Source organism: Mycobacterium gordonae, assembly GCF_002101675.1.
In the GTDB taxonomy this organism is placed as follows: domain Bacteria; phylum Actinomycetota; class Actinomycetes; order Mycobacteriales; family Mycobacteriaceae; genus Mycobacterium; species Mycobacterium gordonae.
This window is the reverse complement of record NZ_LQOY01000207.1, coordinates 1-57,671: the sequence shown is the minus strand read 5'-3', so window position 1 is coordinate 57,671 and position 57,671 is coordinate 1. Positions and strand designations below refer to the sequence as shown.

At 66.7% G+C, this 57,671-nt stretch carries 47 protein-coding genes and 2 pseudogenes (1 of these 49 running past the window's edge); 24 read left to right on the top strand and 25 right to left on the bottom strand.

The window, feature by feature from the left end:
- From AWC08_RS26130 to AWC08_RS26120, 3 genes are all read left to right on the top strand, one after another.
- Positions 1–481 carry the 3' portion of a salicylate synthase gene (locus AWC08_RS26130; RefSeq protein WP_069432836.1) on the top strand. 875 nt of this gene lie to the left of the window's left edge, so the window shows 481 of its 1,356 coding nt (coding positions 876–1,356); its start codon lies beyond the left edge, outside the window; its stop codon occupies positions 479–481.
- A gap of 189 nt (positions 482–670) precedes the next feature.
- Positions 671–1,441 carry a sigma 54 modulation/S30EA ribosomal C-terminal domain-containing protein gene (locus AWC08_RS26125; RefSeq protein ID WP_272868264.1) on the top strand — a complete coding sequence of 257 codons (771 nt, stop codon included), beginning with the start codon at positions 671–673 and terminating at the stop codon, positions 1,439–1,441.
- Positions 1,442–1,449: 8 nt separating this feature from the next.
- Positions 1,450–2,472, top strand: coding sequence for an acyl-ACP desaturase (locus AWC08_RS26120; protein WP_263861365.1), 1,023 nt, complete (start codon positions 1,450–1,452; stop codon positions 2,470–2,472).
- Here the strand turns inward: AWC08_RS26120 and AWC08_RS26115 are convergent.
- From AWC08_RS26115 to AWC08_RS26070, 11 genes are all read right to left on the bottom strand, one after another.
- Positions 2,459–3,370: a MerR family transcriptional regulator gene (locus tag AWC08_RS26115; protein WP_065132173.1), complete on the bottom strand. Its 912-nt coding sequence runs from the start codon at positions 3,368–3,370 to the stop codon at positions 2,459–2,461. The two genes, AWC08_RS26120 and AWC08_RS26115, sit on opposite strands and share 14 nt — an antisense overlap.
- The gene (locus AWC08_RS26110; RefSeq protein ID WP_142283820.1) at positions 3,367–4,848 is read right to left on the bottom strand and encodes a flavin-containing monooxygenase; all 1,482 of its coding nucleotides are present in this window, start codon (positions 4,846–4,848) and stop codon (positions 3,367–3,369) included. Before AWC08_RS26110 ends, AWC08_RS26115 begins: the two co-directional genes overlap by 4 nt.
- Before the next feature lie 2 nt (positions 4,849–4,850).
- On the bottom strand, positions 4,851–5,771 hold the full coding sequence (locus tag AWC08_RS26105) for a reductase (RefSeq protein ID WP_069432835.1): 921 nt from the start codon (positions 5,769–5,771) through the stop codon (positions 4,851–4,853).
- Between the two features lie 28 nt (positions 5,772–5,799).
- The gene (locus tag AWC08_RS26100) at positions 5,800–6,666 is read right to left on the bottom strand and encodes an SDR family NAD(P)-dependent oxidoreductase (RefSeq protein WP_069432834.1); all 867 of its coding nucleotides are present in this window, start codon (positions 6,664–6,666) and stop codon (positions 5,800–5,802) included.
- A 360-nt stretch (positions 6,667–7,026) separates the two neighbouring features.
- Positions 7,027–7,200: a hypothetical protein gene (locus AWC08_RS37680; protein ID WP_197521977.1), complete on the bottom strand. Its 174-nt coding sequence runs from the start codon at positions 7,198–7,200 to the stop codon at positions 7,027–7,029.
- Positions 7,201–7,383: 183 nt separating this feature from the next.
- Entirely contained in the window at positions 7,384–7,665 is a 282-nt protein-coding gene (gene usfY, locus AWC08_RS39225) for a protein UsfY (protein WP_265783814.1), read from the bottom strand.
- 99 nt (positions 7,666–7,764) lie between these two features.
- Positions 7,765–8,142: a hypothetical protein gene (locus AWC08_RS26090; protein ID WP_065132177.1), complete on the bottom strand. Its 378-nt coding sequence runs from the start codon at positions 8,140–8,142 to the stop codon at positions 7,765–7,767.
- Positions 8,143–8,296: 154 nt separating this feature from the next.
- Entirely contained in the window at positions 8,297–11,149 is a 2,853-nt protein-coding gene (locus AWC08_RS26085; protein WP_069432833.1) for an MMPL/RND family transporter, read from the bottom strand.
- Entirely contained in the window at positions 11,146–11,589 is a 444-nt protein-coding gene (locus AWC08_RS26080; protein ID WP_069432832.1) for an MmpS family transport accessory protein, read from the bottom strand. The genes AWC08_RS26085 and AWC08_RS26080 overlap by 4 nt, the downstream gene beginning before the upstream one ends.
- Complete coding sequence (locus tag AWC08_RS26075) at positions 11,589–12,020, bottom strand: hypothetical protein (RefSeq protein WP_069432831.1); 432 nt, start codon at positions 12,018–12,020, stop codon at positions 11,589–11,591. Before AWC08_RS26075 ends, AWC08_RS26080 begins: the two co-directional genes overlap by 1 nt.
- Before the next feature lie 125 nt (positions 12,021–12,145).
- On the bottom strand, positions 12,146–13,795 hold the full coding sequence (locus AWC08_RS26070; protein ID WP_069432830.1) for a (2,3-dihydroxybenzoyl)adenylate synthase: 1,650 nt from the start codon (positions 13,793–13,795) through the stop codon (positions 12,146–12,148).
- A gap of 186 nt (positions 13,796–13,981) precedes the next feature.
- Here AWC08_RS26070 and mbtG point away from each other — a divergent pair, with 186 nt between their 5' ends.
- Positions 13,982–15,268: an NADPH-dependent L-lysine N(6)-monooxygenase MbtG gene (gene mbtG, locus AWC08_RS26065; RefSeq protein ID WP_065132185.1), complete on the top strand. Its 1,287-nt coding sequence runs from the start codon at positions 13,982–13,984 to the stop codon at positions 15,266–15,268.
- Positions 15,249–15,458 carry an MbtH family protein gene (locus AWC08_RS26060; protein WP_065132180.1) on the top strand — a complete coding sequence of 70 codons (210 nt, stop codon included), beginning with the start codon at positions 15,249–15,251 and terminating at the stop codon, positions 15,456–15,458. Before mbtG ends, AWC08_RS26060 begins: the two co-directional genes overlap by 20 nt.
- Here AWC08_RS26060 and nbtC read toward each other — a convergent pair.
- From nbtC to AWC08_RS26040, 4 genes are all read right to left on the bottom strand, one after another.
- Complete coding sequence (gene nbtC / locus AWC08_RS26055; RefSeq protein WP_156803049.1) at positions 15,455–18,499, bottom strand: nocobactin polyketide synthase NbtC; 3,045 nt, start codon at positions 18,497–18,499, stop codon at positions 15,455–15,457. The genes AWC08_RS26060 and nbtC overlap by 4 nt on opposite strands.
- Complete coding sequence (locus AWC08_RS26050) at positions 18,496–19,788, bottom strand: beta-ketoacyl [acyl carrier protein] synthase domain-containing protein (protein WP_069432829.1); 1,293 nt, start codon at positions 19,786–19,788, stop codon at positions 18,496–18,498. The genes nbtC and AWC08_RS26050 overlap by 4 nt, the downstream gene beginning before the upstream one ends.
- Positions 19,785–20,543, bottom strand: coding sequence for a thioesterase II family protein (locus AWC08_RS26045; protein ID WP_065132306.1), 759 nt, complete (start codon positions 20,541–20,543; stop codon positions 19,785–19,787). The genes AWC08_RS26050 and AWC08_RS26045 overlap by 4 nt, the downstream gene beginning before the upstream one ends.
- Before the next feature lie 144 nt (positions 20,544–20,687).
- Positions 20,688–21,272, bottom strand: coding sequence for a GNAT family N-acetyltransferase (locus tag AWC08_RS26040; RefSeq protein WP_069432828.1), 585 nt, complete (start codon positions 21,270–21,272; stop codon positions 20,688–20,690).
- A gap of 179 nt (positions 21,273–21,451) precedes the next feature.
- Here AWC08_RS26040 and AWC08_RS26035 point away from each other — a divergent pair, with 179 nt between their 5' ends.
- The 3 genes from AWC08_RS26035 to AWC08_RS26025 are packed head-to-tail and all read left to right on the top strand — an operon-like array spanning position 21,452 to position 34,539.
- Positions 21,452–26,503, top strand: coding sequence for a non-ribosomal peptide synthetase (locus AWC08_RS26035; protein WP_069432827.1), 5,052 nt, complete (start codon positions 21,452–21,454; stop codon positions 26,501–26,503).
- Positions 26,504–26,512: 9 nt separating this feature from the next.
- Complete coding sequence (locus AWC08_RS26030; RefSeq protein WP_069432826.1) at positions 26,513–31,042, top strand: non-ribosomal peptide synthetase; 4,530 nt, start codon at positions 26,513–26,515, stop codon at positions 31,040–31,042.
- Between the two features lie 20 nt (positions 31,043–31,062).
- Positions 31,063–34,539 carry a non-ribosomal peptide synthetase gene (locus tag AWC08_RS26025; RefSeq protein ID WP_069432825.1) on the top strand — a complete coding sequence of 1,159 codons (3,477 nt, stop codon included), beginning with the start codon at positions 31,063–31,065 and terminating at the stop codon, positions 34,537–34,539.
- Here the strand turns inward: AWC08_RS26025 and AWC08_RS26020 are convergent.
- Positions 34,536–35,915: a SagB family peptide dehydrogenase gene (locus AWC08_RS26020; protein WP_065137498.1), complete on the bottom strand. Its 1,380-nt coding sequence runs from the start codon at positions 35,913–35,915 to the stop codon at positions 34,536–34,538. The genes AWC08_RS26025 and AWC08_RS26020 overlap by 4 nt on opposite strands.
- Before the next feature lie 237 nt (positions 35,916–36,152).
- Between AWC08_RS26020 and AWC08_RS26015 the strand changes: the two genes are divergently transcribed.
- The gene (locus tag AWC08_RS26015; protein ID WP_065137499.1) at positions 36,153–36,653 is read left to right on the top strand and encodes an MTB12 family secreted protein; all 501 of its coding nucleotides are present in this window, start codon (positions 36,153–36,155) and stop codon (positions 36,651–36,653) included.
- Between the two features lie 83 nt (positions 36,654–36,736).
- Here AWC08_RS26015 and AWC08_RS26010 read toward each other — a convergent pair whose 3' ends face one another.
- Complete coding sequence (locus tag AWC08_RS26010; RefSeq protein WP_065137500.1) at positions 36,737–37,045, bottom strand: type II toxin-antitoxin system VapB family antitoxin; 309 nt, start codon at positions 37,043–37,045, stop codon at positions 36,737–36,739.
- Between the two features lie 149 nt (positions 37,046–37,194).
- On the opposite strand from AWC08_RS26010, the gene hrcA reads away from it, so the two are divergent.
- The 4 genes from hrcA to AWC08_RS25990 all read left to right on the top strand — a co-directional run bounded on the left by hrcA (position 37,195) and on the right by AWC08_RS25990 (position 40,779).
- On the top strand, positions 37,195–38,226 hold the full coding sequence (gene hrcA, locus AWC08_RS26005) for a heat-inducible transcriptional repressor HrcA (RefSeq protein ID WP_065137501.1): 1,032 nt from the start codon (positions 37,195–37,197) through the stop codon (positions 38,224–38,226).
- Positions 38,227–38,297: 71 nt separating this feature from the next.
- Positions 38,298–39,449, top strand: coding sequence for a molecular chaperone DnaJ (gene dnaJ / locus AWC08_RS26000; RefSeq protein WP_065137502.1), 1,152 nt, complete (start codon positions 38,298–38,300; stop codon positions 39,447–39,449).
- Between the two features lie 15 nt (positions 39,450–39,464).
- Positions 39,465–40,247: a 16S rRNA (uracil(1498)-N(3))-methyltransferase gene (locus AWC08_RS25995; RefSeq protein ID WP_065137503.1), complete on the top strand. Its 783-nt coding sequence runs from the start codon at positions 39,465–39,467 to the stop codon at positions 40,245–40,247.
- Entirely contained in the window at positions 40,240–40,779 is a 540-nt protein-coding gene (locus AWC08_RS25990; RefSeq protein WP_065137504.1) for a nuclear transport factor 2 family protein, read from the top strand. The genes AWC08_RS25995 and AWC08_RS25990 overlap by 8 nt, the downstream gene beginning before the upstream one ends.
- On the opposite strand, the gene AWC08_RS25985 is transcribed toward AWC08_RS25990, so the two are convergent.
- A complete protein-coding gene (locus AWC08_RS25985; protein ID WP_065137505.1) occupies positions 40,753–41,391 on the bottom strand; it encodes a maleylpyruvate isomerase family mycothiol-dependent enzyme in 639 nt (212 codons plus the stop codon). The two genes, AWC08_RS25990 and AWC08_RS25985, sit on opposite strands and share 27 nt — an antisense overlap.
- Positions 41,381–42,265, bottom strand: a complete 885-nt coding sequence (locus AWC08_RS25980; RefSeq protein WP_069432824.1) for an alpha/beta hydrolase — start codon at positions 42,263–42,265, stop codon at positions 41,381–41,383. The genes AWC08_RS25985 and AWC08_RS25980 overlap by 11 nt, the downstream gene beginning before the upstream one ends.
- A 74-nt stretch (positions 42,266–42,339) precedes the next feature.
- On the opposite strand from AWC08_RS25980, the gene AWC08_RS25975 reads away from it, so the two are divergent.
- The 5 genes from AWC08_RS25975 to era all read left to right on the top strand — a co-directional run bounded on the left by AWC08_RS25975 (position 42,340) and on the right by era (position 46,918).
- Positions 42,340–42,996: a TetR/AcrR family transcriptional regulator C-terminal domain-containing protein gene (locus AWC08_RS25975; protein WP_065137550.1), complete on the top strand. Its 657-nt coding sequence runs from the start codon at positions 42,340–42,342 to the stop codon at positions 42,994–42,996.
- Positions 42,997–43,048: 52 nt separating this feature from the next.
- Complete coding sequence (locus AWC08_RS25970; RefSeq protein ID WP_065137507.1) at positions 43,049–44,107, top strand: PhoH family protein; 1,059 nt, start codon at positions 43,049–43,051, stop codon at positions 44,105–44,107.
- A gap of 18 nt (positions 44,108–44,125) precedes the next feature.
- Positions 44,126–44,662: an rRNA maturation RNase YbeY gene (gene ybeY / locus AWC08_RS25965; protein WP_065137508.1), complete on the top strand. Its 537-nt coding sequence runs from the start codon at positions 44,126–44,128 to the stop codon at positions 44,660–44,662.
- Positions 44,659–45,945 (top strand): hemolysin family protein, encoded by a 1,287-nt coding sequence (locus tag AWC08_RS25960; protein ID WP_065137509.1) that lies wholly within the window; start codon positions 44,659–44,661, stop codon positions 45,943–45,945. The genes ybeY and AWC08_RS25960 overlap by 4 nt, the downstream gene beginning before the upstream one ends.
- Positions 45,946–46,018: 73 nt before the next feature.
- Positions 46,019–46,918 (top strand): GTPase Era, encoded by a 900-nt coding sequence (gene era, locus AWC08_RS25955; protein WP_065137510.1) that lies wholly within the window; start codon positions 46,019–46,021, stop codon positions 46,916–46,918.
- Here era and AWC08_RS25950 read toward each other — a convergent pair.
- Positions 46,915–47,124 (bottom strand): annotated as a pseudogene (locus AWC08_RS25950) (hypothetical protein); the annotation flags it as partial. The gene era and the pseudogene AWC08_RS25950 overlap by 4 nt on opposite strands.
- A 40-nt stretch (positions 47,125–47,164) precedes the next feature.
- Between AWC08_RS25950 and AWC08_RS25945 the strand changes: the two are divergent.
- Positions 47,165–47,392 (top strand): annotated as a pseudogene (locus AWC08_RS25945) (helix-turn-helix domain-containing protein); the annotation flags it as partial.
- On the opposite strand, the gene AWC08_RS25940 reads toward AWC08_RS25945, so the two are convergent.
- The 3 genes from AWC08_RS25940 to AWC08_RS25930 form a co-directional block, all read right to left on the bottom strand.
- Positions 47,389–49,371, bottom strand: a complete 1,983-nt coding sequence (locus AWC08_RS25940; protein ID WP_069435483.1) for a PE domain-containing protein — start codon at positions 49,369–49,371, stop codon at positions 47,389–47,391. The pseudogene AWC08_RS25945 and the gene AWC08_RS25940 overlap by 4 nt on opposite strands.
- A gap of 148 nt (positions 49,372–49,519) precedes the next feature.
- Complete coding sequence (locus AWC08_RS25935; protein WP_065137513.1) at positions 49,520–51,169, bottom strand: RecQ family ATP-dependent DNA helicase; 1,650 nt, start codon at positions 51,167–51,169, stop codon at positions 49,520–49,522.
- 42 nt (positions 51,170–51,211) lie between these two features.
- On the bottom strand, positions 51,212–52,723 hold the full coding sequence (locus tag AWC08_RS25930; protein WP_069435484.1) for an amidase: 1,512 nt from the start codon (positions 52,721–52,723) through the stop codon (positions 51,212–51,214).
- A 167-nt stretch (positions 52,724–52,890) separates the two neighbouring features.
- Between AWC08_RS25930 and recO the strand changes: the two genes are divergently transcribed.
- The 3 genes from recO to AWC08_RS25915 are packed head-to-tail and all read left to right on the top strand — an operon-like array spanning position 52,891 to position 54,978.
- Positions 52,891–53,697, top strand: a complete 807-nt coding sequence (gene recO, locus AWC08_RS25925; RefSeq protein ID WP_069435552.1) for a DNA repair protein RecO — start codon at positions 52,891–52,893, stop codon at positions 53,695–53,697.
- Entirely contained in the window at positions 53,690–54,580 is an 891-nt protein-coding gene (locus AWC08_RS25920; protein WP_069435551.1) for a decaprenyl diphosphate synthase, read from the top strand. The genes recO and AWC08_RS25920 overlap by 8 nt, the downstream gene beginning before the upstream one ends.
- Positions 54,580–54,978 carry a hypothetical protein gene (locus AWC08_RS25915; RefSeq protein WP_065137516.1) on the top strand — a complete coding sequence of 133 codons (399 nt, stop codon included), beginning with the start codon at positions 54,580–54,582 and terminating at the stop codon, positions 54,976–54,978. Before AWC08_RS25920 ends, AWC08_RS25915 begins: the two co-directional genes overlap by 1 nt.
- Before the next feature lie 41 nt (positions 54,979–55,019).
- Here the strand turns inward: AWC08_RS25915 and AWC08_RS25910 are convergent, their stop codons facing one another.
- Positions 55,020–55,418 carry a Fur family transcriptional regulator gene (locus AWC08_RS25910; protein WP_065137517.1) on the bottom strand — a complete coding sequence of 133 codons (399 nt, stop codon included), beginning with the start codon at positions 55,416–55,418 and terminating at the stop codon, positions 55,020–55,022.
- The gene (locus AWC08_RS25905) at positions 55,415–55,804 is read right to left on the bottom strand and encodes an ArsR/SmtB family transcription factor (protein ID WP_065137518.1); all 390 of its coding nucleotides are present in this window, start codon (positions 55,802–55,804) and stop codon (positions 55,415–55,417) included. The genes AWC08_RS25910 and AWC08_RS25905 overlap by 4 nt, the downstream gene beginning before the upstream one ends.
- A gap of 175 nt (positions 55,805–55,979) precedes the next feature.
- On the opposite strand from AWC08_RS25905, the gene AWC08_RS25900 reads away from it, so the two are divergent.
- Positions 55,980–57,410 (top strand): glycine--tRNA ligase, encoded by a 1,431-nt coding sequence (locus tag AWC08_RS25900; protein ID WP_172835292.1) that lies wholly within the window; start codon positions 55,980–55,982, stop codon positions 57,408–57,410.
- Positions 57,411–57,519: 109 nt separating this feature from the next.
- Positions 57,520–57,671, top strand: a 152-nt coding sequence (locus AWC08_RS25895) for a PPE domain-containing protein (RefSeq protein WP_142283818.1), incomplete at its 3' end; no start/stop codon positions are given.

Sequence of the window (57,671 nt, the reverse complement as noted above, 5' to 3'; positions counted from 1 at the left end):
CAAAGAGATTGTCGAACATGCCATCTCGGTCCGCACTTCGCTGCAGGAGGTGACCGAGATCTCGGCGCCCGGAACGGCTGCCGTGATCGATTTCATGGCGGTGCGCGAGCGGGGGAGCGTGCAGCACCTCGGCTCCACGATCACCGGGCGGCTGGACCCGTCGAGCGACCGGATGGACGCGCTGGAGACGCTCTTCCCGGCCGTGACCGCCTCGGGAATCCCCAAAGCGGACGGCGTCGAGGCCATCCTGCGTCTCGACGAAAGTCCACGCGGCTTGTATTCCGGTGCGGTAGTGACATTTTCGGCCGACGGCGCGCTCGATGCCGCACTGGCCCTGCGGGCGGCCTACGAACAAGACGGACGTACCTGGCTGCGGGCAGGCGCGGGAATCATCGAAGCGTCGAATCCCGAACGGGAATTCGAGGAGACCTGCGAGAAACTGTCGACGCTGGCGCCGTACCTGGTGGAAACCCAACTCTGAAGCGTCGATAATCCCATTCCGGGCGGCTGGGTGTGACGTCCGCCACGGAAAAGGTGCCCGACTTCTTTCGTTCGGGACTTTAGGCACTCCCGGTGGGACTTTCGGCTCTATCTGATGCGGCCGTCGGCCAGCGAAGCTTCACTTTGCGGCATTCGATGTCGCGAAATGGACAGAAAGGGTCGCTACCGCGTGAACGCACTCAAGGCGAGGTCGGTGCGGCGCTTCCCTGATGTCGACGTGCTGTCGGCGGGTCCGGTAACGGTCGCCCAGGCGGAGCACGTGGCGCAAGCGGTCGGTGAGGTGCTGGCCTCTCATGAGATCACCGGGGGCGCTCGGGTACGCCTCAAAACCGGAACTTGTGGCCGGGGTCCGATGGTCATGCAGGTGAACCTGTCAGTCGGCGAGCTGCCGGCGCGGGTGGCCGCCGTCACCGCCGGTATCGACGATGTGTCGCCTGCGCTGGACAGACTTGACCGCCACATCGCCCGGATGCTTGCGCCGTGGCGCCCTCGCCCCTGGCCGGACCCGACGCGCCGGATACTGACGGTGGATTGCGACGCGGTCGTCGTGCGCCGTAAATCCGTTGTGTTGCAACGCACCACGCCGCTGCAAGCGGTGGCGGTGATGGACGGCATGGACTACGACGCGCATCTGTTCACCGATGCGGAGACCGGCGAGGACGCACTGGTGTACCGGGCCGGTCCGTCCGGTTTGCGCCTGGCCCGGCAGCGGCACGTGTTTCCGCCCGGATGGGCCTGGTCGCCGGCGATGCCCGGACCCCAGGTACCGCTCATCGTGAACTCTCGCGCCACACCGACTCTCGACGAATCCGACGCAGTACGCCGTGCCTGTGAACACAGCCTGCGACTGCTGTTCTACACCGACCGGGAAACCGGCCGCGGTCAATTGTTGTATCCCCGCCATGACGGCAACCTCGGCCTGTTGGTGCCGACCAAGTAACCCTGGAGATGCTTGTGCCCAAGGAAATGACGAATCTGCAACTGTTGCAAGAACTCGAGCCCGTCGCCGAGCGCCTGCTCAACCGGCACCTGTCGATGTTCAAGGAATGGCATCCGCACGACTACATTCCCTGGTCGGACGGCAAGAACTACTACGCCCTCGACGGTCAGGACTGGGAGCCGGGGCAGAGTCAACTCTCCGATGTGGCCCAGGTGGCGATGGTGCAGAACCTGCTGACCGAGGACAACCTGCCGTCCTACCACCGCGAGATCTCCATGAACTTCAGCCTCGACGGTGCCTGGGGACAGTGGGTGAACCGCTGGACGGCCGAGGAGAATCGGCACAGTGTGGCGCTGCGCGACTACCTGGTGGTGACCCGCGCCGTCGACCCGGTCGAGTTGGAGAAGCTGCGGATGGAGCAGATCACCCGCGGCTTCAGCCCGGGCCAGAACCAGCAGGGCAACATGTTCGCGGAAAGCCTGTTCGACTCGGTGATGTACGTGTCGTTCCAGGAACTGGCTACCCGCGTCTCGCACCGCAACACCGGCAAGGCCTGTGACGACAACATCGCCAACCAGCTGCTCGCGCGGGTGTCAGCCGACGAGAACCTGCACATGATCTTCTACCGCGATGTCAGCGAAGCCGGCCTCGACATCGCACCGAATCAAGCGATGAAGTCCGTCCACCGGATCTTGCGCAACTTCAAGATGCCGGGATATACGGTGCCCGAATTCCGGCGCAAGGCCGTGGTAATCGCCGTCGGCGGCGTCTACGACCCGCGCATCCATCTCGAGGAGGTGGTGATGCCGGTGCTGAAGAAGTGGCGGATCTTCGAACGCGAGGAGTTCACCGGCGAGGCGGCGCGGATGCGTGACGATCTCGCGGTGTTGATCAAAGAACTCGAGCAAGCCTCGGAGAAGTTCGAGGAATCCAAGCAGCGATACCTCGAGCGAGAGGCGCGCAAGGCCGAGCGGATCACCGCCGCCCGGGTGCTGAAAACTCAAGGCACGCTGACCCTCAGCGGGCACTGACGTCGGGTTCCGCCGCACGCTCGAGGTACTCCGAGAGCAGGCGGCTGACCAGGGTCTCGATGTTCGACTCGATCGACGACGCGAGGGTGGCGGTGACGGTTGCCACCGCCTGCGTGCGGAACCGCACCAGCATGGTGATCAGTTCGGCCACCTCCGCGTCCGCCGGTAGCGCCTCGCCGGGCTTGATCCGGGTAGCGACGTGTTCGAAGCCGGCCCGGACCAGCAGGTCGCTGATCTCGTCGACCTTGGGCAGGATCTGCTCGTGCAGGTCGATGAGCTTGCCGATGCTCACCCCGTAACCGCGGATCTCGTTGAACGCCTCGATGAGTTTGGGGCGGGTGACGGTGGCCTGCTCACCCTCGACGCGGATCACATGCAGCGCCACCAGCCGGTCGAAAGCCGTTGCGTCGTCCACGAGTTGGCGAGCTTGCGGCAGCGGCATGGTCTGCGGCTTCTCGGTGGCCCAGGTGCCCACGATCGCGGTCTCGAGACCCAGGACGTCGCCGAGGTTCTTGCCCTCCTCCCACGCCCTGAGCATCTCCCGAACGTGGGCGATGTTGTAGCCGCGGTCGAGCATCGAGGTGATCAGGCGCAGCCGGGTGAGGTGGGTATCGTTGAACAGCGCGATCCGGCCGACCCGCAGCGGCGGCGGCAGCAGCCCGCGGTCGCGGTAGACCCTGATGTTTCGCGTGGTGGTGCCGGCCAGCCGGGCCAACTCCTCGATCCGGTACTCGCCGGACGTCCCGGCGTCGGCCGGGTGGCGCACCGCGGCGTCGAAAAGTTGTGTGACAGCGGTTTCGATGAAATCGCGTGACTGTCGCCGCACCCGTTGCGGTGCACGGCGCACGTTGTACAGCACGCTGGCGATCGTGCCGGGCTGGGGCCTGGGGGATGTCATGCGCCGACGGGGCGGGTGACCGCGTCGTAGTGTCGATATCGGAAATCGCCCATCTGGCGAAGATACTGGGTCGCCGTTCCGGGGTACATCGACCCGTTGTACCCGTCCTTGGTGAGATACCAACTGCGGCAGCCGGACATCCAGGTCGTCTTGGTCAGACGGCGCTGGATGTGCTGGTTGTGCCGACGCTGGACGTCTTCGCGCACGTCGAGGTAGCGCAGGTCGTTGTCCAGGATGGTGGTGATGCCGCGCACCGCGTAGTCGAGCTGACCTTCGATATAGACCAGCAGGGAGTTGTGGCCGGGGCCCGAGTTAGGCCCGGTCATGAAGAACAGGTTCGGGTATCCGTGCGCGTTGATGCTCTTGTAAGCCTGTGCGCCGCCGGCCCATTCGTCGCTGAGTGATCGCCCGCCGAGTCCGGTGACCTCGAACGGCGGCCCGGTGAGGTGGACGTCGTAACCCGTGGCGAAGACGATGCAGTCCAGATGGTGTTCGATGCCGTCGCTGGTACGAATCCCGACGGGGCTCAGCGTGGCGATCGGCCAGTCGATCAGCTTGCAGTTGTCGCGCTGCAGCGCGGGGTAGTAGTCGCTGGAAATCAGCATGCGCTTGCACCCTGGCGCGAAGTCGGGTGTCAGCTGACGGCGCAACCACGGGTCTTTGACCTGTGCCCTGATATGGGCCTGGCCCAGGCGGGCCACCAGGGAGGTGAGCGGGGTGTTCCACACCATCGCCGTCGCGGTGGCTTCATGGCCCCAGAACAGCAGCTGCCGGGCAAGTTCCTGGGTGGCCGGCACTTTCGCGAACAACGCCTGCACCGCCGGCGGCGTGGCGACATCCAACCGCGGTAACACCCAGCCGGGCGTGCGCTGAAAGACTTTGACGAAGCCGGCCTGTTTCACCAGTTCGGGGACGATCTGAATTGCGCTGGCGCCGGTGCCAATGACGGCAACCCGCTTGCCGGTGAAGTCGTAATCGGAGTCCCACCGGGCGCTGTGGATCTTGTGGCCCTGGTAGGTGTCCAGACCGCGGATGTCCGGGAAGCCGGCGTCCGACAGCGGGCCGGAGGCCAGCACCACGGTGCGGGCCCGGAAACGTTTGCGGTTCTTGGTTGTTGCGGTCCACACGCCGGCGTTCTCGTCGAACGTCAGGCCCGTCACCTCGTGGCCGAACCGGATATGGCGGCGGATGCCGAACCTGTTCGCCATCTCCTCGATGTGTTGGTAGATCTCGGGGGCGGGGGAGTAGGTTCGCGACCACTTGGGGTTCTTGACGAACGAGTACGAGTACAGCAGCGACGGGACGTCACAGCTGGCACCCGGGTAGCGGGTATCCCGCCAGGTCCCGCCCACCCGGTCGGAACGCTCAAGGATGACAACGTCTTCTGGTCTGTTCAGGCCCGCCTCGGCCAGCCGGATCGCCGCGCCCAGTCCCGTGAAGCCCGCGCCGACCACAAGCGTGGAGTGGATGGCCGACATGGTCAGGCCGCCGGCTTGTGGGTGAGTTCCCGCGACCAGCTAGGCATCGACCTCAGCAGCGGCTTGGGATAGTAGTCCGACAGCCACACCATGGAATTGGCCAGCAGCTGGTAGGGATGCCGCGGGTTCACCACCCATGAGGCATGCCGCTTGAGCAGCTTGTAGGTAGGCACTCGGCGGGTGCGCTCGCCGCGTTCGCCGAGTTGCTTGAAACGGTTGACCGCGTTGAACAACCGCTCCGGTTCCATGCCCATGCCCGCCATCTCGTTGCGGACCCGGCTGAGCAGAGGTACGTACATGACCATTCCGATGATCAGACCCGGTGAGGCGAAGCGCCCGAGGAGTTCAATGGCCAGCCGTCGGGCGGTGGCATGACCGATCATCTCAAGCACCTCGAAATCGACTGCGATATGCCGTGATTCGTCGTTGTTGATCTTCTCGAACACCTGATGGCAGACCGGGTCCTCCACCGAGTCGAGGAGGAACTTCAGCAGCGCCCCGTCCAGTGCGACCTCCAGCATCGGGATCACAGTGCCCAGCACCGACAGCGGCATGTCGTCGGCGAAGGTGTCCAGCCACTCGATGGCCAACCGGATGTTGACGTTCGGCTCCGGGACCTCGCCGTCTTCGAGCATGCCCCAGCGCTTCATCAACGCCAGTTCGGCATTGGCATGGCGTTGTTCTTCGGCATGGAAGTACCGGTAGATCTCGGCGATGGTCGGGGTGGGAGCCTTCTTGGCCAGCGCCGCAAAACCGCGGGCGCCGATGTTCTCGATCCAGCACAGGTCGGCCATGAACGCCTTGAGTTTGGGCCGGAACTCGGGCCGGATGGTCTCGGCCCCCGGTGCCTCCCAATCGATGTCCGCGAGCGCCCACTGACGATCCTTGATCTTGGCGAGCATGGCTTCCATTTCGATGGCCACAACGTCTCCCTTTCAGATGGACGGGTGTTCAGTGCCTTGTGCGCGATACCATGCCGATCGCGCGCGTATATGCGCCCGGTGCAAGCCGTTTGACATTCCAGCCGATCTTGGCCTCCAGCTGCGGCATACAGTACAAGTCACCACGATCGTTGGCGTCCAAGCACATTCGCGCCACCTTCGCCGCGGAGAACCCGGTCCAGCGCATCAGTTTGGTGGCCAGCTGGCTGGACTCCTCGCTGATCCGTCCGGCCTGCAGGCCCGATTCGACGATGTTGGTCTTGACAAACGTCGGGCACAACACGGTGACTTTGATTCCGGTGCCGGACAATTCGGCCGCCAGCGTCTCGGACAGCGATAACACCCCGGCCTTGCTGACGTTGTAGGCGGCCATTCCGGGCGCTGCCCCGAATGCTGCCGCCGAGGCGACGTTGATGATTCCTTTCGGCGAGCCGGACGGCCCGGACTCCCGCAGGATGGGTGTGAAGACATGACAGCCGTGGATCGGTCCCCACAGGTTCACTCCGAGTGTCCGCACCCACTCATCGAGCGGGACATCGCCGATTGGCTCGCCACCGGTGCCGACGCCGGCGTTGTTGATCACCAGCGTCGGCGGCACACCGAACCACTCCTGGGCCTGGTCGGCCAAGGCGTGCACGTCGTCGACCTGCGAGACGTCGCAGCGAACCGCGACCGCCCCGCAGCCCCGCTCCTGTATCGCATCGGCCGTGCGCTGAGCGGCCACCTCGTCGATGTCGCTGCAGACCACTTTGCCGCCCCGGCGAGCGAGTTCGATAGCGAATGCCGCACCGATTCCGCTACCGGCACCGGTGACCACCGCCAGGGCCCCGTGACTCGGGGTCTGTCGGCCCAGCAGCCTGTCCAATGGTCCCAACATCAAATAGCCCCTGTCGCAGTGATGTTCACGGAAAGTGATGCAGTGCCGCCGGCGAGAGGCCGCGCGAGGTGCTCCGGCGGTATCGGCGCAGTGATCGGTCGCACCATCACAGTGCTCACCGCGATCGCAGTGCGGGACCTCAATGACCCGTGTGCGGGACCGGGGTCGGTCATGCGACTGAGTCAATCGCAAATGGTGACATTCGTCAATGGCAAGGTCCCTTTTCGGGTCCAGCGTGAGACATGGAAGCTGAAACGGCGCGGTGTCGGGGGTGCCCTGCAACCCAAGAGTCTCCCAAGATGTTTGGGGCGCGCTTCTGTCCTGCGAGCCACATGACACGTGGGGTGAACGGGTGGTCGATTACGGGAAGGGCAACGTCGCGACGAACATCTGGGACGGCCCCAACCCGCCGGCCAGAGAACCCAACCAAGGGTTCGTTCGTCCGCCTCCGCTGCCGCCGGGATTGTGCTGGCCCACCGGCTCATTCATCCCCGTGCCGAGCCCTCGCCCGTAGTAAACGGACCGGGGTGTCATGTCGTTCTTCTGGCACGGCTTCGAGCGGGTCTCCGGGATGTCGCGGGCCTGCGGCCAGGCGGCACGGCCGGGTCCGGTAGTCCCGGGCCGGTCACATCCGCCGCGCTATCAAGCGGCACGGGTCCCAGGGCGATTTCGCCACTCCGACACCCCATGGCCGGCCGGGAACTACGACCGCAGAAGTCAGTGGTGACTCGCCCACCGTTTTTCGATATGCGCCACGAAACGAAGCTCCACTACGAACCACAGTGCTCCGGCAAGCGTGGCGAGAGCGGAGATGACGACGGTAGTCACAACCCAGTCGTGATGCCCATAGGCTGCCAGGGCCACGGTACAAATGAGCCCGGCGACTGCTACGGCCCATAGAATCAACCCGGGCCACATTAAATTGTCTTTCAGCGTTAGACCCGCACGCGGTTGTGTTGTCCGATACCGGTCTGACGGGTCTCGATGCGTGTCTCCCATCATTACCTCAATCCGCGGTCGTCGCCAGATAATCCTGATTTTACTTCAGTGGGGGAATGCGAGCGAGACGCAATTTCCCCGGTGGGTGGTCTCGCCTGCTCAGATCGAGCTGACTTGGTCGCGGACAAAGACCGGCCAGATGATTGCGCCGATGGTGGTCACAAGCCACACCACCATCGTGGCGGCGACCCAGGATTCCGCACCACGCAGATCCAGGCCACCGGTGAACATCGCGGCCAGCCACATAGCGATCACGGTCAACGCCAAGCCGCTGCCTCCAAGCACCAGCGACGCATATCTTTCCGGCAGCTTCAGGATCCACACCGACAGCGTCGCCTGTCCCACGGAAAACAGAGCTACCGCGAGAATGAACGCACCCGCCGACAATGAGGCCCCCGGAACCACCCCTACGGCGAGTAACAGCCCGATCGCCCACGCCGTCATCAATACCAAATCGCGCAACAATCCTTGCCTCATTGATTAAGTCTATGCCCCTAATGAGGCCTGGCCTATAGTCCGAGAAACGATTCTCCTCGAGCCGAAATCGTTGCCGAACGTGACAATAATCAGCTGACTGCTCGCGCCTTGTGTGACTGACACACGCGAACCTGTGACAACCGCACCCGATTGCTCACTGCGCGCTTGCGGCGGCCTGCCTGACGCCTTGGCGCCAGGGCGGCAGCGGACGCGCGCGCACCAACGTCGGCCACCAGAACCACGGCCCGAGGATGCGCAGAACGCACGGTACGACGAAGGAACGCACGATCAGCGTGTCGAGCAGCAGGCCGATACACACCGTCGAACCCACCTGGCCGATCGTCCGCAGATCGCTGGTGAGCATCGCCAGCATGGTGAAGGCGAACACCAGGCCCGCGGACGTGACCACACCACCGGTGCTTCCCAGCGCCCGGATCAGCCCGGTGTTCAGCCCGGCGTGGATCTCCTCTCTGACCCGCGCAATCAACAGCAGGTTGTAGTCCGATCCCACCGCCACCAGAATGATGAACGTCAGCGGCAACACCAGCCAGTGCAGATGCAGGCCGATCAGATGCTGCCAGACGAGCACCGACAGCCCGAAGGCCCCGGCATAGGAGAACGCAACGGTGCCGGGAATCACCAAGGCGGCCACCAGACTTCGGGTGATGAACATCATGATCAGGAAGATCAGGACGAAGGCCGCGATCGCGGCGATCAGCAGGTCGGATGCGGCGTAGGACTTGATGTCCTTATCGTTGGATCCCGAACCGCCGATATACACCCGGGCGCCGGCCAGCGAAGTCTCCTTCAAAGCCGTGGTGATCGCGGTCGGGAAGGCTTCGACATGTTCGACGCCTTCGGGACCCATCGCGTTGCCCTCGTGGGTGACGATGAACCGGGCCGCCTTGCCGTCCGGCGACATCATCAGCGTCATACCGGTTTTGACGTCTTCGTTGTCGAATCCCTCTCGGGGGATGTAGAAGAAGTCGTCGCTGCGCGACCGGTCGAAGTCCAGCCCCACGTTGATCAGGTCGTCGAAGGTCTGGTTGGTCTGGGTCGACTGTAGATCGGCAGATCCGTAGGAGCTCACCAGCAGTGCCCGCAGCGCGGCGGTGTCGTCTCGCATGATCTTCATCTCGGTGATCATCTGCGGCAGCAGTTTGTCGATGACCTCCAGCGACGTCACGGCGTTCTTGATGTCTTCGGCCATCTTGTCGATTCCGTCGAGCGCGTCGAAAATCGACCGGAACGCCCAGCACGCCGGGATGTCGAAACAGTGCCTCTCCCAATAGAAATAGCTCCGGATCGGCCGGAAGAAGTCGTCGAGGTTGGAGATTTTCTCGTTGATCTCGTTGGTGACCCGCTGCATGTCCTGCATGGTGAGCACCGTCTGATGCATCTCGTCGGCCATCTTCTGGAACAAGGCGATCAACTGATCAAGCACTTCGACGGTGTGTGCCTGGATCTGCGCCTGCTCGTCGGTGTTGGCGTTCTGCTGCTCGTTGAACGGCAGTTGCTGGCCGCTGCCACTGCCTTGCGTGGTGAACAGGTATGGCACAGAGGCGTGTTCGAGTGGACGCCCCATCGGCCGGGTGATGCTCTGCACCATCGCGACACCGGGAAGCCGGATCAGCGCCTTGGCCACCCGGTCCAACGAGATGAAGTCGGCCGAGTTGCGCATGTCATGGTCGCTCTCCACCATCAGCATCTCGGAGAACAGCTTGCTCTTGGAGAAGTGGCGGTCCGCGGCGGCGAAGCCCTGATTGGCCGCGGCATCGGGCGGCTGATATTGGCGGTCGTCGTAGTTGACCCGGTAGGTCGGGACGAAGATCGCCCCGATCATGACGACTGCCGAACTGGCCGCGAGGATGGGCACCGGCCACCGCACCACGCTCGCGCCGATCCGGCGGTACAGCCGCGCCTTGACCGCGCGGCGCGGATCGAAGAGCCCGAACAGGCTGCCCACCGTCAACAGGGCCGGCCCGAGCGTCAGCGCTGCCGCGATGGTCAACAGCATGCCGATGGCAACGGCCGGGCCCATCGTGTGGAAGTAGTTGAGGCGCGCGAAACTCAGGCAGTAACCGGCGCCCGCGATCGTCAGGCCCGAGCCCACGATGATCGGTGTCACCCCTTTGTAGGCGGTGTAGAACGCCTCTTCCCGGCTCTCGCCGGCCTGGCGAGCCTCGTGGTAGCGGCCCATCAGGAAGATGCCGTAATCCGTTCCCGCGCCCAGGGTCAGCGAGACCACCATGTTGACGGCGAACGACGAGAGTTCGATGTAGCCGAAATGACCCAGCGTCGCGACAACCCCTTTGGCTACCAGCATTTCGATGAGCACACCGGCCAGCGGGACCAGCAGGGTGCTGACCGAGCGGTAGACCAGCAGCAGCATCACGATGATCAGGATGATCGTGACGATGGTGATGTTGTTCAGGCTCGAATTGGCGATGGCCACGGTGTCGGAGGCCAGCGGAGCGGCGCCGCTGACGTAAACCTTGAGCCCGGGCGGCGGGGTGTCCTTGGCCACGATGTCCCGCACCGCCGCCACGGACTGATTGGCTTGCATCTGGCCGATGTCGCCGGCCAGTCGCAGCAGCACGTAGGTGGCCTTGCCATCGACACTTTGCGCCCCGGCCGAGGTGATCGGCTTGCCCCACAGGTCCATCACGTACTGCACGTGCCGGGAGTCCTGCTTGAGCCGGCGCATCAAATCGTCGTAGTAGCGGTGGTCCTGATCGCCCAGCGGGCGGTCGGGTGCCTCGAACACCACCATGGTCAGGCTGGTGGAGGTGGACTCGCGGAATTTCTCGCCGATGTGCAGCATCGCCCGTTGCGACGGCGCGTAGTGCGGGACCATCGGCCCGGCGAGCTCTTCGGCGACCCGTTCCACCTGAGGGACGAAGGTGTTGGTGGTGACGGCGACGAGCGCCCAGAAGACGATGATCGGTATGGCGAGCAGCCGGACGGTTTTCGCGACGAACGGGCGCCCGGCCCGGTGCGCGCTCATGCGGACTTCACCCGGCAGGTGACGTCGGCATCCTGATGAGTGTCTGAATGTTCGTCTCGCACAACACCGTTGACCAATATTCGGCAGCTGATCTGGCCGCCGTGCACCTGCGCGGAGATGCTGCCGGACACCACGGTGAGGGTGGTGGTCTCGGTGTGGGACCAGGGCAGGGTCGTCAGGTCCACCTTGTGGGGACGGCCGTCGACATCGACGTAGGTAAGCATGCCCCCTTGTCCGACCGAGCCGGACAGCTCGTAGGTGAGCTGTTTGAGCGTGGACTGTTCGGGGGCCTGGGGACCGTTGACGGTGATGACCGGCGGGGGTGCGGACATCTGGTGGACCTTCCACATGGACAGCGCACCCACGCCTAGCGCGATGACGGCAACCAACGGCATCCACCCGCGCTGCAGGGCGGTCCGGCCCGCCGAACGCGGCCCCATCAGCCCGACACCGCCGTCCGCAGGCGTCTTTTCAGTCGGTTACTGCTGAGCATGCGCAGGGCGAGATTGGTGGAGGTCAGCATCGGGATCAGTCCTAGAAATGTCCGCTCGGAAGGCCGCGCTCCGTGCAGGTGTTCCAGGCTGCCGAACACATAAAAGCATCCGAGCATGAAGATCATGCCCGGGATGGCCAGTGCCATCGGCGAACTGCGGTCGGCGACGATCTGCCTCGCGTACGTCACCTCCTCAGCCGACATGGGTTCGCCCTTACGCAGTTTGCGCAGGACCACCTTCGAGCTCCCCGGCTCTTCGCTCAGCGGAGTCGACTGCCGGTTGCTCAGCCGTCTGACATACAGCGACGCGACGGTGGCCAGCACCAGTATGAGCGCGAGGGAAAGCACTGTGAGATAGCCGAATAGACCGGAAATCACGTCTTGATCCCTTCCCCCTCCGCGGTGAACTTAGAGAACACTACCGTCTGCTATTGGCAATTGCTAGAAGCTACCTCAATCGCCCGCCTCACTCAAAAGCGGGGCGGGTCGGAGGCTTCGAGGAGCTAGGACGGCGCGAGTCGGGCGACGATGGCCTTCTTGTCGATCTTGCCGATCGCGGTGGTGGGCAGTGCCGAGAACGCGACAAGTTGGTCAAGGCGAGCGTGGCTGGCCAAACCGCGCTGGTCCAGGTAGCCGTTGAGCTCTGCGAGGGTCGCGGGTTTTCCACTGAAAACAACTGCGGCGCAGAGTCGTTCGCCGAGTTGAGGATCGGGCAGTGGCACCGCGGCCACCGACCAGACAGCCGGGTGGGTCAGCAACTGCTCCTCGATGTCCTGCGCGCCGATGGTTTCGCCGCATCGGCAGATGACGTCTTTGATCCGGCCGGTGACCACCAGGTAGCCGTCCTCGCGCAGGCGCACCAGATCCCCGCTGCGATAGAAACCCTGTGGGTCGAAGGCGCGCGCGTTGTCGCGTTCGGCGCGAAAGTAGCCGTTGATGGTGTAAGGCCCGCGCACCAGAAGTTCACCCTCGCCGCCCGGACCCACCGGCACTCCGTCGGCGTCGACGACACGCACGTCGTCGGCGGGGCTCAGTGGCCGGCCCTGAGTCTGTTCGAGTATCTCCGGCGGGTCGTCCAGCCGGGTGAAGTTCAGCAATCCTTCGGCCATGCCGAACACCTGCTGCAGTCCCGGGCACAGCGCCTCGCGCACCTGGCGGGCATCCTCGGGCTCCAGCTTCGATCCGCCAACTTGCAGCAGCCGCAACGATTCCGGTGTGACCGGCTCCCAGTCGCAGGCTTGTGCCCACAACTTGGCCAGGGCCGGGACCAGGGCGGTGACGGTGACCCCGTGCCGCTCGATCGTGGCGAAAGCCGCCTCCGGGCTCGGGTCGTCCCCGAAAACCACCGTCGCTCCGACTGTCATCGCGCCGAGGACTCCCGGGCACGCCAGCGGGAAGTTGTGCGCCGCCGGCAACGCGGCCAGGTAGGTGTCGGCGCTTGTCATTTGGCACAGCCGCGCGCTGGCGGTGGCGTTGTAGACGTAGTCGTCGTGGGTGCGGGGAATCAGCTTCGGCAGTCCGGTGGTGCCACCGGACACCAGCATCAGCGCCGGGGCGGCGGTGTCGATCACCGGTTCGGTGTTAAGGGTCCGGCCGGCGAGGGTGGACCACGGCAGGAAGGGGCCGGGATCGCCGTCGACGACGATGTGGCGCAGTCGCGGATGCGCCGCGGCCAGTTGCTCGGCCATCGGCCGGTAGTCGAACCCCCCGACGGTGTCGGCGATCACCGCGCCGACCGCATCGCTGATCTGCGCGAAATGAGTGAGTTCGGCCAACCGGTGGCCCGGCAGGCACATCACCGGAATGGCGCCGGCGCGCAGCAGCCCGAACAGCGCGACGGCGAACCGGCACGAGTTGGGTAACTGCAACAGGACGCGCTCGCCCGGGCAGATGGGCAGTGCGGCGAACCCGGCGGCCGCCTCGTCCGCGAGTGCGTCCAGTTCGGCGTAGGTATGGCTGGCGGCGGCATCGATGACCGCCAGGCGAGCGGACCACCGGCGCGCGGCATTTCGCAGCACAGCGCCCAGGGGCCGACCGGACCAGTAACCGGCCGCTCGGTAGTCCGCCGCCCGGTCCGGGGGAAATGCTACGAAACCGTCCAGGGGCGCCGGGCCGGACAGTCGGGCTTTTGACGAGCCAGAGGTGGAAGGCACTCGACAGCTCCCTCGGGGCGGGGGTGTATGCCCCACGAATATAGGGTAGCGTACAAAAAGTTAGGACAGCCTGAGCTAAGCCGGGAGGTGGGGTCGTGGGCGGCGCATCAATCGCCGGCGCACTGGCAAACGGGGGATGCCGCCACCGTGCCGCAGATTCTCGCCGGGTGCACAGTCGGGTATGCGATGGCTGAAACCTTCGCGATTGTCGGGGCCGGTGCCAAGGCCGTCGCAGTGGCCGCCAAGGCGGCGGTGTTGCGGGAGATGGGCGTGCAGACCGCCGACATCGTCGCCATCGAACGGTCGGGTGTCGCGGCCAACTGGATCGCCGGCGGGGGATGGACGGACGGTCGCCAGCGCCTGGGCACCAGTCCCGAAAAAGACGTCGGGTTCCCCTACCGCTCGTCATTGGTGCCGGGGCGCGACGCCGAGGTCGACGAACGGATGATGCGCTGGAGTTGGCAGTCGTATCTGGTCGCGATCGATCAGTTCGTCGGTTGGGTGGACCGCGGCAGGCCCGCTCCCACACACGACACCTGGGCGCGGTATCTGCGCTGGGTCGCCGAGATGGTGGATCTGAAAGTTGTGCGCGGTGAATTGATTCAGATGTCAGTGCAGGGGCAGCAGTGGAAGCTGCGCACGCGGGAAGCGGCACTGTCAGCGGACGCGGTGATGATCACCGGTCCCGGCCAGCCGCAAAGGTCGATGCTCTCCGGTGACCCGCGGATGCTGTCCATCGCCCAGTTCTGGGAGCGCACGTCGTCTCACGACCGGATCGTCGCCGAGAATGTAGCCGTCATCGGGGGCGGCGAGACGGCCGCGTCGATGCTCAATGAGCTTTTCCACCATCGCGTTTCGACGATTACGGCAATCTCACCGCAGGCCACGCTGTTCACTCGGGGCGAAGGATTCTTCGAGAATTCGCTGTTCTCCGACCCCACCCAGTGGCGCACGTTGACGCTGTCCGAACGCCGTGACTGCATTGCCCGCACCGACCGGGGGGTGTTCTCCGCGCGGGTGCAGGAACTGTTGCTCGCCGACGAGCGGATCAGGCATCTGCGCGGCCGGGTCGCGAACGTCATCGACCGCCATGAGCGCATCTGGATCACGCTGCAGACCGACCATTGCGGTGAACTGCAAGAAACCGTGCATGATTTCGACCTCGTCATCGACGGCTCCGGTGCCGACGCGCTCTGGTTCCTGCCGCTGCTGAGCCAGGATGCGGTGGACTTGCTGGAACTGGAGTTGGGTGGACCGCTGACCTGCGAGCGGATCGAGGAGTCCATCGGTCCCGACCTCGCCGTCGCCGGAGTCACCCCGAGACTGGTGCTGCCCAACCTGTCCGGACTCAACGAGGGGCCGGGCTTTCCCAACCTGAGCTGCCTGGGGTTGCTGTCCGATCGTGTGCTCGGCGCGGGTGTCGCGGTGGCCGACTCGCCGATCGGAAGAAGCGGTGCATACCAACCCGTTTGACGACGTTGCCCGGCTGTTCTCGGTAGTGGTCAACGACGAGGGCCAGCACAGCCTGTGGCCGGTCGCCGTCGAGGTGCCCGCGGGCTGGCGGAAGATCTGGGGTGAGGCGACCCGCGCGGAGTGCCTTGACTATGTAGAGCGCGCGTGGACCGACATGCGGCCGGCAAGTCTGCGCGAGCCGATCGGCTAAGCGTCCAGCTTGGCCAGCACTTCCGCGATCGACGCCCCGCCCAGCAGGTCGGCCACCTCCAGGTCGTGATTCAGCTCGATCTTGACCCGACGCCGAAACTCCAACGCCTGCAACGAGTCCAGTCCGATGGCCACCATCGGGACACCGGTGTCGATCATGTCGGCGCTGTCGGCCCCGATGGCTTGGGCCAGCAGGCTCACCAGGCGCTGGGAGAGTCCCGAAGTGACCTCGGTCGGCGGGGCGAGTGTTTGGACCGGGCGCGGTGCGGCCGAGCTCAGCTGTGACAGCAGCGAATCGCGACCGCAGGCCTCCAGCACCGACCGCGCGCGGTCCACGTCGAACGCGGCCACGATCGCGTTGCCGCGCAGCCCCGTCACGTCGACTCCCAGCGCGTCGGACGGACGCATCGGGACCACCCCGAGGCCGCCCAGCATCGCCGATCCCGACTCGCCGAGATGGACCCCCCAGTGACCCCATTGCACGGAAACGCAGTCCAGGCCTTCGGATCTGAGCCGATGCGCCATTGCGTCGAGCATGCGGTTGCCGGCGGCGTACAGAGCCAGGCCGCGCCCGCCCACCGATGCCGAGATGGAAGAGCACAGCACCACCTGAGGGTCTTCGCCGCGGGGGAAGGCGGCCAGGACCCGCGCGATGCCGGCCACCTTGGCCGCCAAGGCTCGGTCGACCGCCGCGGCGGTGATGTCTTGCAGTTCGATGCCCGAATACTCCACCGCCGCATGGATGATCAGGTCTGCGGCCGAGGCCCCGGCGGCCAGCCTGGAAACCGCTGCGGCATCGGTGAGATCACACGCCTCGACGCGGATCGTGGCCGCGGTGACCGAACGAATGCTCTGCAGTCGCGCGGCCACGGCGGGTGTCGCGCCCGACCGGTTCACCAGCGTGATCTCGCGAGCGCCGCGGCGGGCGAAGTGCTCACAGAATTCGAGTCCGAGCTTGCCCGTGCCCCCGACGATCAGGACATGGTCGGCTCGGCTTCGGGGGCCGCTCATGGGTGCGTCGTCGACGACTCGTTTGGCATACAGCGCGCCGTCGCGCAACGCGAGTTCGGATTCCTGTGCTGTGTGGAGCGCGGCGATGATTGCGGCCGCCGCGCCGGCACGCGACGCGCCCGGCAGGTCGAGGTGGCGGAATCTGGTCCCCGGGTAACTCGCACCCACGCAACGGAACCCGGCGGCGGCACCCGCGTGGGCCAGATCGGGCGGCGGATCGTCGGTGACCACGGCCTCGCCGCCAACCGTCACCAGCCAGTAATCGGTGACGCCGGTCACCACTCCCGGCCACCACCCGCGCTCGGCGAAGAACGTCGCCACGCTGTCCACCGATCCGCACGCGTCCCGGCGCGGGGCCTGCGGCAGCAGGATGACACAGGTACCGAGATCACCTGGTGTGGTCCGGAATTCGTCGGCGCCAAGCACCCGGGCGGTGGCGCCGACGTCGCCGGCCGCGACGGCCAGTGCCGCGGCGAGCTCGGCGGCGTCGCCGGTGTGATCGATGATGCCGATGCGCCGCGGCGCTACCAGCGAGCGGCGTGCCAACCGCACCCATTTCTCGGTGAGCAGCCTCGGCGCCGCCGCGGCGCGGTCAGTCTCCGGTTCGGCGGCAACATGTTCGACGGTGGGGGTGGTGCGTGCTGCCGGGGAGTGGCCCTGTTCGTAGGGCATCCAAAGGGCGATCTCGTTCATCGCGGTGTTGGGGAAATCGGGCAACGGCAACACCGGAGGGCCCTGCGTTTCGGTGGCCAGGCAGTCCCACGGGTAGTTCAGGTCGTGCAGCGCCGACCGCATCACGTTGACCGTGAGGTCGGTCAGTTCGATGTCGGTGCGGGTCGAGGTGCCGACAACCATGCCGACGCGTTCGGAATCAACGGCTGCGAGGTTTTCCTGGATCGCCAGCTGCAGAGTCGGATGCTCGGCCAGTTCGATGTAGGTGTCGATGTCGAACTGCTGCGCGGCGGCGATCGCCTTGTCGAAGCGCACGGTGTTGCGCAGATTCCAGAACCAGTACTGGTCGGCCGGCTCGGTGAGGGGACCGCCGAGAGTGGCCCCGAGGCAGGCGATCTCGCTCTCCAGAAACTCCAGGCTGGACAGCTCGCGTCGGGTGCCGGCGCGCAGCTCGTCTCCCAGACCGTTGATCGCCCCGGTGTGCGCGGGATAACGAACCCGGATCGTGCGGGCGAAGATGTCACGTTCGCCGCAGGTGTCCACGACGGCCTGCACGGCGCTCCGGTCACCCGAGATTCCATGCATGTGAGGTGAATTGACCACCGAGAGCTCCGCCCAGCCAGAGCAGCGGGCCAGCAGGTCCTCGCAGGTCTCGCGGTCGGCGGCCAGAACGGCCATCGCGTAGTCACCGGCGGAGAACCCGTCGGCGGCACGAGCCCGCAACAGGATCACCCGGACGGCGTCGGCGAGGGTGATCCGGCCCGACACGTATGCGGCGGCGACTTCACCCTGGCTGTGGCCGATGGTGACGGTGGGCGTGACGCCGAACGAACGCCACATCGCGGCCAGGCCGGCCATCTGGGTGAACAGGGCGGGCTGGACGGTGCCGGCATCTTCCAGGGCCGGAAAGTCCTCATCCAGAAGGTAATCGAGCGGGGACTGCCCACTGTGGTCGGCGAACGCCTGAGCGCAACGCTCGACCTCGGCGCGGAACGCCGGAACGGATTCGTAGCACCGCCTGGCCATCCCGGGCCGCTGACTGCCCTGGCCCGGAAAGACATACGCATATCTACGGGCCGTCGCGGCCGTGTCGGTGCGGGTCACCAAGCGGTGCCCGCTGCCGTCGACCACCGACTGCAGGGCCGCGGTCAACTCCTGGCGGTCACGCACCATCGCCAGGGCGCGGTGTTTGCGAGCGACTCGCGTGCGGAACAGCATGCCGGCGATGAGCTGGGGGGTCGCCTCGGGGTGGTCGCTCAGGTAGGTGAGCAGGGCGGCGGCCTCGACCGGGATCAGTTCGGGGGTGTCCGACGAAAGCAGCACCGGGATCGCGCCATTCGGGAGCCGGTAACTGCTCACTGGTCAGCCTCCGCGGGCATCGCCACGATCGCGTGGGCGTTGGCGCCGCCGGCGCCGAACGAGGACACGGCACCGTACCGGACACCATCTGTCGGCTTCCACGCGGTCAGCTTCGTGGCCAGTCGGATACCGGTGAGGTCCCAGTCCAGTTTCTTGGTGGGGTTGTCCGCGAACAGGGTCGGCGGGATTTGGCCGTGCGCTCCGGCGAGCAGGACTTTGATCAGTCCGAGGATCCCGGCTGCCGCCTGCGCATGCCCGGCGTTGGACTTGATCGAGCCCAGCAGCGCCTCGGATCCCGCCGCGCCGTAGGTCTGGACGAGTGCCAGCAGTTCCACCGGGTCACCGGCCAGCGTCGCGGTGCCGTGTCCTTCGATCATGCCCACCGCCGCCGGATCGATGCCGGCGGCATCCAAGGTCTTGCGCACCACCTGTTCTTGGGCGTGCACCCGCGGAACCAGGATCGGCTTGCCCTTGCCGTTGTGGTTGGTGCGCGCGGCCAGGATCCGGCCGTAGATCCGGTGGCCGAGTTGACGTGCGCGCGATTCCCGTTCCAGCAGCAGCATTCCCGCGCCTTCGCCCCACACAGTGCCGGTGGCGTCCTCGGAATAGGCCCGGCAGTGTCCGTCCTCGGACAGCGCGTGCAGCTTGGCGAACTCGAAAAAGGCGGCCGGCGAACCCAATACGCACACCGCGCCGGCCAGCGCCCATTCGCACTCGTCGGTGGCGATCGCGTTGACGGCCAGTTGCAGGGCCGTTAGCGAAGATCCGCAGGCGGAGTCGACGCACATCGACGGACCGGTCAGGCCGAGGCCGTGCGATATGCGTCCGGCTCCACCGAGCTGGCCCATGCCCACGGCCCGATGCCCGCTGTATTCGTCGGCGACGGCGGTGCGGGTGCCGTACTCGGTCATCGACATGCCGACGTAGCACCCGCCGAAGTCGCCCTCGACCGAGGCGGGATTGACGCCGGCGTTCTCCAGCGCCCGCCATGCAACCCGCATCGCGACCCGCTGCTGAGGGTGCATCACCAGCGCCTCGCGATGCGTGATGCCGAAAAACGGTGGATCGAATTTAGCTGCGCCGGAGAGGAATCCGCCGGAGTCGGGGACCCGCCCCCAGCCCTCGGCGCCGGACACCGACAGCAGGTCGTCGATGGGCCAGCCGCGGTCGCGCGGAAAGGGGGACAGCAGCTCCCGCTGGTCGCACAGCGCCTGCCACAGGGCGGCGGGGGTGTCGATGCCGCCGGGCGTCTCGACGGCGAGCCCGGCAACGACGACCGGATCGGTCACTGCGTGCGCACCCGTGCCGCGGACTCGGCCAGCAGTTCGGCGACGGCCTCGACGTGCTCGTTGACGAAGAAGTGCCCGCCGTCGAACATCGTGACTTCGGCACTGCCGGTGTGCTTTCCCCATCCGTAGAGGTCACCCAGGGTGACGATCGGGTCCTGGTCACCTCCGAGCGCGTGGATGGGGGCGGAGATCTTGACGTCGCCGGCGCAGGAATACGCGTCGCAGGCCCGGTAGTCGGCCTTGATGACGGGAAGCGCCAGCCGCATCAGGTCCCGGTTGCCGGACACGGCGGAGTTGGTGCCCTCCAGCGCCGTCAGGTGGTGCAGGATCGACTCGTCGTCGGTGGGGTGCGGTGGCTTGGTGACGGCGTTGCCCGGTGCGACCGCCGCGGACACGTTGAGCTCGCGCACGTCGACCCCGCTGGATTCGGCGATTCGCACGAACTCGAACGCCACCCAACCGCCCATGCTGTGACCGAACGCGACCACGGGACCGGCCGACCGGTGTTCCGAGGCCGCGAATTCCTCAAAGGCGCCCGCGGCGATCTCGGGAAGCGAGGTCAGAGGCGGTTCGGCGGCTCGGTCCTGACGCCCGGGGTATTGGAACACCAGGACGCGGAAATGCTTGCTCAGCACCTTGGAGAACGAGCGGTAGGCCGAGGCGCCGGCGCCGGCGTGCGGGAAGACCAGCAGCGTCGGGCTCTCGGGTGAATCGGGCTGGTGGAACTGCCTGATCCAGCCCAGTGTGCGCGGCATGCGGCCCTGCCTCTCCTCTACCGGCGCCTGCCCAGGTCGGCCGTGAAGCCATCAAGTAAGCGAAGGCTAACATAAGCTTCCTGGCGAGGGCTCGGTCAGGTATCGGCTGTGACCTCCCAGTTCGGTCCCTTCGCAGGGACGCGCTCAGAGCGAGTCCCGGGTTCTGATGATCAGAGCCGCCCGCTTGTGGGGCAGGTCGATGTCCGCGACGTGGCGGAAGCCCGCGAGCGTGGCCACCCGGATCAGGCGCACGTTGCTGGCGTCAGGTTCGCCGATCACCCGAGTGGCCAGCGGATCGGCATCCAACTGCCAGGCCGAGACCACGCGCAACAGATCGGCGCCCAGCCTGCGTCCGCGGCAGTCGGTGGGACCCAGCAACAAGTGGACGCCGGCATCGTGCTCGCGGGCGTCGTAGTACTGAGCGAGCGGGTCAAGGTCGGCTCGGTAAAGCTCCCAGTAGCTCATCGGGACGCCGTTCAGCTCACCCACATACGGGGTCGAGTGGCTGCTGAGTTGCTGTTCGCGCAGGTAAGCGGCGATCTGTTCGCGTGGCCAGGCCTTGTTCCAGTACCGAGCCACTTCGGGGTCGTTCATCCAGGAGTGCAGCACATCGAGGTCGCCGTCCGGGTCCAGCAAACGTAGCGTGAAGGTGCCCGGGAGCCCGTCGCGCTCCGGTGTGGCGCACCGGCGCAGCAGGTCAGGTGGGTCGACGCTAGTCGCTTCCGTCACGGATGCCCTCCTGCACGAATTCAGCGCCACATTCGCAGGACTGGCCGTGTACAGTCCTCAACTTAGCGAAGGCTAACATAATCTGCGGGCCGTGAGCCGGATTCGACGACCGGCCAGCCTGAGCGCCGGTGTGGGAGGAGAACGTCCGTGTGCGTCGCAATCGGGGAACGGGTTCCGCAATGAAACCGGTGGTATCCCACGACGCTGCGACCGTGCAGGAACGCCGGCGCGAGTTGCTGCGCCGCCGGATCGCCGAAAGCGGTTTGACGACAACCGAATCGACCACACGAACCGCTATCTCGGCGGGCGAACGCTACCCGCTGTCCGCCGGACAGCGCCGGATGTGGTTTGTGCAGGCCATGAACCCCTCCGATGCCACGCTGAACATCTGTGTGGGGTATCGGCTGTCGGGCGCGGTGGACGAAACGCGGCTGCGGACCGCCTTAGCGACGGTCGTTGCGCGGCATGCGATCCTGCGGACGACCTATGGTGTGGACGCCGAGGGCGAGCCGTATCAGGTCTTCGCCGACGACGTCGACATCGCCTGGCACGCGCAGGATATATCCGGCGGCTCGACCGGCGCGGCGGCTCAGCAAGTCGAGGCGCTGGCACACCGCGAGTTCGGCAGGCCCTTCGATCTGGCCGAAGAATTGCCGCTGCGGGCGACGCTGCTCCGGACCGCGCCGGACGAATTCGTGTTGCTGCTGGTGGTGCACCACATCTGCTGGGACGATGACTGCTGGACGGTCTTCTTCGGCGAGCTGAGCGCGGCGTACAGCGCTGGCATCGCCAATGTGCAAGCGCCGCAATACGTTGCGGTTGAAGTGCTGGAGGGTGAGACGCTCGGCAGTGACGCCGACCTCGACTACTGGCGCGACACCCTGTCCCCGCTGCCCGATCCGCTGGAGCTGCCCGGCGTCGGAGCGCCGAAGCCGTCCACCCGGGCGCACCACCGCACCGCGACACTGCCCCCAGACCTGTTCGCCCGGGTCGAGTCGTTCGCGCGGGAACGCTCCGCCACACCGTTCATGGTGTTGCTGGCGGCATACGGAGCACTGGTGCGGCGCTACACGGGCGCCGCCGACTTCCTGATCTCGGTTCCGGTCACCGAGCGTCGGGCCGCCGCCGAGGGGGCGATCGGCTACTTCGGCAACACGCTGCTGCTGCGGATGCGCCTGCGACCGGAGCAGACGTTCGCCGCCCTGGTCGACACCGTGCAAGAGACCTGCCTCGGTGCTTTCGCGCACCAGTCCGTTGGGCTCGATCACGTTGTACGCGAACTGAACCCGGAACGCAGCGCCGGACACGACGGGATGGATCGACTGGTCCGGCTGGGGTTCAGCATGCGCAAGAGCGTGACTGGACTTCATTTGGAAGGGATGCGGGCTCGGCAGCTCGAGCTGGGTGCGGTGTGCGCCCCGATTCCACTTGCCCTGGCGGTCGTGCTGGATCCCGAGGGGATCACCGCCGAGTTCGAATACCAGTCCGATGTACTGGGTGACGAGCTTATCGGGCAGTTGCTGCGGCATTATCGGGAGCTGCTCAACAGCGCGCTGTGCGAGCCCGGACACCGGATCGACAGGCTGGCTCTCCTCGGTCCCGGCGAGCGGGAAGCCCTGCTCACGCAATCCGTGGGTGTCCTCGTCGAAAGGCCGGCGAGCACCGTCGTCGCCGCGCTGGAAACGGCCGCCGCCGCGACCCCGGATGCGGTCGCCGTGATGTTCGAGGACACCGAGCTCAGTTACGCGCAATTACACGGGCGAGCAAACAGGCTGGCGCGCTGGTTGATCGGCAACGGGATCGGGCCCGACGACATCGTAGGCCTGCGCATGACGACGTCCCTCGACTTCGTCGTCGCCATGTTCGCCGTACTGAAAGCCGGTGCGGCCTACCTGCCGATCGACCCCGCTTTTCCCGACGAACGCATCGACTACCTGATCGCCGACGCCGCGCCGGTGTTGGTGTTGGGCCGCCAGGATTTCGGCGCGGCCGAAGAGGCCGCAGCGGCATTGCCAAGCGCCGCGCCCACCGACGCCGACCGGCGTTGCCCGCTACGTCCGGAGCACTTGGCGTACGTCATCTACACCTCCGGATCCACCGGACAGCCCAAAGGTGTGGCCGTGCCGCATCATGCGATCGCCGACCATATTGCCGGATTCCTGCAGGAGTGGAGCCTCGAGCCCGCTGACCGGTTGCTGCAGACGTCGTCGGTGAGCTTCGACGCCTCGGTGATTGAGATCTTCGCTCCGTTGTCCATCGGCGCGCGGCTGGTCATTCCGAAAGTCGATGCGTTCAGCGACGTTTCCTACATCGCGGATCTGATCAGCCGCCACGGAGTCACCGTGCTGCACATGGTGCCCTCGATGCTGAGCACGCTGCTGTTGCTGCCACAGCCAGGCCAGTGGCGACAGCTGCGTCATGTGCCGGTGGGCGGGGAAGCGCTTCCGGGCGAGGTGGCCGACAGGTTCGCCGAACACTTCGATGCCTCGCTGCGTAACCACTACGGGCCGACGGAGGCGGTCATCTGCGCCACGCACATGCCCGTCAAGGGACGCCAGGGTGCGGGTGTGGTGCCTATCGGCGTGCCGAACCAGAACGTGTACGCCTATGTGCTCGATCAGGAGTTGCAGCTGGTTGCGGCCGACGTGGTCGGTGAGCTGTACCTGGGCGGTGTGCAACTGGCCCGGGGATATCTCGGACGTCCAGCGCTGACCGCGCAGCGATTCGTCGCCGACCCGTTCAATCCGGGGATGCGGCTGTATCGGACGGGTGATCTGGTACGACGCAACCAGGCCGGAAAATTGGAATTCGTCGGCCGCGCCGACGAGCAGGTCAAGGTCCGCGGTTTCCGGATCGAACTCGGCGAAGTCGAGTCCGTGATCGCCACGCATCCGGCGGTGCGGCACTGCCTGGTGCTGGCGGAGGAAACCCCGGCGGGGGCACGGCTGGTTGCCTACCTGGTGCCGGCGACGCCCGCCGACTCGGGCCCGATAAAGCTGTCTCTCAACGAGATTCAGGCTCATGCCGCCGCTTCGCTGCCGCAGTACATGGTGCCCACGGCGGCTGCGGTGATCTCCGACATCCCACTGACCGTCCACGGCAAGCTGGACAAACGGGCACTTCCGGCGCCGACCCCGGTCAACGCTCGCGGCTACCGCGCTCCGGCGACGGCGACGGAGCGGCGGGTGTGCGCCGTCTTCGGCCGCCTCTTCGGCAGCGAGCGGGTCGGCGTCGACGATTCGTTCTTCGACCTGGGCGGTCATTCGCTGTTGGCGGCTCGTCTGGTCGCGCAGATTCGCGCCGAGATCGGGGTGGACTGCAGTGTCCGCACCGTGTTCGACGCTCCGACACCGGCCGGGTTGGCCGCCCGGCTGACCGAAGAGTTTCGTGCCGCCTTCGGCATCGACCTCGATGACGTGGACCTCGACGACGAGTGCGGTGCTGAGCTGCCCGCGGGACCCTCGGGCCGTCCGGAACTTGTCGCGACGATTCGCCCCGAACGTCCCCCCTTGTCCTACTCGCAGTTGGCCATGTGGTTCCAACACCGGATGCGGGGAGCCAACGACGTCTTCAATCTTGGACTCACGCTGCGCTTCACCGGTCCGCTGGATGTGCCCGCACTCATCGACGCCCTCAACGACGTGGTGGCGCGACACGAGGCCCTGCGCACCGTTTTTCTTGAGCACGAAGGCATTCCGTATCAGTTCGCGCAGCCGACTCTGAGACTGGACCTACCGGTCCGCGAGGTCGCCGCCGAGGAGGCCGACGCCACGATCGCGGCGCTGCGCGGCTACCTGTTCGATCTGACGTCCGGCCCGATGATCCGTCCGACACTGCTCAAGCTCGACCCCCGAACCCATGTGCTCGTCGTGCTCATCCACCACATCGTCACCGACCACAATTCGCTCGGGGTCATCTACGAAGACCTGATCACCGCCTACCAGGCACGCTGCACGGGCCGGGTGCCGCAGTGGGACCCGCTGCCACTGCAGTTCATCGATTACGCACTGTGGCAACGGGATACCTTTGACTCCCCGGAGCAGTGGGCAGCGTCCGAGTTGGACCACTGGCGCGCGGCACTGGCCGGACTGCCCGCCGAAGTCCCGATGGCGGCCGACCGCCCGCGTCCGGCGGTGGTGGGCCAGCGCGCCGAGTCGGTCACGTTCGCGGTGCCGGCGGCGCGACGTGCCCTGCTGACCGTGCTCGCCGATCACGCCGGCGCCAGTGAGTTCATGGTTTATCAAGCCGCCCTGGCGGCGTTGCTGCACCGGGTCGGCGCAGGCACAGACATCGTCATCGGCACTCCGGTCGCCTCGCGCGACGACGTCGCGGTGGCAAAGGTGGACGGGCCTTTCGCCAACGTGCTGGCGTTGCGCAATGACCTGGCGGGCGATCCGAGTCTGCGAACCACGCTCGCACGTTGCCGCGCAACGGTACTCGACGCGCTGTCGCACCAAGAGCTGCCCATCGACCGGCTCGTCGAAGCGCTCAACCCGCCGCGTTCGAGTGCGCGCAACCACCCGTTCTTCCAGACCTCGCTGCACTTCCGCACCGAGGATTGGGCGCAGGCGCCGCGGAACCTCGCCACCCCCGGAACGACCGTAGTGCCCGTTCCCATGGAGTTCGGAATGTCGCTGCTGGATCTCGACGTGAGCGTCAGTGTGGTGCCCGACGGGGGGCTCGAGGTGCGGTTCCTCGCCAGCGCCGATCTTTATGAGCCGCAGACGGTTCGACACCTGGCCGCTGCGTTCGACCGGTTGCTCGATGCGTTCGTGACGAACCCGGACCGCCCGGTTTCGGAACTGGAGTTGCTGCCGGCCGATGTCATGGCCGAACTGATGGCGCCGCCCGCAGCGCTGGAAGTATCCGCCTCGAAGCCCGTCGGCTCCCCCGAGACCGAACGCGCGCTGATCGCCCTGCTCGAAGAGCTGCTGGAGATCTCCGGCGTTGACCGGGAAGACAACTTCTTCGCCCTCGGGGGCGACAGCGTGATCGCCGTACAGATGTCCGCACGCGCCAACGCGGCCGGCCTCGCCCTGGCCCCGGTCATGGTCTTCGAGCACATGACCCTCGCCGAGGTGGCCGGCGCCGTGGACGCCGCCGGCAATGCGGCTGCGGCACAACCGGATTCCGACGTCCCAGCGCCCGTCTTGCAGAGCGCGCCGATGAGTGCCTCGGGCCTCGACTCCGACGCCTTGGCCGCGCTCAACGCCTCCTGGCTTCAGCAGTAGCGGGACACCGTGCCGACTTCCCCGCCACAGATCGAGGACGTTCTCGCGCTAAGTCCCTTGCAGGAGGGGCTGTTCGCGTTGTCCCGCCTCGCGCAGGACAGCCTCGACATCTACACCATGCAGATCGTCGTCGACATCGACGGGCCGCTGAACGTCGCGCTGTTGCGCCGCAGCGCGGCGGCCATGCTGGAGCGCCACCCGAACCTGCGCGCCGCGTTCTGGGATCGTGACGTGCCCAGGCCGGTTCAGATCGTGCCCTCCCACGCGGAGCTGCCCTGGTCCGAACGAGTGGCGACACCAGAGGAATTCGATTCGATAGCCCGCTCGGAGCGGCACCGCCCGTTCGATCTGAGCCGAGGTCCCGCGCTGCGCGTGGTTCTGCTCACCGTTCCCGGCGGGGAACGGCGCCGGATGATCGTCACCGCCCACCACATTCTGGTGGACGGCTGGGGACTCGGCGTCTTCTTCACCGAAATGCTCGCGGTCTACGAGGCGGGAGGTCGCGCCGACGGGCTACCCGCCGCCCGCCCCTATCGTGACTACATCGCCTGGCTCGCAACACAGGACCGGGCCGCTGCCACCGCGACCTGGACGAAGTATCTGCAGGGTGTGAGCGCTCCGCTGATGCTGGGCGAGGGCACCGTCGCAGCGGGCGTGCCGGAGAAGTCTCAGCTGCTGCTGACGGCCGAAGATACGAGCCGGCTGCGGGACTGGGCCGCACGCAACGGGCTGACGCTGAACACCGCGGTGCTGTTCGCCTGGGCCGTGGTGCTCAGCCGGCTCACCGACCGCCGGGACCTTGTTTTCGGCACCATCGTCTCCGGACGTCCCGAGCGACTGCCCGGCGTAGAGACCATGGTCGGACTGTTCATCAACGCTGTCCCGGTGGTGCACACCGTGAGCGGCACCGTCCCGGTCGTCGAGCAGTGCGCCCGGCTGCAACGGGATTCGTCGACGATGCGGGGCATCGGCTACCTGAGCCTGTCGGAACTGCAACGCGCCGACGGCCGTGGCAGCCTGTTCGACACCCTGTTCGTGTTCGAGAACGCACCGCTGCACGACGCCATCCGGCCGGTCACCACCTCCGACGGCACCCGCTTCGCCGCGGTCTCCGGTGAGAGCCTGACGCACTATCCGCTGACCGTGGTGTCGCACCAGATCGACGACCGATTGATCGTGGTCGTCGAGGCGATCGCCGAAGCACTGCAACATTTTCCGGGGGCTCAGATTTGCGAGCGCATGGTCGCGGTGCTGCGCCAGCTGCCCGGCATCGGGGACCGAACGCCCGAGGCGCTGGAGGTGCTGACCGCGGCGGAACGCGCCGAGTGTTTCCGGCACGCCGAGCTTGCTCCCCGGCCTGAAGCCAATGTGTGGGAGTCGTTCGAGCGGCAGGCCCTCGCCACCCCCGAGGCGCTCGCCCTGACCACCAGCGACGGGGGGCGCTGGACGTACGCCGAACTCCATGCCGGTGCGGCGCGACTGGCCGGCGAGTTGGCGGAGCGCGGGATCGGCGCGGAAACCGTTGTCGCACTGGTCATGCGACGCTCGGCGCAATCCATCGTGGCGATCCTCGGGGTACTGGGCGCCGGCGCCGCCTATCTGCCGATCGATGTCACCCTGCCCGGCGCGCGCATCGAATCGATGCTGCGCCAGGCCAACCCGGTGCTGGCGATCAGCGACGCCGACAGCGCGGCACTGGCCTCAGCCGAGCTTCCGACCCTGGTCATCGACGACCCCGAGGTGGCCAAGCGCATCTCGCGGCGCGATGCCGTCGCCCCGACCGTAGCGCGCCATCCCGATAGCAGCGCCTACGTCATCTTCACGTCGGGCTCCACCGGCGAGCCGAAAGGTGTGATCGGCACCCATGGCGCTCTGCTCAGCTACCATGACGACCACCGCGAGCGTGTCTACCGCCCGGCCTGGCAGCGGCTGGGCCGGCCGATGCGTATCGCACACGCGTGGTCGCTGAGCTTCGACGCGTCGTGGCAGCCGATGGTGGGTCTGCTCGACGGACACGGAATTCACCTGTTCGACGCGCAGGAGATGCGCGACGCGGACCGCCTGGTGCAAGGGATCGCCGATCACCGGATCGACATGATCGACACCACTCCCTCGATGCTGGTTCAATTGCGGGCCGCCGGATTATCGGATCAGCACCTCGCCGTGCTCGCGTTGGGCGGTGAAGCGATAAACACTGTGCTGTGGCAGCAGCTTCGTGCGCTGCCGGCAGGCGCGGTGTACAACTGCTACGGGCCCACCGAAGCGACCGTCGAGGCGGTGGTCGCCGCCGTGCGTGACTACCCGGCACCGACCATCGGAACCGTCAACGCCGAAACCCGCGGCTATGTGCTGGATTCGGCCTTACGTGTCGTCCCCCACGGCGCGGTCGGAGAGCTCTACCTGTCCGGCCATCAGCTTGCACGCGGCTACGTCGGCCAACCCGCGATGACGGCCGCCCGCTTCGTGGCCGATCCCTTCCGGCCGGGACAGCGCATGTATCGCACCGGTGACCTGGTGCGGCGTTTGCCGCACGGCGGTCTGGCCTATCTGGGACGCGGGGACACCCAGGTCAAGATCCGCGGCTACCGGGTGGAGATCGGCGAGATCGAGGGGGCGCTGCGATCGCAGCCCGGCGTACACGACGCGGCCGTCTCGGTGGTGCGGCGAGCGGGCGGTGCCACGGTAGTGAGTTTCGTTGTCTGGCAGGGCGATAGGGAACCTGACACCGCTCGGTTGCGGGTCGCTTTGACCGAATGCCTGCCCGCGTACATGGTTCCGGCACGGATCGTGGCACTACCCGGGCTGCCGGTGAACGCCAATGGCAAACTGGACGGTCACGCGCTACAGGAGTTGGCGCGCGAGGAACTCGCCGTGGGCGGTGGTGGGCCGGTGGCCCCGTCCACCGACACTGAGCGGGCGCTCTGCGAGCTGTTCGCCGAACAGTTCAACGGAGTGACGCCGAACCTGGACGACGACTTCTTCAGCATCGGGCTGGACAGCATCGTGGCGATCGGTTTGGTGCACAAGGCCAGGCGGCGCGGTCTGGCACTGAGCCCTCGCATGGTGTTCACGGCGCCGACCATCCGCCTGCTGGCGGCCGCAATGGACACCGCGGGAGGGTCCGACCCGATGGTCGCCGATACCGAATACGGCGAAGTCCCGCCGCTGCCGATCGTGTCCTGGGTGAACGAGTACGGCAACTATCGGCGCTTCACCAACACGGTGCTGCTGCGGCTGCCGGTCGGCATCGATGCCCCGGGGATAGAGCAGCTGCTGCAGCTCGTGCTGGACGGGCACGAGGCGTTGCGATCGATCCTGACCGATACACCCGACGGGGCTCGTCTGGTGACTCGTGAGCCCGGTGTCGTGGTTGCCGCTGAGCTGCTGTCCCGGGTGCAGCTGCCCACTGGGACGGATGCCGAATTAGCCGCGCTGGTGGGAATTTCGGCGCGGCGGGTGATCGACGAGATCGATCCCCATGCGGGCGCGATGATGCGGGCGGTGTGGTTCGATGGCGCGGCGGAGCGCCAGCTGCTGCTGCTGACGATCCACCACCTGGTGGTCGATGTGGTGTCCTGGCACATTCTGCTCAGCGATGTCGCGGAGGGCTGGCGATCGGTCCAGGCGGGCGCCGCGCCGAAAGCATTGCCGGAGTTCACGTCCTACCGCCGGTGGTCGAAATTGATGTGGGACAGGGCGGCGGCGCCCGAGGTGAACGCCCAGCGCGAATATTGGGCCGCGCTGCTGCGCGAACCCGATCCTGCCCTGGGGGCCCGGCACCCGGACCCGACCCGCGACACCTGGTCGACGCTGCGAGTCAGCAACGTGGTCTCGCCGGTTGACGTCAGTGAGCGACTGGTGGCCACCCTCACCCGCGACGACCGAATGCGTGAGATCCTGCTGTGCGCCGTGACGGTCGTGCTGGCGAGTTGGCGCCGATTGCGGGCGCAGGATCCATCCTCGGGTGCGGTGATCGCGTTGGACAGTCACGGCCGGGCCGATACCCTCCTGGACGCCGACACGTCCAACACCGTCGGCTGGTTCACCTCCGCTTTCCCCGTCCGGCTCGGGGGCGGTTCGGCCGCCGTCGATATCGAGCGGCTCGAGGCGGCACCCGAGGTCGGCCGCACACTGCTCGACTCGGTGACCGCGCATCTGGACGCGGTTCCCTTCGGCGGCCTGGACTACGGATTGCTCCGTTACGTCAACCGCATCCCGGAGTTGCAAGCGGCGACTGAGCCGCAGGTGCTGTTCAACTACCTGGGCCGCTTGGACCTCGGGGTGGTCACCGACGAACCGTGGACGTTGATCGGAGGGCACGAGATCGATGAATTGCCAGTCGATCCCGAGCCGGATCTACCGCTGCGTTTCGCACTGAACATGAGTCTGTTGGTCCGGCGCACCGCAGCCGGAGCGGAACTCGTCAACACCATGCTGTGGAGTGCTGCCCTGTTTACGCCGGCCGACATCGAGGTGCTGACGCAACTGTGGCAGCGCACCCTGGCCGCACTTGCCGCCGGGCTGGAAGCCGCGGCGTGACACGGGAAGGATCAGCAACGGTGCCCGGCGAGGAATGGATCAGCAGGGACGAGATCAAGGACACCATCGCGGCCCAACTCGGCTGCCCTGCCGAAGACATCGCTGACCAAGACGACCTCATCGAGTTGGGGCTGAACTCGATTCGCATGATGGCGATGGCCGGAGGATGGCGTAAGCGCGGCGCCGCCATCACCTTCGCCGAGCTGGCGGCGAAACCCACGGTTGACTCGTGGCATGCTCTGCTCTGCGGAGAACCGGCCGAAACGGCGGCCCCGCCGTTCCGGACGGAACCGGAGCTCGACGAGTACGCGCCGTTCCCGTTGGCCCCGATGCAGCACGCGTACTGGGTCGGGCGATCCGACGAGCAGGAGCTGGGCGGAGTGGCCGCCCATCTCTATGTTGAGTTCGATTGCGGGGCAATCGATCCAGGTAGGCTGGAGCGGGCGGTTCGTGATCTTGTCGCCGCGCATCCCATGCTTCGGACCCGATTTCTGCCGGACGGCACCCAGCAGACCCTGCCCCGGCCAGGCCGCCCGGTGTTCAGCGTGGTGGATCTGCGAGGACACGACCGCTCGACCGCCGAATCCGTGCTGGCCGACATGCGGGATCGAAAAACCCATCAGCGGTTGGCAATCGAGGACGGCCAGGTCATCGACGTCACGTTGACCCTGCGCGACGGGAACCGTAGTCGCTTGCATCTGGACGTCGACATGCTGGCCGGTGATGCGATGAGTTACCGCGTTCTGACCGGCGATCTGGCCGGACTGTATCGCGGGGCCACATTGTCGCCGCCCGGTTACAGCTACCAGCGCTACCGCGTCGAGAGCCGGCATAGTCACGACGTTGACGCCAGGCGGGAGCGGGACCGGCAGTGGTGGCAGCGGCGCCTTTCCGAAATGCCCGGAGCGCCTGAACTTCCCACCGCGCCGATGGGCGAGCGTGGATCGCCCCATCGCACCGTGCGGTACGACCACTGGCTGACGCCGCAAGCCAAGGACAAGCTCGTTTCGGGTGCCCACGCCCGCGGCGTCACCCCGGCCGTGGCGTTGGCCGCGGTCTTCGCCGACACCATCGGCGGATGGTCTGGGCAGGACCGGTTCCTGCTCAACGTCCCACTGTTTCAACGCGAACCGGTGCACCCCGACATCGACCGGGTGATAGGAGATTTCACGTCGTCGATCATGCTCGAGGTCGACGTCGGCGAGAACATGTCGGTGGCCGACCGGGCGCGCGCCGTGCAGCGCAGCATGTACGAAAGCGGTTCGCACTCCTGCTACTCCGGCCTGGAGGTATTGCGCGACCTGGGTCGGCAGCGCGGCGAGCCGGTGCTGGCGCCAGTGGTGTTCACCAGCGCGCTCGACCTTGGGGAATTGTTCGCCGAGGACGTCGTCGAGGCATTCGGCGAACCGGTGTGGATCATCTCGCAGGGTCCGCAGGTGCTGCTGGACGTCCAGATCACCGAACTGCGCGGCGGGTTGCTGATCAATTGGGACGTGCGCGAATCCGCGTTCCCGGCCGGCATGGTCGACGCCATGTTCAACAGGTTCACCGAGGCGGTCGGGCGCCTGGCCGAAGGCGAGGCGGGCTGGGACGCCGAGGCCGCGGTGCGGCTACCGCGCGCGCAGGCGACGGTGCGGGCGGCCGTCAACTCCACCGACGGCCCCGTTACGGGACGGTGTCTGCACCAGGGGTTTTACGAGCACGCCGCCCGTCGTCCGAATGACCCGGCGGTGCTGTGGGGCTGTGGCGAGGCTGCCGGCGCCTGGAGCTACCGGGAGCTGTCGAAGAATTCGCTCGCGGTGGCCGGGGCGTTGCGGGCGTGCGGCGTTCAGCCTGGCGACGCCGTTGCCGTCCAGTTACCCAAAGGTCGCGACCAGATTGCGGCGGTGCTGGGCGTCCTCGCGGCCGGCGCGACGTACGTGCCCATCGGCTATGACCAGCCGGATGAGCGCCGCGCCAGAATACTGCAAACCGCGGACGTCGTCGCGGCGCTGACCGTCGCGGGCTCCGACCTCGGGCTGGGCCTCCCGTGCGTCGGTGTCGATGCCGCGCGCAACCATCCAAACCCGTTGCCGGAAGCCGTCTTTCCGGATACTGGGGCGATTGCCTACCTGTTGTTCACCTCGGGGTCGACGGGTCTGCCCAAGGGAGTGGAAGTTCCGCACAGCGCGGCGATGAACACCATCGACGCCGTCAACGAGTGGTTCGAAGTAGGCAAGTCGGATCGAGCGCTGGGGGTGTCCGCGCTCGAGTTCGACCTGTCCGTGTACGACATCTTCGGCATGTTCTCCGCCGGCGGCGCGGTCGTCGTCGTCGACGCCACCCAGGCGGACGCGGACCACTGGGTGAGACTGATTCGCCACCACCAGGTTTCGATTCTCAACTGCGTTCCGGGCATCCTCGACATGATCCTGCAGGGGGCCCCGGCGGGACTCGGCTCGTTGCGGGCGGTGCTGCTCGGCGGTGACTGGGTGGGCGCCGAGCTGGCCCGCAGACTACCGACGGTGGCTCCCGGCTGCCGGTTTGCCGGCCTGGGCGGAGCGACGGAGACGGCGATCCACAGCACCGTTTGTGAGGTGGTGGGCGTGCCTCCGGCGCACTGGGCCACGGTGCCGTTCGGTGTGCCGTTGCGCAATGTCCGGTGCCGCGTGGTTTCGCCGTCCGGCCGCGACTGCCTGGACTGGGTTCCGGGTGAACTCTGGGTAGGTGGTGCGAACGTCGCGGCGGGCTACCGGCACGACCCCGAACGCACCGCGCAACGTTTCGTCGAACACGACGGCATCCGTTGGTACAAGACGGGCGATATGGCCCGATACTGGCCAGACGGCACCATCGAATTCCTCGGCCGCGCCGACCACCAGGTGCAGATCCGCGGCTACCGCGTCGAACTCGGCGAGGTGGAAAACGCGCTGCGTAGTGTCCCGGGAGTCCAGCAGGCCGTAGCGGCCGTCGTCGGCGCCGGCGCGCCGATGCTGGTTGCGGCGATCGCCGGTGAGCCGGCGGCGTTGACCGGTGGGGACGTCGCCGAAGCGCTCGCCGATCTGCTGCCGAGTTACATGATTCCGGCCCGCATCGAAATCCTCGAGCGAATTCCGCTGACCCCCAACGGCAAACTGGACCGTCGCGCGGTGGTCGCGCTCCTGCAACCACACCCCGCAGGCCGTGACACCGCAGCGCCCACCGATCTCGAGGCCGCGCTGGCCGACTTCGTCGCCGCGGCGCTGGGGCTGGAATCGGTTGGTGTGCATGACGATTTCTTCGCGCTCGGGGGCGACTCGGTATTGGGCACCGCCGTCGTCGCGCGGGTGCGGGAGTGGCTGGACGTCGATCATGCGGTGGTGGCCGACCTGTTCGCCACCCGCACGGTAGCGGGCCTGGCCGCACGCTTGGAGGACCGTGAGTCGGCGCGCGGCACGCCGCGACGCCTGGCCGTCATCGCGCGCCACTACCTCGACATCGCTGCGTTGACCGACGAGGAGGTCTTGGCCGAGGGCTAGGGCGTGCGGGACCCGACGATGATGCTGCCGACACTGCACTCCTGACGTTCGTCGACTCCGGTGGCCGCAACGAATGCGGCGGTGTCGGAAAACCCTTGCGCGCACACGCCGAGACCCATCGCGGTCGCGGCCAGGTAGACGGTCTGCATCAGGGCGCCGACGTTCTTGAGGACGGTGGCGTAGGCGATCTGTTCGTAGGTCCACATCATCCGGCCGGCGCGTGCCGCGATGACCAGGACCACCTGCGGTTCGGCGCCCCCGGCCAGCGTCGCCGCGGCCGGCTTGATCAGTTGGGTGGTGGCCGGCGCATCGGCGGCGGCGACCGGACACAGTGCATGCTCGAACGAGTCGTAGTGGTACATACCGGATTCCAGGCCGGCGACGCTGCGCACCACCGGGTAGATCTCCAGTTCGTAGATGCCGCCACCGGAGGGATACGGACGAGACAGCAGTTCTTCGCCCGCGGCTGCCGCCTGGGTGCCCCGGGTCCGCGCGGTGCGGTAGAGCAACTCACCCAACTGCTCGGCGGTGATGGGCCGCTCGTCGTCGAATGCCCTTGTGCTGACCCGATCTTCGATCACCGCCGCCAGCGGCGGGTCCTGCGAACGCCGAACCGCGAGATCTGGGACCGGCAGTGCGACCGGATCACCCGGATAGGCGGTCCGGCGCCCCGGGGGCTGGGCGAATCGGCCTTTCGCCCATTTCGTGGGACCGAAGTCGTCCCAGGTGACCACGCGCTGGCCGAGGGTGCTGCGGCGATGAAACCACAGGTCCGGGGCGGACCAGCTCAGCGCCTCGAAGGAAGATTTCTCATCGTCGGGACGGACGAGCGCACCGGCCCAGCTCAGGTCGTCGAGGAATTGCGACACAACGGTGGTCGGCAGGTCCGGGCAGTCCGACACCTGGCCGCCCAGCAGTGGGAGCAATCGCGGCGTATGGATGCGCACATCGCACCAGCCCAGCGGATGCTCCAGCACAAACCCGGCCGAGTCGCTGTGCAGCACAGCGAATTTCGACATCGAGGCGCCTGGCGTCGGATCGGGCCGCGGCGGAGGCCGGCCGAACGGAATGATCGAGTAGAGATCAGTCGCGTCCCCACATGACGTGACGGTCAGATAGCCGCGGGTGGCCAGGTGGTCGATCAGCGCTTCGATGCCACGTGCCTGGGCCGCACCAGGGCCCGCGCCGGCCAGGTCCGAGACCGTCGCCGGGCCCACGTTCAACCTTTTGAGCGCTGCCGATTGTTCGGTGCTCAACCGGGCCAGCTTCTCGCTGTGCGGGGGATTCAGCAGTATCGCTCCGGCGCCGGTGGTCAGGCAGGTGATGCCGGGGCGAAACGCGAATCTCGTCTGGTCCGGGTATCTGCCGGCGAACATGGCGCGTCCTCTTCCACTGTTGGTTCAGCCGCAGCTGACCGTGGCCGGCCGCTCAACATTCATAGCTCCCGCACAGCTGCGGCACAGCCACCGCAGTCGAGTTAGCGGGAGCGTGGACGTAACATAATTAAGCTACCAAACGAAACAACAGTCACAAGCTGCACAAATACACCACACGCGGGTGGCGCCGGCTCAGCGATGTTCCCGCCGCTGCGTGCGAATTCGAGGGGGATCCATATGACCATCAAGTCGCTGGCCGTCGGTGCTGCGGCGGTCGCCGCAATCGGCGCCGCAGCCGCGGGTGTGACGGCCATCACCAGCCCAGTCGCCTACCAGGTGCAACCAGTCGTTTTCGGTGCACCGCTGCCTCAGGACCCGGCGCCGGCACCGGCGGGCCTGCCGAGCTCCGCGCAGCTGACCGGCATCCTCACCAGCCTGGCCGACCCCAACGTGCCGTTCGCCAACAAGAGCGATCTGGTCGAAGGCGGCATAGGCGGCACCGAGGCGCACATCGCCGACCACCAGCTGAAGAAGGCTGCCAAGAACGGCGATCTGCCCTTGGCGTTCAACGTGACCAACATCCAGCCGGCCGCGGCCAATTCGGCCACCGCCGATGTGGCGGTGTCGGGTCCGAAGCTCTCGCCTCCGGTGACCCAGAGCGTCACGTTCGTCAACCAGGGCAGCTGGGTGCTATCGCGCAGTTCCGCGATGGAGCTGCTGCAGGCGGCGTCACGCTGACCCGCGACCAGACGCAGGAGCCCCCTTTTCGAGCCCGAAAAGGGGGCTCCTGCGTCTGCTCGCGCCGCGCAAATGTGACCGGCTCAGTTGGGTAGGCCCATGTCCATGTCGTAAACGCGGGCATGCAGCACGACCCGATTTCGTAACGCCGCCCGCACGGCGCGGTGCAGCCCGTCCTCGAGGTAGATGATGCCGCGCCACTTCACCGCGTGCGGGAAAAGGTCCCCGTAGAAGGTGGAATCCTCCGACAGCAGGCGGTCCAGCGCCAGCACCGTCGTGGTGGTGACCAATTCGTCGAGGCGGATCTGCTGCGGTGGTATCTGAGACCAATCCTTGTAGGACAACCCGTGTTCGGGATACGGCTTGCCGTCCCGCACGCCCTTGAAGATCATCGACAGTCGCTTTCGCCTGAGTTTCGCCAAAGGCTATCTGCCGCGCCGGGCCGATGGGGTATTAGCCGCGGATCAGCCGTTGGCAGGTCAGATCCCGTCGAGCCCGTAAAATGAACGCGGCCGGTAGATGAAGATGGGGGTGACAGGCAATGGGTAGCGCTGACGAGCGTCGCTTCCAGGTGTTGCACGCCATCGTCGCCGACTTCGTCGCCACTCACGAACCGATCGGGTCGAAGTCCCTGGTCGAGCGGCACAACCTGGGTGTATCCAGCGCGACCATCCGCAATGACATGGCGGTGCTGGAGGCCGAGGGCTACATCACCCAGCCGCACACCAGCTCCGGCCGGGTTCCGACGGAGAAGGGTTACCGCGAGTTCGTCGACCGTCTCGATGACGTCAAACCGCTGTCCTCGGCGGAACGACGCGCGATTCAGGGCTTCCTGGAGTCCGGCGTCGACCTCGATGACGTGCTGCGCCGTGCGGTGCGGCTACTGGCGCAGTTGACCCGCCAGGTCGCCGTCGTGCAGTACCCGACGCTGTCCACCTCGACGGTCCGCCACCTGGAAGTGATCGCCCTGACTCCCGCTCGGTTGTTGATGGTGGTGATCACCGACTCCGGCCGGGTGGATCAGCGCATCGTCGAACTCGGCGACGTCATCGACGACCACCAGCTCGCGCAACTGCGGGAGATGCTCGGTCAGGCGTTAGTCGGCAAGCGGCTCTCGGCGGCCTCGGTTGCGGTGGCCGACCTGGCGGGGCGGCTGCACGGGGGAGACGGGCTCGGCGACGCCGTCGGTCGTTCGGCCACGGTGCTGCTCGAATCCCTGGTGGAGCACACCGAGGAACGCCTGCTGCTGGGCGGCACCGCCAACTTGACCCGCAATGCCGCCGACTTCGGTGGCTCGCTGCGCTCCATCCTGGAGGCCTTGGAGGAGCAGGTGGTGGTGCTGCGGTTACTGGCGGCCCAGCAGGAAGCCGGGAAGGTCACGGTACGCATCGGCCACGAGACGGAGGCCGAGCAGATGGCCGGTACCTCGATGGTGTCCACCGCCTACGGCACCAACGACATCGTCTACGGCGGTATGGGAGTGTTGGGGCCCACGCGCATGGATTATCCGGGAACTATGGCCAGTGTTGCCGCGGTTGCTATGTATATCGGCGAAGTTCTGGGTGCTCGATGAGCGCGCACCCGGCACGGATTTTCTGGATGGCCGCCTGACTGGCGGCCACAACAAGCCTAGAAAGGCGAATCGTGGCACGCGATTACTACGGGCTACTCGGCGTCAACAGAGGCGCCAGCGACGCGGAGATCAAACGCGCCTACCGCAAGCTGGCGCGCGAACTGCATCCCGACGTCAATCCCGACGAGGAAGCGCAGGCGCGATTCAAGGACATCAGCGTCGCCTACGAGGTGCTCAGCGATCCGGAGAAGCGCCGCATCGTCGACCTGGGTGGCGACCCGCTGGAGAACGCCGCCGCCGCCGGCGGCGGATTCGGTGGTTTCGGCGGACTGGGTGATGTCTTCGAGGCGTTCTTCGGAGGCGGCGGTGGCTTCGCCGGCGGCGCGGGCCGCGGTCCGATCGGCCGGGTGCGGCCGGGTTCGGACTCGCTGCTGCGCATGCGCCTGGACCTCGAGGAGTGCGCGACCGGCGTCACCAAGCAGGTCACCGTGGACACCGCGGTGCTGTGTGACCGCTGCCAGGGCAAGGGCACCAACGGTGATTCGGCACCGGTGCCCTGTGACACCTGTGCCGGTCGCGGCGAGGTGCAAACCGTCCAGCGTTCGCTGCTGGGTCAGATGCTGACGTCGCGGCCGTGTCCGACCTGCCGCGGCGTGGGAGTGGTCATTCCCGACCCGTGTTACCAGTGCATGGGAGACGGCCGGGTGCGGGCGCGGCGGGACATCACCGTCAAGATTCCGGCCGGGGTGGCGGAGGGCATGCGAGTCCGGCTCGCCGCGCAGGGTGAGGTGGGTCCCGGCGGCGGACCGGCCGGCGACCTGTACGTCGAAGTGCACGAGCAGGCCCACGACATTTTCGCCCGGGAGGGTGACGACCTGCACTGCACGGTGTCGGTGCCGATGGTCGACGCCGCACTCGGCGTCAGCGTCAGCCTGGACGCCATCCTGGACGGCACCAGTGAGATCGTCATCCCGCCCGGCACCCAGCCAGGCGCGGTGATCACGCTGCGCGGGCGCGGGATGCCGCATCTGCGGTCCAGCACCCGCGGTGACCTCCACGTGCACGTCGAGGTGGTGGTCCCCACCCGGCTGGACAACCACGACACCGAGCTCTTGCGGGAGCTGAAGAACCGCCGCAACCGTGACGTGGCCGAGGTCCGCTCGTCGCACGCCAACAACGGCGGGCTGTTCAGCCGCCTGCGTGAAACCTTCACCGGCCGCTGACCTTTCGCGGCTCACATGGTGGCCACGCTGTTCTATGTCGATGCGCTGCCCGACGTCGGCGCACTGGCCGTCGTAGACGGTGACGAAGGCTTTCACGCGGCCACCGTGCGGCGAATCCGTCCCGGCGAGGAGTTGGTGCTCGGCGACGGTGCCGGTGGGCTCGCCCGGTGCCTGGTGGAACACGCTGGGCGCGAAGGACTTCGGGCCCGCGTGCAGACTCGCTGGACTCGCGAACCCGGCACACCGCCGGTAACGGTTGTACAGGCGCTGCCGAAGTCCGAGCGGTCCGAACTTGCGGTCGAGTTGGCCACCGAGGCCGGTGCCGACGCGTTCGTAGCCTGGCAGGCGGCGCGTTGTGTCGCCACGTGGGAAGGCGCGCGCGTCGACAAAGGCCTGCGCCGGTGGCGGGCGGTGGCACGCTCGGCGGCCCGGCAGTCCCGCCGGGCACACATCCCGCCGGTCGACGGCGTGTTGTCGACAAAGGCGCTGACCGCGCGGGTGCGTGCGCAGGTCGAAGCCGGTGGCACGGTGCTGGCGCTGCACGAGTCCGCGACCGATCGCATCGCCGATGTGGCTGTGGCGCAGCCGAATTCGGTGATGCTGGTGGTCGGGCCGGAAGGCGGCATAGCGCCCGAGGAGATCGCCGCGCTGACCGGCGCGGGCGCGGTCACGGTACGGTTGGGCCCCACGGTGCTGCGCACCTCGACCGCCGCCGCGGTGGCGCTCGGTGCGCTCGGCGTACTGACTCCGCGCTGGGATGCTGCACCGCTCGATGGCGAAAGGGACGGTCATGAGTAGCGCTGCGGACGATCTGAGTGTGGTCTTCGACGAGCATGTGGCCAGCGAGTTCGTCACCATGGACGTGCAGGCGACCATGGCCACGATGACCGCCGAACCGTTCGTCAATCACGTCCCCACCATGATGGGCGGCGTGGGCGCCGCCGCGGTGGCCGACTTCTACAGCAGGTACTTCATCGGGAGCTGGCCCGACGACACCACCATCACGCCGGTCTCCCGTACCGTCGGCGCCGATCGCGTGGTCGAGGAGATGGTGATGTCGTTCACGCACGACATCGCAATGCCGACGTTTCTGCCCGGCGTGCCGCCCACCGGTCGCGCGGTCGTGCTTCCGGTGGTCGTCGTGATGGGCTTCGAGGGACAGCGCGTGGCATATGAGCGGATCTACTGGGACCAGGCCTCGCTACTGGTGCAGATCGGTTTGCTGGACGAGGCGTCGCTGCCGGTCACCGGAGCCGCGCAGGCGCACAAGGTACTCGATAAGGATCTCCCGTCGAACACGTTGCTAGGGCGCGCAGACCCGGGCGCGTAATAACTCCACGCCGTCACCGCTGAGGTGGTGCAGCGCCCACGGCCGACCGGCAAGCACCGACGCCAGGTGCGCGGCGGTACCGCTGACCGTCCGCACGCCTTCGCCATGGCTCCAATCCGCATCGCCGGCTTGAAGTTTCAGGCCCCGCGCTCGGGCCGCTGCGGGTACGAACGGATTCGGTATCCGCACTTGCGTATCGAGCACGGCGGCCAACGTCTCGCGCCCGATGCCGGGGTGCCGGCCCAGCGCGAAAATGATATCGAGTTCGTGAATCACGTGATCGCCCAACAGCAGACGACGCGGGAACACCCGTCCGATGCCCCGGGGTCGGTGGATCAGCGCCGCATAGTGGTTGACGAGATCGGCCGGACTATGCCGCCGGGCCAGATCGGCGGCCGCCGCGGCGTTGGCCCGATCGAAGGAGCCGCGATGGCTGATCATCCCGACGGTCAACTCACGCGGCGGCATTCGGTATCCCAGCACCAGGTGGGCCAGCACCTCGTGGTTGCTCCACTCGGCACACAGGCTGGGTTGTGCCCACTCGGCGTCCGTTAGGCTGCGGGCCACATCGACAAATCGAATGTCGTTCGTGCGCAACATGTCACGCGACATCGAGGTGCTCCCGCAGGAATGCGGTCTGGTCGGCGAGCAACTCGTCCAGCAGCGGCGGATGATAGACCTGAAAATGGTCGGCGTCGTAGTGCCGCGCGATGCCACGGGGAGCGCGCCGCGCCACCTCTTCGGCGTGCCGCGGATCCATCAGCGTCTCCTTTCGAGACACGCACACCAGTAGTGGAGCCGCGATATTGCGCGCCGCGCGCTTGGCGCCGGTGACGGCGATTTCAACGACACACGAAGCGGCGATGCGGTTATCGAACGATCCGCCGGCATCCACCGTGGAGTCCCAGCCGTCTTGGGCGCCGGGCACGGTGACCGCGGCCAGGCTGCCCGGTGGTCCGACGATCGGGACATATCGGCGTTCGCGTCCCAGCGCAGCCCGAACGGCGTCCGCCGCGATCGCCGGCCCCATCCTCAGTGTCGCCGCCAGGCCCAGCCGTCGCAGCGTCGCCGGACCGTCGACGATCGGACACTGGACCACCACGGCGGCGATGTCGTGCCGGGCCGCGGCCACCCGCAGGACGTGCATGGCTCCCAGGCTGGTTCCCCACAACGCAACCCGGTCCGCGTCGATGTCGGGCAGGCCCCGAACGTACTCGATCGCCGCGGCGATGTCCTGGCGATGACGGCCCAGGCTGAGGCGTTGGCGTGGGGTCCCGTCGGAGGCGCCCAGGTTGCGGTAGTCGAAGGCCAAGGTGGCCAGGCCGGCCCCGGCGAAATGGTGTTCGTACCGGGCCAACGCCATGGTGTGGTTGGCGCCCAGTCCGTGTGCGAGGACGACGGCGGGGTGCGGGCCGTTGCCGGTTGGGCGGGTGATCCAGGCGGCGCAGCGGGTGCCGTGCGACAGGAATGTGGTGTGGGCGGTCACTGGTTCCTCCAATACGTACGATGTACGTGTTGTATCTTACGTACGATGTACGTGTCAAGAAGGAGGGCATCGACGTGCGGGCACGCTTCACGGTTTCCGACATCGCCACCGCGGCACTGAAAATCGTCGACCGGGACGGTCTGGGCGGGCTGAGCATGCGTTCTCTGGCGACCGCTCTGGGCACCGGCCCGATGACGCTCTACAACTACGTCAAGGATCGCGGCGAACTCGAGGATTTGGTCGCCGAAGCGGTCATCAGCGAGGTGAAGGTCCCTGCGCCGTCCGATGATTGGGATGCGGACGTGCGTGCGATTGCCGTGGCGATGTGGGAGACGGTGCGACGGCATCCCAATGCCGTCCCGCTGGTGCTCACCCGTCGTACCGTGTCGGCCTCGAGCTACGCGGCCGCCGACCGGTTGATCGCCGCACTGCGCCGCGCCGGACTCGGTGACGTCGACCTGCTGGCGAGCTTTCGGGCGGTGCTCGGTCTGGTCATGGGCAGCGCGCAGGCCGAACTGGCCGGTCCACTGGCCGGGTCCGGACGAGACCGCGAGCAAAACGCAGTGGCGGCGCGGATAGGCGCGCTGGCCGCCGCCGAACATCCGCACATCGCCGCTTTGGCGCAGGTCAGCCGGGAATCAACGGCGACGGCCGATTTCGCGCGTGGTTTGTCGATCTTGCTGGCGGGCATCAAATCGCTGGGAAGCGGTCACCGTACGGCGGTAGACTGAGGCCGTCGTTTTGCAAAAGCCCCATACGCCAGAAAGCAGGCAGCAGAAACCCTTGACGCCCCGCGAGACCCGCGCCGCTGATGCTGGTGTAACCAGGCCGGCCGACGCCCAAGTTCGCAGCAGCATCGATGTTCCGCCCGACCTCGTGGTGGGCCTGCTCGGTAGGGCCGATGAGAATCTGCGGGCCCTGGAACGCGCCCTGAAGGCCAACCTCCATGTGCGCGGCAACACGGTCAGCCTGTCCGGTGAACCGGCCGAGGTCGCGCTGGCTGAACGCGCCGTGTCCGAACTCGTGGCGATCGTGTCGCGGGGCCAGGCGCTGACGCCGGAAGTGGTGCGGCACAGCGTGGCCATGCTCGTCGGCACCGGCAACGAGTCGCCGGCCGAGGTGCTCACCCTGGACATCTTGTCCCGCCGCGGCAAGACCATCCGCCCGAAGACGCTCAACCAGAAGCATTACGTCGATGCGATCGACGCCAACACCATCGTGTTCGGCATCGGCCCGGCCGGTACCGGCAAGACGTATCTCGCCATGGCCAAGGCCGTGCACGCGCTGCAGACCAAGCAGGTCACCCGCATCATCCTGACCCGCCCCGCGGTGGAAGCCGGTGAGCGCCTTGGCTTCCTGCCGGGCACGCTGAGCGAGAAGATCGACCCCTATCTGCGGCCGCTGTACGACGCGCTCTACGACATGATGGACCCCGAGTTGATCCCGAAGCTGATGTCGGCGGGGGTCATCGAGGTGGCCCCGCTGGCCTACATGCGCGGCCGTTCGCTCAATGACGCCTTTATCGTGCTCGATGAGGCGCAGAACACCACTGCCGAGCAGATGAAGATGTTCCTGACGCGGCTGGGCTTCGGTTCGAAGATGGTGATCACCGGCGACGTCACCCAGATCGACCTGCCCGGGGGAGCGCAGTCCGGTCTGCGGGCGGCGGTCGACATTCTCGAGGACATCGAGGACATCCAGATCGCCGAGCTGACCAGCCAGGACGTGGTGCGCCATCGGCTGGTGTCGGAGATCGTCGACGCCTACGCCCGATACGAGGAGCCGGGCTCCGGCCTGAACCGGGCGGCTCGACGGGCATCGGGCAGCCGCAATCGTCGATGATGAGTGCGTGAGCGCCTTATGAGTATCGAGGTATCCAACGAGTCGGGCATCGACGTCTCCGAGACCGAACTGGTCAGCGTCGCCAAGTTCGTCATCAACCGGATGGACGTCAACCCGGCCGCTGAGCTGTCCATGGTGCTGCTGGACACCGCGGCCATGGCTGACCTGCACATGCGCTGGATGGACCTGCCCGGGCCGACGGACGTGATGAGCTTTCCCATGGACGAGCTCGAGCCCGGTGGTCGTCCCGATGCGCCCGAGCCGGGTCCGGCCATGCTGGGCGACATCGTGCTGTGCCCGGAATTCGCTGCCGAACAAGCCGCCACGGCGGGCCACAGCCTCGGACATGAACTGGCGCTGCTGACCATTCACGGCGTGCTGCATCTGCTCGGCTACGACCACGGCGAGCCGGACGAAGAGCGGGAGATGTTCGCTCTGCAGGACAAGCTGCTCGAGGAGTGGGTGGCCGATCAGGTCGAGGCCTACCACAACGATCGGCAGAACGAACGGGACCGCCGGCTGCTGGACAAGTCAAGGTTTTTCGACCAGCCGTGACCAGCTTCTATCAGCTGCTCGGCGTGATCGTGCTGATCGGTCTGGGCGGACTGTTCGCTGCTCTGGATGCCGCCATCAGCACCGTGTCGCTGGCCCGGGTGCACGAGTTGGTCCGCGACGAGCGGCCCGGCGCCAGATCGTTGCTCAAGGTGATGGCAGACCGGCCGCGCTACATCAATCTGGTAGTGCTGCTGCGCATCACCTGCGAGATCACCGCGACCGTGCTGCTGGTGGTTTTCCTCTACGACAACTTCGGCTTGCAATGGGCGCTGCTGGGCGCGGCGGCCATCATGGTGGTGACCAGCTTCGTCGTCATCGGCGTCGGCCCACGCACCCTCGGACGCCAGCATGCGTACTCCATCTCGCTGGCGACAGCGCTTCCGCTGCAGGTTATTTCGTGGTTGCTGATGCCTATCAGCCGGGTGCTGGTGCTATTGGGTAACGCGCTCACGCCCGGACGCGGTTTTCGCAACGGGCCGTTCGCCTCCGAGATCGAACTGCGCGAGGTCGTCGACCTGGCCCAGCAGCGTGGCGTGGTCGCCGCTGACGAACGCCGCATGATCGAGTCCGTCTTCGAACTCGGCGACACCCCGGCCCGCGAGGTGATGGTGCCGCGGACCGAGATGGTGTGGATCGAAGGCGACAAGTCGCCGAGTCAGGCGATGGCCCTGGCGGTGCGCAGCGGGTATTCGCGTATCCCGGTGATCGGCGAGAACGTCGACGACATCCTTGGTGTGGTGTACCTGAAAGACCTTGTGCGGCATATCTTCTACTCCACCGACCGAGGCCGGGGGAGCAGCGTGGCGCAGGTCATGCGGCCGGCGGTATTCGTGCCGGACTCCAAGCCGCTGGACGCCTTGCTTCGGGAGATGCAGCGCGACCGTAACCACATGGCGCTGCTGGTCGACGAGTACGGCGCCATCGCCGGTCTGGTCAGCATCGAAGATGTGCTCGAGGAGATCGTCGGTGAGATCGCCGACGAATACGACCAAGCCGAGACCGCACCGATAGAGGAGTTGGGAGACAAGCACTTCCGGGTGTCGGCTCGGCTGCCGATCGAGGACCTGGGGGAGCTGTACGGGGTGGAGTTCGACGACGATCTCGACGTCGACACCGTCGGTGGGCTGTTGGCGCTGGAACTGGGCCGGGTTCCGCTGCCCGGCGCCGAGGTGGTCTCGCACGGCCTGCGCCTGCAAGCCGAGGGTGGCCGTGATCACCGCGGTCGGGTGCGGATCGGCACCGTGCTGCTCAGCCCGGTGGAATCTGAGGAGGACATCCAGTGACGCCGAGTGTTAACCCACCGCGAGAAAGCGCGCCGAATTTCGCACTGTGGGCACGCTCGGCGCGGGGTGCGGCGTGAGTGAATTCCGTTCGGGCTTCGTATGTCTGATCGGCCGGCCGAACACCGGCAAGTCGACGCTGACCAACGCGCTGGTCGGCGCAAAGGTGGCCATCACCTCGATGCGCCCACAGACCACCCGGCACACCATCCGCGGGATCGTGCACCGCGAGGACTTCCAGATCATCCTCGTCGACACCCCGGGGCTGCACCGGCCACGCACACTGCTGGGCAAGCGGCTCAACGACCTGGTCCGGGACACCTACACCGAGGTCGACGTCATCGGGCTGTGCATACCCGCCGACGAGCCGATCGGACCCGGCGACCGCTGGATCGTCGAGCAGATCAGCGCCCTCGCTCCGAAGACCACCCTGGTGGCCATCGTGACCAAGATCGATAAGGTGCCCAAAGACCGGGTGGCCGCGCAGCTGGTCGCGGTCAGCGAACTGGTCCCGCACGCCGCCGAGATCGTGCCGGTCTCCGCGGTTTCGGGGGCCCAGGTCGACGTGCTGATCGACGTGCTGGCTGCGGCGTTGCCCCCCGGCCCGGCGTACTACCCCGACGGCGAACTCACCGACGAACCCGAAGAAGTCCTGATGGCCGAGTTGATCCGCGAGGCTGCCCTTGAGGGCGTGCGCGACGAATTACCGCATTCCCTGGCGGTGGTGATCGACGAGGTCAATCCGCGCGAGGACCGTGACGACCTGATCGACGTGCACGCGGTGCTCTATGTCGAGCGGGACAGCCAGAAGGGCATCGTCATCGGCAAGGGCGGTGCCCGGCTGCGCGAGGTGGGTACCGCCGCGCGCAACCAGATCGAGAAACTGCTCGGCACGAAGGTGTATCTGGATTTGCGGGTCAAGGTCGCCAAGAACTGGCAGCGCGACCCCAAACAGCTTGGCCGCCTTGGGTTTTAACGGCGCCTGCCGGCCACGGCCGAACGCGGCAGCCGTCCCGCTCGAGAATTTCCATTCAGCACGTCGCCGGCCTGCAGGACGTCGAAATCCAGGTTCAGCCGCATCGGCCTGCGCACCAATTGCCGCCAGGTCAACCGCATGCCGTCTTTCTCCAGCACACTCGAGATGTCCTGCAGTGCAACCGTTTCGTCCTTGTAGGTCGCGGTCTCGTACTCGAAGAGCTCTTCCACGGCGTGCGCGACCCGTGAGACCGGTCAAACGCCTATGCAGTGGCTCAACGGTGTGCGCATCCGCCACGCCCAGCAACTACTCGAAGCGACCGACGAAGGCGTCGAGAGCATCTCTCGCCGAGTTGGTTTCGCATCGGCGGCCAACTTTCGCGAGCAATTCCGCCGCATGTCGGGCGTTGCCCCACTGAGTTACCGCAGGACGTTCCGCGAGCAGTGGGGTGCGGCTGGCGCAGCGGCTTTTTAGGGATAGAACGGGTTCAAGTCCGGCGCGATGATCTGGTTGCCGGTCACGCCGGTGAACCGGACCCAGATCTGCGCGGGGATGTTCAGCGCCTGGTAGACGCCGGCGCCGACCCAGGAGACCGGTAGCTGCAAGAAGCTGGGCACTGAGTCGACGATGTCTTGAATCGGTTCGAATACCAGGTACGGGATCGTGCCGGCGACCGTGCGCGAGTCCAGGACGTAGTTGGTTATCGGATCGGGGTAGCCCTGCGCGGCGAAGTCGGCGCTGAGCACGCTGAACAGGTTGGCGCCGGGGTTGACGTAGGTGCCGTCGAAGACGGGGGACTGCAGAGGCGCACCCTGCATGTACGGCAGTGACGGAATCTGGAATTGATCCATGATCGTCGGGGTCGTGCTGACGATCTGCCACGAGTTGTTGATCCACCCGTCATGCATGTTGTTGCCGGCCTGGTCCCACATGAGGAACGTCGCGGTTTCCCGCGGAGATTGGAAGCCGTGACCGCGGCCGAATTCGTTAGGCCCGATCTCACCATGGTCGGTGACGATGAGCGTGGACCACTCCTCGCCGTTGTTCATGGGGTTGGCCTCCCAATCGGCTACCGCGCCCAGCAGCCCTCTGGTCGCCAGGGGCTGCCCCGCGACCTGCGCCCCAAGATTGGCGTCCATATTCCGGATGGCCGCCGCGTACTGCGGCGAATCACCGCCGTACGAGTGCGCGTTCTCGTCGACTCCCACGAAGTAGGAGAAGACGAAATTGCCCTTATTCGGATCGGCGTTGATGATTGCGGTCTGGGCCGTTTGACCGACCAGGTCCTGCGTCGCCAACCAATCCGTATCACCCGCGAGCTTCGGGATGAACGTGATGGTGTCGGCCGGGTGCGAGCCCGCGCCGGCGATGTCGGTGATGATGGGCCAGTTGGCGATCACCGTGGTGTCGATGCTGTCGCCGTAAGCGGCCTCGAGTTGGTTGTACACGGTCGGCCAGCTGTCGTACGTCCACGGGGTGAAGACATTGTTGACGACGCCGGCCGTCTCGCTCCACACCCCGGTCTGCATGGTCGTCCACGACGGATTGGAGACGCTGGTGTGCCCGACGATCGTGGACGCGGATGTGGTGCTTTGTTGCATGAACGCGTGGAAGTTCGGGGTGCCCGCCGGATCGGCCAGGATTGCGGCCAGATTCGTGCCGTCGGTGCCGATCAACAGGAAGTTGACGTCCGGGGAGGCCATCATCAGGAGCTGGGCTTCTTGGGCAGTCACCACGTTCAGCAAGGTTCCGGTCTGCCCGGTCGCGCCAGGCGAGCCGAAGAAGGACCAGGCCCTGCCGCCGATCCCGCCGGTGCCGGCGGGGATCGTCAGTCCGCCAAAGCCTCCGGTGCCGCCGGCTCCACCATTGCCCCACAGCAATCCGCCCGCGCCGCCGGCACCACCGGTTCCTCCTCGGAAGGCACCGGTGCCACCGACACCGCCGTTGCCGATCAGGCCGGCGTTGCCGCCGCGACCACCCGTCCCGCCCATCAGCCCGGCCGAGCCACCCGCGCCGCCGTTGCCCCAGAGAATGCCGCCGTCGCCACCGGCCTGCCCGGTGCCGGGGGTGCCGTTGTATCCGTCGCCGATCAGCGGGCGCCCCAAGAACAGGTTCGTCGGCGCATTGATCGCACCCAGAACCTGGTCGAGGACCGGCTGCAACGGTCCGGCATTGGCCGCCTCGGCGGCCGCATACGCCCCGCTTGCGCCATTGACCGCCAGCACGAATTGCTCGTGGAAGGCCGCTACCTGCTTGCTGAGCGACTGGTAGTCCAGCGCGTGGCCGGAGAACAGCGACGCAATCGCTGTCGATACCTCGTCAGCGGCCGCCGCCATCACGGTGCTGGTCGGAGCCAGCGCCGAGAGGTTGGCTGACCTGATCGACGAGCCGATACCCGCGGCTTCCGCCGCCGCTAACGTCAACACGTCCGGTGCTGCGATCAGATACGACATCGTTGTCCTCCAACCCGTTGATTTTCAACCACCGGCACACGGGGCGATGGCCCATAATTGCACGCTTCCAAGACCTTTGACCCACAGAAATAAAAGATTTGAGTACGACATGAATCGCGGGGGCGGACGGCGCGCCTTCGGAGCCCCGTCAGCTCGCCGCGGGGTCCGTTTCTGCGACCTCCAGCAGGCCCTTATCGCGCACTGCGTCCAGGGACAAGGTGCGGTAACCGAAGTCGTCGAAGAGCACGGTCACACGTTCCCGGTCGCCACCGATCACCATGCCCGGCCCCCACTGGGAATGGCGGACGGCGGTGCCGACCCGGTATGCCGGCCGTTCGGTACTGACGTCATCCAGCCGCTCGGCCGCCAGGCACCGGTCGCAGTTGCCGCAGGGGTTGTCCAGGTACTCGCCGAAGTAGGAGAGCAGGGAAATCCTTCGGCACGAATAGGTTTCCGCGTAGCCACGCATCATCTCGACCCGGCTGAGATCGACGCGCTCGCGCAGCTCCGTCATCTCCAGGGCTGCTGCGACTGCCGCGTCGGCCGATGCCGTCGTGCGCACGAAGCCCTTGCGCGTGGAGCGCACGGCGCCGGCCTCTTCAAGGACGTTGACCGCGCTCGTCAACCTGCGCCCAGGCACGGAGAGTTCGTTGCGCAGGTCTTTCAGCTTCGTGGGCTGGGTCGGATCCAACACGCCGAATACCGTCCGGAGCAGCTGCTCGTCCGGCCGACCTGCAGTGAAAAAGCGTGCCAGGCCTAGGTCTTCGGGTCGGTAGAAGAGCAGCGCGTGGGCTTGCGCACCGTCTCGGCCGGCGCGGCCGATCTGCTGGTAATAAGTGTCCAGGGAATCTGGTATCGACGCGTGAGCGACGAACCGGACGTTGGGTTTGTCGATTCCCATCCCGAACGCCGACGTCGCCGCCACCACCTCATACACGTCGTCGCGAAAACCGGCGTGGACCTCCTCGCGTTGCGCCGCGGACATGCCCGCATGGTAGAACGCCGCGGCAATGCCCTTCTCGCGCAGACTTTTCGCGTAAGACTCGGCATCTTTGCGGGTGGCGGTGTACAGCAGGCCAGGCCCCTGCAATGCCGCCACCCAGTCGACCACCGCGGAGCGCTTGTTCTCCTCGTCGAGATACCGTTCGACGATCAGGCGGAGGGTGGGCCGGTCGAAACCGCCGATGACGACGGCGGGTTCGCATAGTCCCAGCCGCCCCACGATGTCGCGCCGCACCACCACCGAGGCGGTCGCCGTCAAAGCCGCGACCGGAATGGACTCGCCCAGTTGACGAAACACGTCGGCGAGGCGCCGATAGTCGGGGCGGAAGTCGTGACCCCAGGCGGACACACAGTGCGCCTCATCGACGACCAGCAGCGACAGCCGGGAGCGGCGCAATAGGCCGACCACCTCGTCATTGGCCAACTGTTCGGGAGAGATGAAAATGAAGTCTGCGCTCCCGCTCTCAATGGCCTGCCACGACTGGCGGCGCTGCGCGGCTCGCAGCGCGGAGTTGATCGCCACCGCCCTTCCCGCACCGCTTTCACCGATGGCGGTGATCTGATCCTCCTGCAGCGCCAGCAGCGGCGAGACCACCAGGGTGGCGCCGCCGGTCAGCAAGGAGGGAACCTGGTAGATCGCCGATTTCCCCGAACCGGTCGGCATCACGGCGAGCAGATCACGACCGTGCAGAACGGCTCGCATCCCCTCGCGTTGGTGCTCGGTGAGCTGGTCCCAGCCGAAGTGACTGCTGGCAACCGCATCGAGTTCGCGGGTCCGGCTCGCCGATCCATTCACCGCGGTCAATTACCCCGCGGGGCAACTGCCAAACCCGATGCGCTAGCGCAGGTTTCGATCGCGCGGGGTTGGCACGCTGTGCAACGGCGGCGTGCTGTTGCCGGTGTTCCACCAGACCTTGGGTTGCTTGGATGCCCACCCGCTGACCGCCTCCAGCTCGGCGGCCAGCGAAATCAGCATGCCTTCACTGTTGGCCGGGCCCATCAGCTGTACGCCGATGGGCAGTCCGTCAGAGGTGAAACCCGCCGGCACGTTGATCGACGGCCAGCCCAGGACGTTCCACGGCCAGGCGTACGGGCAGGCGGCGATGACGGCACGGTCGGTGGCGATGCCGCTCATCCGGTCGAAGTAGCGCGCCAACGGAGGCGGTTGGGCAGTGGTCGGCGCTAACACCACATCCACGATGTTGAAGATCGACCCGACGCGACGTCGATCGGCGGCTTCGTGGCGGCGCGCGGTGCGCAGGGTCGCTTGCGACAACATGTGGCCGGTCCGCATGTTGGACAGGGTGCGGGGGTCCCAGTTGACGTTCTCGCCCAGTCGTTCTCCCCAGTCCCAGAGCCCGGCCATCGATCGCGCCAGGAAATCCCACGACAGCCGCACGCCGTAGTCCGGGTTTCCTTTGACCACCGTGTGGCCGAGCAGTTCGAGCTGCTCACCCACCTTCTGAATGGCGGCCAGAATCTCGGGATGCAGCTTGGCCCGAAAAAAGGTGTAGGGGATGCCGGATGACAGGGCGATCTTCAGCGGACCGGGCGCGATGCCGACGTAGTCGGAGGCCGTGAGCGGGGGAGGCTTGTGCAGGTCGCCCTCGACGTTGCCGGACGCCGCGTCCAGCACCAGAGCCGCGTCGGCGACGGTGCGGGCCAGGACACCGTGGACGGTGATGCCGTTGAAAGCCTCGGGTTCCGGCCAGGTGGAGATGCGACCGCGTTGCGGCTTGATGCCGACCAGATGTGTCCATGCGGCCGGGATGCGGACGCTGCCCGCACCGTCGGAGCCGATCGCCGCGGTCACCAGGCCGGCGGCCACGGCGGCCGCGCTGCCGCCCGACGATCCACCCGGAGTGTGCCGGCGCGACCAGGGGTTGCGGGTGTGGCCGAAGCCCGGTCCACTGGTGAACGGCCACTGGCCCAGTTCGCAGGTGTTGGTCTTGCCGACGATCACGGCGCCGGCCGCCTTGAGGCGACGCACCACCTCGCTGTCGGCTGTGGCGGGCGGAACGTACCCGTCGGTGCCGTATGCCGTGGGCACGCCGGCAACGTCGACGTCGTCTTTCACCGCGATCGGGATGCCCAGCAATGGCGCCGTATCGCCGGCGGCGCGGCGGCGGTCGGCCGCGGCCGCATCGGCCAGGGCAGACTCGGTGAGCACCACCCGGAACGCGTTCAGTGTGGACTGGCTCACATCTATTTCGTGCAGCGAACGGCGGACCAGCTCGGCGGCGGTGACCTTCCTGGTCGCCAGCTGGTAGAGCAGGTCGGTCAGCGTGGGCAAGCGCCGGTGACGGGAGCCGGAATCGACCCCGGCAGCGAACTCGGAAGCGCCAACCACGGGGTACGAGACTATCGGCGCGGATCCCCGCGATGTCGCGGTGGGGTGCAAAACTCGTGGCGATCGCCAGCGCGGCGAAGCCGGGCGCAGCGGGTCGCCACTAAGATCCGTGGCGATCGCCAGCGCGGCGAAGCCGGGCGCAGCGGGTCGCCACTAAGATCAGCATGATGCGGCTGTATCGAGACCGGGCTGTTGTGCTGCGCCAGCACAAGCTTGGCGAAGCCGACCGGATCGTCACCCTGCTGACCCGCGATCACGGGCTGGTCCGCGCGGTGGCCAAGGGGGTGCGGCGCACCCGCAGCAAATTCGGCGCGCGGTTGGAGCCGTTCGCGCACATCGACGCGCAGCTGCACCCGGGCCGCAACCTCGACATCGTCACCCAAGTGGTCTCGATCGACGCGTTCGCCACCGACATCGTCAACGACTACGGCCGTTACACCTGCGGTTGCGCGATGCTGGAAACCGCCGAACGGCTGGCCGGCGAGGAGCGGGCGCCCGCCCCGGCGCTGCACCGGCTGACGGTGAGTGCGCTGCGGGCGGTAGCGGACGACCGCCGTCCCCGCGATCTGCTGCTGGACGCCTATCTCCTGCGCGCCATGAGCACCGCCGGATGGGCACCGGCACTGACCGAGTGCGCCCGCTGCGCCACCCCCGGTCCGCATCGCGCCTTCCACATCGCCGCCGGAGGCAGCGTCTGCGCGCACTGCCGTCCGGCGGGAGCCACCACGCCGCCGTTGGGCGTGCTGGATCTGATGTCCGCGTTGCACGACGGCGATTGGGAGTCCGCCGAGCAGTCGCCGCCGGCGCACCGCAGTTATGTCAGCGGACTGGTGGCCGCGCATCTGCAATGGCACCTGGAGCGGCAACTCAAGACGCTGCCTCTGGTGGAGCGGGTCTACCAGGCGGATGCACGGTCCGTGAAACGCGAACAGGCCAGCGCTGGACTGATCGGGCAGGATACCGAGTGTGGCTAAGAAGGCCGAACGTCGGAAATCAACCGAGTTTCCGCAACTACCCCCCGCGCCGCCGGACTACCCGACCTTTCCCGACACATCGACCTGGCCCGTCGTTTTCCCGGAGCTGCCACCGGCGCCCGGCGGAGGACCGCGGCGACCTCCCCAGCACACATCCAAGGCAGTTGCGCCCCGGATCCCCGCCGCTCAGTTGCCCAATCACGTCGCCATAGTGATGGACGGCAACGGCCGCTGGGCCACCCAACGCGGCCTGCGCCGCACCGAGGGACACAAGATGGGCGAGGCGGTGGTGATCGACATCGCTTGTGGCGCAGTCGAAATCGGGATCAAGTGGCTCAGTCTCTATGCGTTCTCCACGGAGAACTGGAAGCGGTCGGCCGAGGAAGTGCGCTTCCTGATGGGCTTCAACCGCGACGTGGTGCGACGACGGCGCGACATCCTCAACGAGATGGGCGTCAAGATCCGCTGGGTGGGCTCCGCGCCGCGGCTGTGGCGCAGCGTCATCAATGAGCTGGCCGTCGCGGAGGAGGTGACGAAGAACAACGACGTCATCACCATCAACTACTGCGTCAACTACGGGGGCCGCATGGAGATCGCGGAGGCGGCCCGAAAAATCGCCACCGAGGCCGCGGCCGGTCGGCTGAACCCGGAGCGCGTCAACGAGGCGACCATCTCGCGGCACATGCAGCGGCCCGACATCCCCGACGTGGACCTGTTCCTGCGGACCTCGGGCGAGCATCGATCCAGCAATTTCATGCTCTGGCAGGCGGCGTACGCCGAGTACGTCTTCCAGGACAAGCTGTGGCCCGACTACGACCGCCGCGATCTGTGGGCGGCCTGCGAGGAGTACGCGTCACGCAACCGCCGGTTCGGAAGTGCCTGATGACATCGCTGCTGGATCGGCTGGCGTCGATACTCGGAGAAATACTGTCCGTGGAGGTCGAGTCCGACGGTGCTCTCACCGTCCGGCACAACGGCACCTTCGCTTCTCTGCGCGTGGTGCGCATCGTCGAAGACCTCGACCTGATGTCGCTGACACAGGTGCTGGTCTGGGATCTGCCGCTGACCAAGAAGGTTCGCGACCAGGTGGCCCGGGAGGCGCGGGAAGTGAACTTCGGCTCGCTGACCCTGCTGGAAAAGGGCACTCGGGATGCCAAGACCGGTGACGTGATGCTGCGCTACAACTTTCCGGGCGCCGGCCTGACCGACGATGCCCTGCGCACCCTGATCCTGCTTGTGCTCGACACCGGTGCCCGGATACGTGGCGAGCTGACCACTTAATCACGCCCAGCGTGAAGCCAGCTTCACCCTCGCGGAGACGACTAGCCGGCTCGGCGGCAGTCCGAACAGGTGCCGAAGATCTCGATGGTGTGACTAACCTCGGAATATCCGTACTTGGCGGCCACCTCGGCCGCCCAGGCCTCGACCTCGTGATCTCCGACCTCGATGGTGGATCCGCAGCTGCGGCACACCAGATGGTGGTGATGGTGCTCCGAGCACCGGCGGTACACCGACTCTCCGGTGTCGGTGCGCAGCGTGTCCACCATGCCCGCCGCGGCCATCGACTGCAGCGTCCGGTAAACGGTGGTCAGGCCGATGTTCTCGCCACGACGGCGCAGTTCGTCATGCAGTTCCTGGGCCGAGCGGAATTCGTCGAGCGTTTCCAGCAGTGTGGAAATCGCCGCTCGCTGACGGGTGGAGCGCACGCTGGTGTTGCTCATTCGTCGTCCTCGCCGGCGTGGGCCACCGCGTCGACCACGATGTGCGCGAGGTGGTGATCGGCAAGCCGGTAGAGCACTTCACGGCCGGATCGCTCGCCGGAGACCACTCCGGCCGCCTTCAGAATCTTCAGATGCTGACTGACCAACGGCTGGGGCACACCCAACGCGTCGACCAGTTCGTGCACGCAGCGCTGGGACTCGCGTAGCTGCAACACGATCGCGATGCGCACCGGAGCGGCCAGCGCGCGCAGCAATTCGCCGGCGGCGTCCAGGATCTCGCGCGGCGGCGGCGTCGGATACGCCGGGCGCGCCGTGACACCGTCAGCGGCGTGCTCGTGATGACCCGCCAGCTCGTCATCGGCGGCGGTAGGGGTCGACGATGTCACCGTGCGGAGTCACCACTTTCGAACGTTCGGGGCATACGGGCCGCTACGGACGAGTCCGTCCACACGAGGCGCGGCTGCCCTCCACTGTCACATGCATGATGATGCATGTCAAAGACCGGACGCCGGTCGCTACCATGACGGATGATTTGCGGGCAGCGGACATCGCTGCCCGTGTCTGCCGAATCCTCCGAAGGGAGCGCACACCCCCGTGGCGTCCGTCATCGAAACCGTAGTCAACCTGGCCAAGCGGCGCGGCTTCGTCTTCCCCTCGGGTGAAATTTACGGGGGCACCAAGTCGGCCTGGGATTACGGCCCGCTGGGCGTGGAACTCAAGGAGAACATCAAGAAGCAGTGGTGGCGCTCGGTCGTCACCGGCCGGGACGACGTCGTCGGCCTCGATTCCTCAATCATCCTGCCTCGCGAAGTGTGGGTGGCCTCGGGCCACGTGGAGGTCTTCCATGACCCTCTGGTCGAGTGCCTGAACTGCCACAAGCGGCACCGCCAGGACCACATGCAGGAGGCCTATGCGGCGAAGAAGGGGAAGGGCGACCCGGCCATTGATCCCGATTCAGTTCCGATGTCGGAGATCGTCTGCCCCGACTGCGGAACCAAGGGCGAGTGGACCGAACCGCGCGAATTCAACATGATGCTCAAGACCTATCTGGGGCCCATCGAGACCGAGGAGGGGCTGCACTATCTGCGCCCTGAAACCGCCCAGGGCATCTTCGTCAACTTCGCCAATGTCGTGACGACTTCCCGCAAGAAACCGCCGTTCGGTATCGGGCAGATCGGCAAGAGCTTCCGCAACGAGATCACGCCGGGCAACTTCATCTTCCGCACCCGTGAGTTCGAGCAGATGGAGATGGAGTTCTTCGTGGAGCCGTCCACCGCCAAAGAGTGGCACCAGTACTGGATCGACACCCGGCGCCAGTGGTATATCGACCTCGGCATCGACCCGGAGAACCTGCGCCTCTACGAGCACCCCAAAGAAAAGTTGTCGCACTACTCCGATCGCACCGTCGACATCGAGTACAAGTTCGGTTTCCAGGGCAACCCGTGGGGTGAGCTCGAAGGCGTCGCCAACCGCACCGACTTCGACTTGTCAACGCACAGTAAGCATTCCGGCACCGAGCTGTCGTTCTACGACCAGGCCACCGACACCCGATACACCCCCTATGTCATCGAACCCGCAGCGGGCCTGACCCGGTCCTTCATGGCATTTTTGATCGATGCGTACGTCGAGGACGAGGCGCCCAACGCCAAGGGCGGCGTGGACAAGCGCACGGTGCTGCGACTTGATCCCCGACTGGCGCCGGTCAAGGCAGCGGTGCTGCCGCTGTCCCGCCACGCCGACCTGAGCCCGAAGGCCCGCGACCTGGCCGCCGAGTTGCGCAAATCCTGGAACATCGACTTCGACGACGCCGGAGCCATCGGCCGGCGCTACCGTCGCCAGGACGAGATCGGTACCCCGTACTGCGTGACGGTGGATTTCGACTCGCTCGAGGACAACGCCGTCACGGTGCGCGAGCGCGACGCCATGACGCAAGAGCGGGTGACGATCGACCACGTCGCCGACTATCTGGCCGTGCGACTCAAGGGCGCTTAAGGCGTTTCCGCTCGCCGTACAACGCGTTGCGGTGCGCCGAAGTCGTGTCGATCTCGGTAACGCCCCGATCGAGGGTTGAGAATAACCCGTCGGAAGAAGGGCGTTTGGGATGAGTTTCTGGGTGTTGCCGCCTGAGGTCAATTCGGTGCGGATGTTTTCCGGTGCTGGGTCTGCGCCGATGGTGGGGGCGGCGGCGGCGTGGTCGGGGTTGTCGAAGTCGATGTTCCAGGATTTGCGCAACTCGGCGGCCAGGTCGCGGGC

Coding starts and splice junctions, on each gene's coding strand:
- AWC08_RS25940 (WP_069435483.1), bottom strand. CDS start 49,371: ATGTCGTATCTGATCGCAGCACCGGACGTGTTGACGTTAGCGGCGGCG.
- AWC08_RS37680 (WP_197521977.1), bottom strand. CDS start 7,200: ATGACACCCCGGTCCGTTTACTACGGGCGAGGGCTCGGCACGGGGATG.
- AWC08_RS26010 (WP_065137500.1), bottom strand. CDS start 37,045: ATGATCTTCAAGGGCGTGCGGGACGGCAAGCCGTATCCCGAACACGGG.
- mbtG (WP_065132185.1), top strand. CDS start 13,982: ATGGCTGAAACCTTCGCGATTGTCGGGGCCGGTGCCAAGGCCGTCGCA.
- AWC08_RS26100 (WP_069432834.1), bottom strand. CDS start 6,666: ATGTTGGGACCATTGGACAGGCTGCTGGGCCGACAGACCCCGAGTCAC.
- AWC08_RS26085 (WP_069432833.1), bottom strand. CDS start 11,149: ATGAGCGCGCACCGGGCCGGGCGCCCGTTCGTCGCGAAAACCGTCCGG.
- AWC08_RS25995 (WP_065137503.1), top strand. CDS start 39,465: ATGGTGGCCACGCTGTTCTATGTCGATGCGCTGCCCGACGTCGGCGCA.
- AWC08_RS26020 (WP_065137498.1), bottom strand. CDS start 35,915: ATGTTCGCCGGCAGATACCCGGACCAGACGAGATTCGCGTTTCGCCCC.
- AWC08_RS26035 (WP_069432827.1), top strand. CDS start 21,452: ATGAAACCGGTGGTATCCCACGACGCTGCGACCGTGCAGGAACGCCGG.
- AWC08_RS26110 (WP_142283820.1), bottom strand. CDS start 4,848: ATGTCGGCCATCCACTCCACGCTTGTGGTCGGCGCGGGCTTCACGGGA.
- AWC08_RS26115 (WP_065132173.1), bottom strand. CDS start 3,370: ATGACATCCCCCAGGCCCCAGCCCGGCACGATCGCCAGCGTGCTGTAC.
- AWC08_RS25915 (WP_065137516.1), top strand. CDS start 54,580: ATGACATCGCTGCTGGATCGGCTGGCGTCGATACTCGGAGAAATACTG.
- ybeY (WP_065137508.1), top strand. CDS start 44,126: ATGAGTATCGAGGTATCCAACGAGTCGGGCATCGACGTCTCCGAGACC.
- AWC08_RS26120 (WP_263861365.1), top strand. CDS start 1,450: ATGCTTGTGCCCAAGGAAATGACGAATCTGCAACTGTTGCAAGAACTC.
- AWC08_RS25990 (WP_065137504.1), top strand. CDS start 40,240: ATGAGTAGCGCTGCGGACGATCTGAGTGTGGTCTTCGACGAGCATGTG.
- AWC08_RS26080 (WP_069432832.1), bottom strand. CDS start 11,589: ATGGGGCCGCGTTCGGCGGGCCGGACCGCCCTGCAGCGCGGGTGGATG.
- AWC08_RS26045 (WP_065132306.1), bottom strand. CDS start 20,543: ATGCCGCGCACACTGGGCTGGATCAGGCAGTTCCACCAGCCCGATTCA.
- AWC08_RS26015 (WP_065137499.1), top strand. CDS start 36,153: ATGACCATCAAGTCGCTGGCCGTCGGTGCTGCGGCGGTCGCCGCAATC.
- AWC08_RS25985 (WP_065137505.1), bottom strand. CDS start 41,391: ATGTCGCGTGACATGTTGCGCACGAACGACATTCGATTTGTCGATGTG.
- AWC08_RS25910 (WP_065137517.1), bottom strand. CDS start 55,418: ATGAGCAACACCAGCGTGCGCTCCACCCGTCAGCGAGCGGCGATTTCC.
- hrcA (WP_065137501.1), top strand. CDS start 37,195: ATGGGTAGCGCTGACGAGCGTCGCTTCCAGGTGTTGCACGCCATCGTC.
- AWC08_RS26090 (WP_065132177.1), bottom strand. CDS start 8,142: ATGAGGCAAGGATTGTTGCGCGATTTGGTATTGATGACGGCGTGGGCG.
- recO (WP_069435552.1), top strand. CDS start 52,891: ATGCGGCTGTATCGAGACCGGGCTGTTGTGCTGCGCCAGCACAAGCTT.
- usfY (WP_265783814.1), bottom strand. CDS start 7,665: ATGGGAGACACGCATCGAGACCCGTCAGACCGGTATCGGACAACACAA.